Origin of the sequence: Deefgea piscis (assembly GCF_019665785.1) — a bacterium.
Lineage (GTDB): Bacteria > Pseudomonadota > Gammaproteobacteria > Burkholderiales > Chitinibacteraceae > Deefgea.
This window is the reverse complement of the sequence record NZ_CP081149.1, coordinates 978,018-1,035,498: the sequence shown is the minus strand read 5'-3', so window position 1 is coordinate 1,035,498 and position 57,481 is coordinate 978,018. Positions and strand designations below refer to the sequence as shown.

Here is a 57,481-nt window from a genome sequence, read left to right as displayed (position 1 = left end):
AACCTAAATTATTTTAATTCTATCTTTATCTGGATAAAAATCAGCCAAAATATGCGTCATCTTTGCCGCAGAAATTGGATATTTTCTTTGAAATACTTTAGGCGATTGAGCGCCAATTGGCATTAAGCGAATTTGCGTTGCGTCCGCATTAAAATCATAGCGATGCTCTAAACGCGTAGTAAAGTAATACAAATACGGCTTAATCCATTTTAAATAGTATTTAGGTTTAATTGCAGTCGTTGACTGCAAACTCAAACGATCATCGCCTTGATAAATCGATTGAGTGAGTTCCAGCGCATTCGCCGCTTGCTGATTGAGCATTGGCATAATATTCCATTGCGCGTCAGCCATCACCCATTTGGCCAAATCATGTAAATACACTTCCGTGACCACATGACCGCCACATGAGCGTTTATGCTCAACATCCTGCGTCATCAAACTCAGTGTTCTTGCCGGGAAACCCAAGGCTGCCAAGGCCGTTGCCAAAACGATGGCATATTCAACGCAGCGAAATTGCTGCCCTTGCGCCGCCTCTTCAACAATGGTCATCGCATCATTTTGGCTGGGGGTGTTTTGGCCATTGTGCTGCCAAAGATGATGTACCCAATGCATCACTCGCTGCAAACGCGCGGTATCGGTTGACGCTGACTCAATTAATTCATCTAATGCATATTTAATTCTAAATTGGGTTAGATATTCATCTTGATCACTCGCAAAATGTGATTCTAATAAAGATAATGCTTGCCAATCAAAATCAATACGCTGATCAATTGGTGCAACCAGTGAGCTAATTTTTGTAAATAGTTTAAAATGCTGCAGTCGATTGCGTAACATTGAATACCCTCAATTAAATACCGGCGCTGCGACGAATTCATCGTCGAGTTTAATACACCGCAACAGCGACTGCATCAATCGAAATTCAATCTGAATTAATCAAGCTAAAAATACAACAACAAAAAAAACAGCGTCAAAACGCTGTTTTTTTTTGTAATCCATTATGGCTAAAATTAAGGGTAACTATAGTATTGCCAGCGCAGTTCGGAGTTTTTCTCAGTATAAAATTGCGGCGACGCTAATCTGCGCCCAGCCACCGGCATTTCGGGCTCTGGCGCTTTAGTCGCCTCCACTTCTTGTCCCCAAGCTGGTCGATTTTTTGTCGCAGAATTCATGCCTTTAGCTGGCGGCAAAATGGCATAACTTGGGATTTGCGACGCCGGTAACACCCGCACAAAACCCGGTGTTGCCCTATACGATTTAGCATGAGCGCTCGATTTGGCTTGGGTTTTGGACTTTGCCACACCATGCACCCCCGGCGCTTTGGAGCGAACCACGGGGCGATGCACCGATGCCGAGCCATACTGCGGCGCAACATAACGCACCACCGGTGGCGGTTTGACTGGAATCACTTCAGCAGCGGCGGCAGCAGGCTCGGCTGAGTGCCCGCCTTCGGGCTGGGCGATTTTAATCGGCGTACTCATTTGCTGAGGTGCGGCATGACGCGATTTTTCCGCCGGTTTTTCTGCGCCCGCCGGCGCATGCGATTCAGCGGCCTTAATCGGTTTGGTTTCAGCTTTATGCGCTGGCTCATTGGCCCACAGCACGGTGGGCATCAAAAATATTAGCAGTGTTTTCTTAATCATTATTTCGCTCCGATCCAACAAAACGAACATAATCACCCGGCTCCACTTTCAAGCCGTCGATCCTTCCCATTGCAAATAAGGGCTGCACTTGTTGCACCGTGAATGTGCCGCCTTTTTGTTCTGGCATACCTAAACGCATTGTCGGCGCGAAATTGGCCGAATCAACCGGCATTACCGTCGGCGAAATGCGATATACCTGCAGGGTATCGCCAGGCCGTAGATTAGATGTATAGCCTGCATCGACATACACCGAGTTTTTTTCAACCCGAGTAATTTTGGCCGAAAACGGAATACAGCTTAAATCTTGTGCCACTAAGGTGCTGGCTTCTTTGAGTTTATCCGTCACTAAGCGGCCATAATCAGTCGCAGCAAAGCCTGCGGTACCCAAAGCACTGCCCAAATCTTGCACCACTTCGCCATTGGCTTTGCCTGCAATTCGGTGCCGATTCACCAATGCCCCCGATACACCATCAAAGACAAATAAATCTAAATCAAAGCGGCGTGCGGCAGGAACCGCTTTGACGCCAACTTGGGCAAAATTAAGAATCGGTAAACTCGCCACTGATTTTTTTTCATAAGGACGCAGATCAGAGCCGTAAGCAAGGGTGTAGCGCTCGCCGAGCGTTGAGGTATCACGCACAATGCCGCCAACGATAAATTGCACTGAATATTGCTGCGCCAAGGCGCGTACACGTTCCGGTTGCAATAAAGGATCGACAAATTGCGGCAATACATCAAACACTGCGACGCCCGGTGCGCGCTGCGGTAAAAACTGTTGGCTGTCGTACAACTGGCGAACCAGCTCGATTTGAATCCCTTCGGGAAACCGATCTAAATCTTGCGTTTGTGCCGGATGCTCAATCCAAAAATACGAAATCAACACCTTGCGGCGTAAATCATCCAAATCACAACGTGCGGTGTTGGCTGGACGTGGACGCTGAGTGGGCGCACTGGCTTTGCTCACCGGCGCAGCCGGTGGCGCAATATTGACGACAACGTGGATAAAGCCATTGCTTTGCCACTCTCGCAGCAGCTGATAATCACCTTGCGGCGTACCGCTCACTTGGGTCGATTCGCCCCATTGCCCTTGTTTTTTGACGCTTAAACTCGTCACTTGCGCGCCATTAAACAGCGCGGCATTTTCTAGCGCGTCTTGCACCGCCAATGTTCGCGCCGCCGCCAGCCCATCTAAACCGACTGGCGCAATTCCTTCAAATTCAGCGGCCCATGCCATTTGGCATAACAGGCAAAAAACAATAAATTTTTTCACAAGGAGAGGTAGTAATTTTGAGTAGGTGAAATTTGCGCTGCTAATGGCTGCGGCACCACCGGCATTGGCGTTGGCGCAGCGGATGTATGCGCTGCTGGCGGTGCGGCAACCGCCTCTTTCACTGGCGGCGCTGCACGGTAAAAATCACCACCGAGCGTCAATTCTAAAATGGTTTCAAAAGCGCCATCGGGTAATGGCGTAATACTGACGATTTTAGCGCCACGTAAATAAGCCTCAACATAGGCTTTATAACTATCGCTAGTCAGCGCCATTGCAGAAACAGTACTACTACCGACGATTTTAATGCCAGCAACGGTTTCCGCCAAAGATCGATACGCATCGAGCTTGGCGGCTCGCATCGCCAATAAGTGTCGCTGGGCTTGGCTTAAACCTTCACCAAGTGGCATTGCGCCATGACCCACAGCAGTTACTTTGGTGGGTAAAACCGCGGGCGGCATGGCATCACCGGCTATTTTTCCCGAGCTAGCGCAAGCTGTTAAACCTAACACGGTCATCAGCAAGACAAGAATAAGTTTTAGTTGGTGCATATTACGCTCCCGCCCATACAATAAGATTAACTCTAGCAAGCCTAGCGACAGGCGCTAGTTCTTTTATATCGGCGGAAAATGACTTTTCTAAAGCGTAATAGCCTCAAGCTTATTTTTTCTTAAACACTAAATCCCAAACACCATGGCCTAATTTAATGCCGCGGTTTTCAAACTTAGTCAGCGGACGGTATTCTGGACGCTCAGCAAAGCCTGTTGGACTGGTCGCAGTATTTTCTAGCGTTGGCTCAGCGCTTAACACCGCCAACATTTGCATCGCATAATCTTCCCAATCGGTTGCCAAATGTAAATAACCACCCGATTGAATCCGCGATACCAATTGCGCAACAAATTCAGGCTTAATTAAGCGGCGCTTATTGTGGCGCGATTTATGCCATGGATCTGGAAAGAAAATATGCGCGCCAGCCAAACTATCTACCGGCAGCATGTTTTCTAACACTTCAACCGCATCATGTTGCACGATGCGCAAATTGCTTAATGACTGCTCACCAATCAATTTTAATAAGCTACCCACGCCTGGCGTATGCACTTCAACGCCTAAAAAGTCGGTCTCTGGCCGCTGCGCCGCAATCTCTGCTGTGGCCGTGCCCATGCCAAAACCGATTTCTAAAACGCGCGGCGCATTGCGACCAAATGCTTGCTCTAAATCCAGCGCATTCGGGCTGTAATCAATGCAAAACTGCGGACCAAATTCTTCTAAAGCCCGCGCTTGACCGCTCGACAAATGGCCTTGGCGTAAAACAAAGCTACGAATACGGCGTTGTTTTAATGCATTGTCTTCGCTGTCAACGATGGGATTTTGTTCGTTTTCCATGGTATTTCCTTATGCTTTACTGGATAAAAAATGCCGCGGCATCGGTTTAGCAGCGGCATTTTTATTGAATACGCGTATGGTAAAACGACTGGCCGATTTCACCAAGCTTTACCCACGTTCCAAGGCTCAAACGGCCAAGGAATAATAACGAAACTCGCGATCGAGTTGATACGCCAACGATTCATACAAAGCTTGCGCCCGGGTATTGCTGTGCGCAGTAGAGAGTTCAAGTCGTGCTGCACCAACGGCTTTGGCATGTGCTGCGGCTTTTTGCATTAACTGACGCGCAACGCCCTGCCCGCGCGCCGATTCAATCACGTATAAATCATTGAGTAATAAAATGCGCTGGCATAGCGATGAACTAAATAAGGGGTACAGTTGGATAAAACCCTGCACCGCACCAGAATCACCTTCGGCGAGTAAAATCACCGACTCACCCAAAGCCAAGCGCTCACCTAAAAATTGCCGCGCAAGAGCCAAATCACTGGGCATTTGATAAAACACTCGGTAAGCGTCAAAAACGGCAGCCAGAGCATCCAGATCATCTAAATTAGCGTAGCGAATTAAGCTCATATGCATCTCAAATAAAAAAGGGTATTGGCTTGCAGCATACGTTTAGCGATAGCAGCAAGGCAATACCCTGATTACTCAAAATTTCAGAACAGCTTGTTCTCTAATTTTTATTTCGCCGCAGCAATCATCCCGGTCACTGGGCTTGATGGATCAGCGCTATACAGTTTGCGCGGAACACGGCCCGCCAAAAAGGCATCGCGACCAGCTTGGACCGCCAATTTCATCGCTCTGGCCATCCGAATTGGGTCGCGCGCGCCGGCAATCGCGGTATTCATCAAAATACCATCGCAACCGAGCTCCATCGCAATCGCCGCGTCCGATGCAGTACCAACACCGGCGTCGATCAACACCGGCACTTTGGCCGAATCAATAATCAGGCGTAGATTCCAAGGATTAATAATCCCCATGCCCGAGCCAATCAAAGACGCTAAAGGCATGATCGCGCAGCAACCGATTTGCTCGAGTTCTTTGGCAATAATCGGATCATCCGACGTATACACCATCACATCAAAGCCATCCGCAACGAGGATTTCGGCCGCTTTTAACGTTTCACGCACATTGGGATACAAGGTATTGGGGTCACCCAAGACTTCTAGCTTGACTAATTTGTGGCCATCGAGCAATTCACGCGCCAAACGCAAAGTACGCACTGCGTCTTCACTATTGTAGCAACCGGCAGTATTAGGTAAGTAAGTGTATTGCGATGGCGGCAAAGCCTCTAATAACGACGGCTGACTGGCATCTTGGCCAATATTGACGCGGCGAATCGCCACAGTGACAATCTCAGCGCCCGACTCATCCACGGCGGCACGCGTTTCTTGGAAATCTTTATATTTACCTGTGCCAACAATCAAGCGTGACTGATACGTTTTACCGGCAATTTGAAACACATCTGACATAGTAAACTCCCTGCGTAGCAATGAATTATTTTGCGCTCAACACCAAAGCGGCCTATAGGCGGAATGGATATCTTTAAAGGTATATTCCTGAAACCAATACTGAGTAACATCTACAGGCTTATACCTCAACCACCACCCACAGCAACCACCATTTCCAGCACATCCCCATCGGCTAGCATGGTCGCTGCATATTGACTTTTTGCAATGATTTCACCATTGCGCTCAATCGCAATCCGCTTACCGAGCAAATCTAAAGCCACCACTAACTCAGTGACATTGAGCGCAGCAGGAAAAGTTTTCGCTTCTCCATTGATTGAAATTTGAATCATGAAATCAGCCCCCGAGGCAAAGAGATCGTCAGTTTATCATGCTAACTGGGTGTTTTTTTGACGCCGCGCAGCTCTAACCCCCATTGCGGCTGTCGATCTGGGTAAAATTTGCGCGCGCTTGGCCGTAGAACGACTCTGGATGGTGAATTTTGACTAACGCACCAAGGATTAGTAAGTTTGTAGTATGCTTGTCAATTGAATGCGTCGCCCAAAGCACGAACAAGGAGTTGTTATGAATGAAATCGAAATCAACCCAACACCGAGTCGCGAAAGCCAAAATATTATTTTGCTGATCTGGCTTGGCACTTTATTTTTTGGTTTTATCCCGTCTTTGATTATTTATTTAGTCAAGCAAGACGATGCCGCAGTAACTGATCAAGCCAAAGAAGCACTTAATTGGTCGATCACCACCATGCTAGGCTACGCCGTAGGCTGGGTACTGATGTTTGTTTTGATCGGTTTTTTAATCTTGCCGGTGGTCGCAATTTGCCATTTGATTTTTTGCATTTTAGGGGTCGTTAACGCCAGCAAAGCGCAGCCTTATCGCCTGCCATTCAATTTACGCTTACTAAAATAAAAAAAAGCATTCGCCTCGATCGAGGGGAATGCTTGATTTAGCTTGCGCTGTTTTTGCTACAGCGCGCGCACCCGCTGCAAACGATACACCGTCGGCAAACTGCGTAAACTCTTTAACACCCGCGCTAAATGTAAGCGATTACTCACTTGCAGCGTAAATTGCACGCTCAAATAACGCTCATGTGAATCGACCATATCGCCCATCGTTACCGCCGAAATATCTGCATCGGCATCGGCAATGGCAGCCGCTAATGCCGCCAAAGTACCGCGCTCATTCTCTGCTAATACTTTCACCGGCACATCAAACATTCGAGCAACTTCAGGATCCCAATCGACATCGATCAATTTTTCAGCGTCGATGCGACCTTTAGATACTTGTGGGCAATCATGCGTATGCACGACCAAGCCTTGGTCTTTTTTTACAAAACCTAAAATCGGATCGCCAGGAATTGGATTGCAACAGCGCGCAAATTGAATCGCCATGCCTTCGGTACCACGAATCGACACCGACATCGGTTTTTTACCTTGGCGTCCGTCTTCCGACCAAGTGCCGGCTAGTTGCAATAAGCGCTTAGCCACTACCACGCCTAGTTTTTGCCCTAAGCCGACATCGGCGAGTACCGAATCACGCGATTTTTCGCCACTTTCGCGCAAATATTTTTCCCACACTTCATCACTGACTTGCAAAGGCTGATGCAAGGCGGAAAAAGCTTGATTGAGCAAGCGCTCGCCCAAATGCACCGATTCATCAAAGCGCATGGTGCGTAAGAAATGCCGAATTTGTGAGCGCGCTTTACCGGTGGTGACAAAGGCCAGCCAGCTTGGATTAGGCTTGGCATGCGCGGCCATGACGATCTCGACGTGATCGCCATTTTTAAGTTTATTGCGCAGTGGCACCAGCTCGTGATTGACCTTGGCAGCAATACAGCGGTTGCCAATATCGGTATGCACGGCGTAGGCAAAATCAACGCAGGTCGAGCCATTGGGCAGACTTAAAATCGTGCCTTTGGGCGTAAACACATACACTTGATCCGGGAATAAATCGACTTTGATGTGCTCAAGAAACTCAACCGCATCGCCACTTTCAGATTGCAGCTCAAGCAAAGACTGCAGCCATTGATGGGTTTTTTGCTGAACTTCAGAAAAGCCTTCATCACCGCTTTTATACATCCAGTGACTGGCAACACCTGCATCGGCAATACGATGCATTTCACTGGTGCGGATTTGCACCTCAATCGGCGTACCGTAAGGGCCAAATAAGGTCGTGTGCAAACTTTGATAACCATTGGTTTTAGCAATGGCAATGTAATCTTTAAACTTACCCGGAATCGGCTTATACAGCGCGTGCAAAGCCCCCAAAGTCAGATAGCAATGAGCAACGTCTTTAACGATGACCCGAAACGCATAAATATCCAAGACTTCAGAAAAGCTCAGATGCTTTTCTTGCATTTTGCGATAAATCGAAAATAAGTTTTTTTCTCGACCAGTCACCACCGCCTCAATGTGCTGAGTCTGTAATTTGGCTTGAATTGAATCGAGGATTTTTTGCAGCACTTCTCGGCGATTGCCGCGCGCTGCTTTTAATGCTTTGGATAAAACATAATATCGCCGCGGATGAATGTATTTAAACGCTAAATCATCGAGCTCTTGATAAACACCATTTAGGCCAATGCGATTGGCAATCGGCGCGTAAATTTCCATGGTTTCGCGGGCAATGCGTTTTTGCTTATCCGCCCGCATTGAGTCCATCGTGCGCATATTATGCAAACGATCCGCCAGCTTAATCAGCATCACGCGTAAATCACGCGCCATGGCCAAGAGCATTTTACGGAAATTCTCAGCTTGAGCTTCTTCTTTACTTTGAAACTCCAGCTTGTCGATCTTGCTCATGCCATCAACCAGCTCGGCAACGGCTTTGCCGTAGCGCTCAGTCAATTCGAGCTTAGTCACACCGCTGTCTTCCATCACATCGTGTAATAAAGCAGCAGCTAAAGCTTGTGCGTCCAGTTTCCATAGCGTAAGAATGCCCGCTACAGCTAAGGGATGCGAAATATAAGGTTCACCAGACTGACGCATCTGACCACGATGCGCCGCCTCGGCAAACAAAAAAGCCGAGAACAACATCTCTCGGTCTTCATTTTTGAGGTAAGCCGTTTTTTCATTTAAAAAAAGGCTTGCCTCCTCAATCACTTCCGGCGCATCAATTAACGCCGGTACATCCGCTGAAGTGATAGAGAGACTCTGCATCGTTTACAATTAAGAACGAGTACGAGTCAGAATATCAACACCGACCAAACCTGCCGACATTTCGCGCAATGCCAACACGGTTGGTTTTTCACGGCCGTTGTTTTCTACTTGTGGGGTTGAACCGTTTTCGATTTGGCGCGCACGAAATGCAGCCGCCAAAGTCAGGTCAAAACGATTAGGAATGCGATCAAGGCAATCTTCAATAGTTACACGTGCCATAGGGTTTATCTCCGAGTGCGGCTAGCCCGTGGATGGGCGAAACCGCGTATTATATCACTTACTGCGAAAATTAGCCTTTTAAGCTTGAAATCAAGGCGGTATGGCGCTCAGATTGACGCGCTAAGGTCAGTCGCTGTGTGCGCACGACTGCAATCATGTCACGAACTGCATCATCGATATGCTCATTCACGATCACAAAATCAAACTCATCGACATGATTGATCTCTTCTTTGGCGACTGCCAAACGGCGCGCGATCACTTCATCGCTGTCTTTGCCACGACCACGCAACCGACTTTCCAAAGTGGCTAAGCAAGGTGGCAAGATAAAGATGCCAATGGCTTCAGGGAATAAACGACGCACTTGCTCGGCACCTTGGCAATCGATTTCCAATAAAATATCTCGGCCATTGGCCATGACTTCATTAATCCACAACTGTGAAGTGCCGTAATAATTGCCATACACCTCGGCAAATTCCAACAATTCACCCGCCGCAATCATTCGCTCAAATTCGGCGCGATCGACAAAGTGGTAATCCTTACCATTCACTTCGCCTTCACGTGGCGGGCGAGTGGTAAATGAAATCGAGAGTTGAACTTGACTATCGGCAGCGAGCAAAGCTGCCACCAAAGTCGTTTTTCCTGCGCCTGATGGTGCAGTCACCACCAGCAAATTACCTTTGACCATATTTAAATCCTCTACAACCAGCAAACAAGTCGCAATAGTTTACTCAATATTTGCACTTGATTGCTAAGTATCACACTCAAACCCGCATTCTAGCTAGGCTCTGTAAATGCATATTTATCACTGGGTACAAGCTTGGGTACAACCCACGGCGCGACACCCAGTATTCGAGGTTAATTTTAGCTTAATTGCAAATATCTCGCGCCAACAAAAAAACCACCATGGGCGATTATTCTGTGCTTGTTGGCAAATCTTGTAGCTTTTCACTTTCATACTTTTCAATAGCCTCTCGCCTTCGCTTTCTCATTCGTTCGCGGCTTGCTTCGCGTACCCCTTCAAATGTGAGATAGGGACGTTCATCTAGCTCAGCAAAATATACGCCATTCAGCGACTCAAGTTCTTGCTGCGTTAATAACTCATCTAATTTTGAGCTGCCAACCATTATGCAATTCCTTCGTTTTACTGTTTACCCGATTTTTCGTTACTCACCAAATCTGGAATTAAAGCAATTATTTTAGCAATTACTTCATTGCTGATTTCTTTAGCTGCCAGAACTGAGATTAGCTTTATTTGCGCTCTCGATAATTGATTTGAGGCACTTTTATATTTTGGCTTGCTGGGCTGGGCTGGCTGCATTTCGATCAAGGATTGATGATTTACCGCTAGTGTTGCCAATGCTTCGCTCAACCAAGGGTCTAGCAAATTATCACGTAATCGCCAGTACAATCGCGCAGCTTTCATGTGACTATGATTCGGCCAATAGGTTTTGCCTGCGGCTCTAAAGTTGATTTGTTGAATTGCACCAGTCCATTGCAGCACGCAATTCTGTCGATATTCAAATGGCAGCGCAATACAACCATCATGCTTGCAAGGCATTAGCTCTGGGATTGTTTCAGCTAGCTTATCAATGTGTATCGGCCTCCCTGTAAAGGCTGCACGAATAAGGGCTGCTTGGTGAGGGGGTAGAACGTTAATAGTGTCGATAACATGCGCCGCCACTTCATCAGGATTTCTTCCTTGGCCTGTCGGATTATGACTCATCCAGCGCGAATAGGCGGTAATGCCTTGACGGTGGTATGCCCATGCAATAAGAGATTGAATTGTGCGCCATTTCATCCTCTCATGATTGGCAAATAAATGTGGTCAGTAGCGCTGCGTAACAAGTTTTTGCTGTTTAACGTGAAATAGCTGTTTTTGCTCGCTTAGTTTGGCGAAGGAGAAGTTCTTGTACGATCATTTCAAGTAGCTTTTTTTTCATTTCTGGCGTTTGCGCGTTAAGTTTCTTGCGGATTTGTTCCTTGTTCATCATTGAGTCACCCCTATAATTTTTGCTCTCAAATTCAAGCTATTTTAATCGAATGTCGAGTTTTTCTTAAAATGCATAATTCATCAGACCACATCTGGTATGAAGTAACCCACAGCAAAAAGCAATTTACTGGGATGATGATTTTTTATTGCTTACTTGTAACAAAAGGTAGTTTGAAAGACAGAGAAAATCCGTATTATCTGTTACAGTCAATGCCTCTGTTACAGTACAAATCCCTTAAGGAATGCGGCTTGTAGCTGTAACAATGCTCATTACAGTCACTGTTACAAGTATTTGTTACACACCAAATAATCAAAGTAAGCTTAGCAATAACTACGCTTTTTTGTAATTGCTTCGATCACTCCAAAGAATATCTACTCTTCAGCACCAGCAACTCACCAACTGGATGTTCATTTTCACTAAAGCAGAACAATCCTCATTCGTTCCCAATTAAACAAATATACATCCATACAGCATTACAATTTCTGATCTCTTTATAATAATGCGAAAGCCCCGAAAACACCGAAATCCCGAAAATGCCGCCAGCTACCCAGCATAAATACTAGCATCTTAAGTTTTCGGTTATTTTCGGAAATAGCATAAACTTTCGGTGGCCTTTGGTTATCCAAAACTTCGCTCATCGATAAAACGAAAACTTAGATCAAAACGAAAACTCACCGAAAACAAGTAAACCCAATCAATAATAAGGTTTAAAGAGTTATATTTTCGGGGTTTCGGAGTTTTCGGTTATTTTATCGCGTGTATAGCCACATCACTGCTGACCTCGTTTACGTTATCTTCGCAAGGCCGTAACCTCATTTTGTAGCCATTACCCATGCTTTTACCGATAGTCGTTGTCCAAGCATCGCGGCCTGTGGGTCTTTCCAGCATTCCCGCCTCATGCAAGACCTTTATGGCTTTCTTTAGCTCATAGCCTTTAATGATTTCATCCTTAAATGCGTGGGGTAAAACATAAAAAATATCTTCTCCAGCATGAATCCGCTTGTAGCCCATCATGTTTATTGTATTTGGCTCTTTGTCGGTCATTGGTAGCGATACAAACCGTGCAAACTGATTTGCGGCCAATATTCCGTTCGCCTGCTCGATCAGCCTTTCATCATCACGGCTCGCCAGACCAAACACTGCAAGCCAGCGCTGCCACGTCACACCCACAGCTTTAAATGACTCCTCGCACGTCCATCCGGTTAGTCCGGCATCAGCGGCCATTTCTAGCGCCGCAGCCAGTATGGCAAACTTGCGAGTCGCACGGCGCACAGTAGGCGCGGCTTGAGGCGGCAAGACGGCCAACATGCGAGTTTCCGCCGATTTAATCCGCAGGTTTACTGCGCCCTTATTAGCAATCAGCCACGCCACAAATTCACGGCCAAGCGTGCCGTAATGCATTCGCGCCGCTTCGGTTAATTCAATGGCAAATTCACCACCATCTTTGCGGCCATGAATGCAGTCAAATGCTTTGAATTGCCCAGTATCAGCCGGAATATCCAGCATCCGTATTTCTTGCCCGCCGCGCACAGCATGACCGCCTTCATTCAGAAATTGGCTCATCGGAATTTCACCCGTTGAAACCAAGGTCATGAGCCAAGTTCGCTTGGCGCGGTTGCCGCCTTCTTTGCGGCCTTGGGTACGAGATACGCCGTTGAGCATGGTGTAAATGGTACTACCCATCTTGCGGGCATCCCCCGCGCCGATTTCATCCAAGTACAGCATCATGCTATTGGCAAATTCAGCAGAATTCGTTAAACCAACCCCCGTACCATCCCACGATTGCACCAGCTTGGCCGGATTACCCCAAATGCTCGCCGCCACATCGCCACAAGTAGATTTACCGCTTGATGTTTCGGTATGTAAATGCAGGCCAATCCCATCACGCGCCCCGATCAACTCCAACACAGCACCAGCCAGCGCGCACGCTACCGCCGTCATGGGCAGTGGGTTATCTTTAACTAATGCGCCCACGGTGTCGCGCCATGCTTGACTGGTAACTTTGGGTGTAAATGCCGGCCGATACGTTGCCGCCGCAGGATAAAATAAGCGGCTATCGGGCTCACCAATCACTTCGCCTGTCGGTAGTACAAACGCGCCTTGTTGCCAGCCACTTTGATTCGCTATTGTGTAGCGCTCTTTGCTACCGTGGTTATGCAAATAATCAGCTAACAAGTCTTTATCGGCGCGTTTACTGGTTACTGCCAAGCCTTTGCTATTGAGCAATTGCCAGCCCTCACGCTCGCCAATTTGGCTACTAGGTAGGGCGATAGCCTGCTCGGCTCCGGTAATGCAATCTTCCCAACTCAACAGGCGGTAATGGTCGCCGTAGGTATCAACGCCTTGCCCAATGATGTCGAACTCACGGCAAAGGCGTACAGCTGCGGTATGCGCTGTGCCATCTTTATCGTGTTTGACCCCAACATGCACCAGCTCACCGCGCTGAAAATCATAGAATGGCCTGACTTCACCAACTAATTCAGCTTTGCTGGGCAACACAAATTGCACAACGCTATCAGGGCTCGCTAACTCCGCCGCGCTGGGTTTCTGTTGGGTTTTAGTTTGGGTTTGTGGCGACTCGCTGGCTTGAATGGCTTCAATTTCGTTTTTCATCACGCCACCGCCGCATTGTCATCATTCAGCACATCCAGCCAATCCCTACCCGCTTCTGGCGGTAGCATGACTTTCACCGTACGGCCTTCGCCCACCAGCCGTGCCGCCAAGATGTACGCGGCTTCTTTGCCTGCATTCTTGCCCTTGTGGTCGGGTAAATCGTTGTCGCCGTAAATCACTACCTCGCGCACGCTATCCGGCAGCACCACGGTTTTAAGCATTGCCACATTAATGCACGACCACACCGCCAGCCCTGTGAGCTGATGCACCGCCAAGGCGGTTTCTATGCCCTCAGTCAGCGCCAAGCGGCCATCATCGCCAATCGGGTGCAAGCGACACGCCGCGCCACTGAGAGCGCCATCATGGGCAAGCTGTAGCTTTTTGCTGGCTAATGCCTTGCCCGTTTCATCGTGCAGCACCAACTTATGCCCTTTGGGTTCAAGGTAAATGCGGTGCAGCCCTGCTAACGCGCCGTTTGGCTTTTGGATTTTGGCAATCAATGCCGGTGTGGTTTTTAATCTTTTGCTGCTACCGTTTGATTCATGCCAATAGTCCAGCGCAGCAATGTGTCGTAATGGGCTATCGGCCTGAGTCGGTAAATAGCGCCCAGCTAGGCCACGATTCAACAAATAAAGCCCCGCCATATTGCTTGAGCTGAGCGCCACACCCGAATCAAACAACGCTTGTCGTTGCGCCGTGCGGTCTTGGGTTTTGAATTGGGTTTTAAGTTGGGTTTCTGTTGGCTTATGTTTGGGTAATTCCGGCAAAGTAAAAGTGGTACACGCGTTATGCTGCTGATCCATACCCAGCACTCGCCCAACGGCTATCACCGCCTCAGGGAAACTCAGGTTGAAAACGTGCATCACCAAGGCGAAACCATCACCACCGCCCGAATCCATGCCACGGCAAGCAAAGCGGCCATAGTCAGCATCAGCACCGCGCGCGGTAAATTGAAAGCGATCATCGCCGCCGCACGCTGGGCAAGGATGATTTTTACCGTCTAGGGACTTGGCAGGGATAGCCATGCTTTGCAAAGTCTCCGGCCAACGCCCCGCAGCAGCCGCTTTAACTTGCTCGCTGAATGATTTACGCATGGTTGCGCTCCCCAGTAGCCGCCACGGCCTTACTGGCCTGTACGACCAGTGATAGGTAATGCGTCGCAAGCTGGCAATGGGTTTCAAGTTGCTGCTTGGCAATGCCTTCATTCAGCAGCTCAAGTACCAAGCTTAACAATTCACCGCACGACATAACACGAACGGTTGCAGCTTCTAGGTCGGCACTCACCGGCACTAGCGTAGCAAGGTCAAATGGCTGTTTCATTAGGTTCTCAATCAGTGCTGCGTGGTTTTGAGTTTGAGCAGCGCCGCCGCCCAGAATATTGGTCGTAGTCATTTGATGGATTTCCTATGGCTTAGCGGTTTTTTTTGGGCTTGGGGGGCTTGGGGCGCGTGTCGCGGGTATAGCTCCGCATCAGCAGCAAAGACGCGGCGCGACGACTGGCGAACGCGGTCTGTTGAATCCCTGAGTTTCGGCTCGGTTTACGCATGGTGATTCACCCTCTTACCGTTGACGGCCTCAACCACTGCACCCAGATAATCTAGCGCCATCAGGCCGTTATAACGGGATTCGGGGTCTTGCTGATTGAGTTCGAGTAAATGTAGGGCGCAGCGTAGACACACTTCCAGCGTGCATTCTGAGGTCGTGGCGGTTTCGCCAAGCAGCGCAGCGGCGGCGGTATCTGTGACGGGAATGAATTGCTCTAAGTCGATGGGCTTACGCATGGTCACGCCCTCCAATCACTTGCAGCAGAACCAGCGCAGCAATGGACAAGGCGATTACGGCAATAGGGGTATTACGCTCTACGGCAAGCGTGATAATACATACAAGGGAATACGTAAGAAAAGTACGGGCGAATTTTGGCATAAGATATGCACCTATCGTTGGGGTCAAATCCCCACCTTTCGACGCCAATCGAAGGAGGTAGGAACGCAGCAGGGTTGGCGTATCGGCACGATAGAAACCGACGCTACCGAAGTAGCCCCCACCACGCCCCACCATTGAAGGTGCAACTGTGGTGCAAACGGGCATAAAAATACCGCTTTGCAGCGGCTTACCCGCTATCGTATTCGAGACGCCAATCTCGTCTGCCTCAAGTGAGACAGCGCCGCCATTATCAAGACCTGCGTGCTGGCTGGCAAGTGCTTTTTTCTGTGCAATCGGGTTCATGCGGCAAGTTCCACATTGATTTCAATCACCAGCACTGGCTCAGGGAAAGCAGCTCTGACTTGCGCGGCGGCAACCTTGAGGGATTCCCCACGGTAAAACGTTTTCCGCAGAATGTGCGCTGCGGCCTTGAGGCGCTCTAATGCTGTTTTAGGTAAATCCTTGCGCGGCAAGTCGGGCAGCTTGGAAACACCAAACACCGCCTTGTTCAGTACTGCTTGAATCTGTCCATACATGCGCGGGTCGGGGTCGGGGTCAGCACCAGCGACCTTGCCATACATGTTGGCGTATTCAGCTTTAAATACCGCCAGCGTGTCAGCAACTTGAAACGCCATCTGTGCCGCGGCGGTTTGTTGCTCGGCCTTGCCTGTTGTCCAGTACGAAAACAGCGCTTTGGTGCATTCGTCTTGGTACGTCAGCAAGGCTTGCCGTACTTCTGGCTTCACTTTGTTGCTGTTGATTGAATTGAGGAAGGCGGGCACTTGTTCAAGTGGCAAAGTTACCATCTCTTGTGGTCGGCCTGCTGTATCGTGTGAGGTCATATGACCCCACGTCCAACGTGGATTGTTCGCCATCTTACGACGCTGGGTTCTTGAATCAATCCCAAACGCTTCACACAAATGGCGAACTGAAACCCGCAATTCGTCACCGCAAGAAAACGCCTCAATGCCGCCCAGTGCGAACGGGATAAGGTGACTTTGCGTAATGGTGCTTTTCTGACGTTGTTGCTTTGGTTTTGGCGCAGGCTTAATATCTGCACCAGCTCTTGCCCGAGCCCCAAGGCCGTCTTGCTGTTGATTCAGTGAGGCGGCTTTTTTCATTACTGCGCCCCCCCTTGCTCATCAAGCCACTGGCGCACGGCCTCACACTGCCACGCGGTCACGCGCTCGGATAGCTTGGTCGGCGCAGGGAACGTAGCCATACGAACGCGCCGCCACAGTGTTGATGCTGAAAACGGGATGATTTCGAGTAATTCACGCTGACGGATAAAGCCCGTTGCAGGCAAAGCGCCATACGTTGCCAGTAGCGGCGCTTGCGGCTGGCTAATCGGGATAACCTTGGCGGGTGCTTTGGTTTGGGTGGTTGGTTGCTGTGTACGTTGTGGCATGGCTTGCACCTTGTTGAAAAGTGCAGCCAATTTAATTTGTCACAGCGTGGATTTGAAGGCTCGGAAATTACAAAAAAACACTCCGGAATGTTTTTTTAAAAAAAATACTCCGAATTAGTCGCAGATTTGTTGGTTTTGGGTTCGCAGGGCACTGAGCACTTGATAAGAGATTAATTTTTCAGCCAAAGGCGCTACGACTTTCCTTATTCTTTCGCTTGGTGAAATATCGTAAGTATTAGGAAACAACAAAACTCCTATTAGCTGCTGGCCTAATTCCACTCCGGTACTTTGCAAATAAATACTAAGATCTAAATACTGCAATATTTTCATATCGCGCCATTTCTGAGTATCCACCTTAGTAAACACCCGTCGCGGCTTGCTTATCTCCAACTCATGCCGCGTAGCTGCTAGCCAATCTTTAAACCTCTCAAATAGCAAAGCGTCGGGCAACTCTAAATTAACCCCGATGTAGGATATTGCTTCAGCATCAATAAAGTGCAAAGGCATTGATAGAAAATTTTCTGGCGCATGAAAGTCATACACCGAGAGTGGTGCATCATCAACTTCGCCCATCTCAGGGCGCTCAAGAATATCCCTAGCTGCGGCCAACGCAAGGCCAGTCGTAAGATTGGAAATTGCTGGATTTGGACAATACGCGTCGAATATTTTCAGGTGAGTAAGGTCGATATATTCCCCTGAAGCAATCAAGTCAGCTAAGGTGTTTAAATGAGTTGGGCGTTCAAATAAATGCCTTAGCCCGAATCTGATTAGCTCATCTTCAGCTCTGCTGGAGTCGCTTAATAATTCAGCTCTAAATGCTAATGCTCTTGACCAGTCATGTAATGTGAACTTTTCTGTAATCGAGTCGTACATTACGTTATTTAGCCATGAATAATCATTCATGCTCATATTACGCGCCCCCCTTCGGCGCAATCCCTGTAATTGATTGCCGCGCCAGCGGGTCAGGGGCTACCCGTTTTCTCTCCGTCGAGATAGGCGCGGCAAACTCGATTAAGCGGCTTTACGCTTTTTGTCTTTTAGATTCACCACTTTGTCATTCCCGCCCTGCTCCAGCTCTCGCATTAAGTCCGCCCACTTAATTAGCGCGTCTTTGCGTTCGTCAAAGTAATCATGCCGATCATACGTGCCGTGTACGCCTTTGATTTTGTGATTCAAGCATCGCTCAGCAGTGATTACGTCCACGCCCAGCGCAGCCAATTGAGTACGCGCAGTGCGGCGTAGATCATGCACGGTAAATGCCTCCACATCAGGCATGTGTGGTTTGAGCTTGCCCATGGCTGTGCCGATTGTTCCTTCGCAAATATGCGGTAATCCACGGTGCTGCATTTTTCTTGCCGGCAAAATATACGGACTAGCGCCAGATAGGCGCTTCAACTCGCGCAACCATTCCACAGCACACGGCGGCAAAGGCACATCTAAGCCCTTCCCAGTCTTCACATCGTCGCGCATGTGCCAGATTGCCGCATCCAAATCAAATTCATCCCATTGCGCCGCGCATAATTCCATCTTGCGACAGCACAGCACCAGCAGCAGCTTAATGGTTAATTCGTTTTGCACACTAAAGCCTTTGGCCTGCTTCATCGCGGCAAATAACAAGGCCAGCTCGGTACGCGACAGCGCCCTATCTCTAGCAGTTAATTCACCGCCAGCGTCTTTAGTGCGAAATGCGGCGGCTGGATTTACCGCGATCATGCGGCGGCGTATGGCGTAGTCGAACATGTTTTGCAGCATCCGTAATGCTTTATTCGCAATACTGGGCGCTCCACGCTTGCGTACAGCTTCAAGAATGTCATCCACATGCAAAGACGTGACCGCCTCGATTTTTAATGCGCCGATAAGTGGCCGGATATTTTTTTCATATTGATTGATCGGGATATTTGGATGTTTAACGCGCCCGATAATTTCACGGTTTAAATATTCCTCGGCCAGCTCATTGACCGTAATCGAAGCGCGTTCGGCCTCAATGGCCGCTACAGCCTCGACAATACGTGCGGCTTTTTCACCTTGTACGTCATAGCCAAGCTGCACGCGCGCGGCCAGCTCACGCGCCCGAGCTCTAGCTTCCGACAAACTCATATTCCCATAGTTACCGATGACCATTTTTCGCGGTGTCCCAGCAAAAGAATATCGAAACAACCAACGCGGCACTTTGTCATTCTTTCTAAAACTCAAAACTAAGCCGGCAACAATCGAGTCAGCACGTCCTTCAAAGCGAATATCGCCCGTAATCAGCGCCTTAATCCCAACATCCGTAAACTTAGTCATAACCCTATACCCCACCCCTGTATGAAAACACCTTGTACCCAAAGCTTGTACCCAAAATTGGCTTTGGGTACATGCTTGGGTACAAGCTAAACGTGAGATTACGCCGCATGGCGTGACACGTCAAGAAACAAAAAACCCAGCATTTGCTGGGCTTAGAGGGGAAAAATGCTCTGTCATGACACGTCAAAAAACACTACTCAATGTTCTGCACTTGCTCGCGCATTTGTTCGATCAAGACTTTCAACTCCATCGCCACTTTGGTCGTTTCTACTGAAACCGATTTCGATCCCAAGGTATTGGCTTCACGGTTAAGCTCTTGCATCAAGAAATCTAAACGCTTACCGGCATTGCCGCCTTTTTGCAAAATTCGGCGCAATTCGGCGATATGCGTTTGCAGGCGATCGATTTCTTCCAGAATGTCCACTTTTTGCGCAAAGATCACCATCTCTTGGCGAACTCGGTCATCGTCGCCACAGCCTATGGCCTCAACAAAGCGTAAAGTCAGCTTGGCTTCATAATCAGAGATAATTTGTGGCAATAATGGTTTTACGCCGGCAATCAAGGCATCCATCGCCTCAACGCGTTCTAATAAAATCGCCGCCAATTTAGCGCCCTCTCGAGCGCGACTCGCTAAGAAGTCAAGCAAAGCCACATCTAATACTTCAAGCGCAGTGGTTTGCAATAGCTCGGTTGGCAATGCATCCGATTCAATCACACCAGGCCAGCGTAAAATATCGGCCATGCGTAAATCGCCCGCACTCGCTTGATGCTCTTTGACTTGATCGGCCAAACGCAGCAACTCTGCGACTAAAGCGTTGTTTAAGCGCAACTGCGTGTTGGCCGCTTCACGCACATTAAAATTCAAACGGCATTCTAATTTGCCACGATTGAGACGCCCGCTGAGCTTCTCACGAATTGCGCCCTCTAAAGCACGGAATTCCTCAGGCAATCTTAGGCTTAGATCTAAAAAGCGATGATTGACGGCGCGCAACTCTACCGATAACACCCCATGGGACAATTCTCTTTGGGCACTTGCGTATCCTGTCATGCTATAAATCATATAACTTCCTTCTTTAATACGCGCCGCTTTACACTTACGACGGTAGGGCTGACACTAATGGTCTATTGACGCTGCATTCACCGCGAAAACTGCGTAAGCTGCAGCAGAATGCCAAACATCAACAGGCCCTAGACTATTTACTCAGAGTATAACCAAAACTAAGCATGGCCACCCCAAGCAATCAACCGCTCGCACGCGGATACCAATTACAGAACTACACCATCGCCAAGCTTTTATCCGCTGGCGGCTTTAGTATTGTGTATTTAGCCCATGATGAACACGACTACCCGGTCGCAATCAAAGAATATTTACCCAATTCTTTAGCGCTGCGCAAAGAAGGCGTCGCGGTACAAGCCGTAAGCGAAGAACACATCGCGCTGTTTCGGCATGGTTTGAAATGTTTTTTTGAAGAGGGCAAAACACTCGCCAGAATTCAGCACCCAAATATTGTCCGAGTGCTGAATTTTTTCCGAGCGAACGACACCGTGTATATGGTGATGGAATATGAACGCGGCCGTACTTTACAAAAAGAAATTCAAATTAATCATGAACGCGAAGGCGTTGATGAAAAACTCATTCGCAGTGTGTTTTTTAATTTACTCAATGGTTTACGTGAAGTTCACCTCAATAAATTACTGCACTTAGATATTAAACCGGCCAATATTTATATTCGTAAAGACGGTTCGTCGGTTTTGCTCGATTTTGGCTCCGCTCGCCAATCGTTAACTGCTGAGCAATCACGGCTGACGCCAATGTATACCCCAGGCTTTGCTGCGCCCGAACAGTATCGCAAAAAAGAACAATTAGGCCCTTGGACCGATATTTATGGCGTTGGCGCATCAATGTTTGCATGTATTGCGGGCACTGCGCCTCAACCGGCTGATGCCCGAGAAAAAGACGACAAAGTACAACGACTAGAGCAAGCCTATGGCGATCGATATTCACCAGAATTATTAGCCCTTATTCATCAGTGCCTTGAAATTGATCATGAAAAACGCCCACAAAGCGTATTGCAAATCCAAAAACTACTGCTAGAACCGGGCTCTGTACCGCGTAAAAAAGGCAGTCTGATTCATATGATCAAGCGAAAATGGTCCGAATTGATTCGTCCTAAACGCGGAGATCAATCATGAAATTTACCGTTTTCCAAGAAAGCCGCAAAGGTGGCAGGCAATATAATCAAGATCGTTATGGCTATTCATATAGCCGTGATGCATTGCTCTTGGTCGTGGCCGACGGCATGGGCGGCCATTTACACGGTGAAGTCGCAGCGCAAATCACCGTTGAATTACTCAGCGACCAATTCCAAAAAAAAGCCACGCCAATTATTCATAATCCCAATGAATTTTTGCATGATGCTTTATTGCGCTGCCATGATGCCATTTATAACTACGCAATAGCTCACCACCTGATTGAAGTACCGCGCACAACGATTGTGGCCTGTATTATTCAAGATGGCATCGTGTATTGGGCGCATGTTGGCGATTCGCGTTTTTATTTGATTCGTAATGGCCAAACCATTGCACAGACCAGAGATCATTCTAAAGTCAGAAAATTAGTCGATGCTGGCTTAATTACCGAAGAAGAAGCCCTACATCATGCAGAAAAAAACAAAATCTACAATTGTTTAGGCGGTAGTTTATTACCTGAAATAGAAATTGGCGGTAAAGTCAGCCTCAATGATAGTGATGCGATTTTATTATGCACTGATGGCTTTTGGGGCTGTTTAAATGCGGAAGAAATCAATCATTTTCTATCTTCATTCCCAGTTTTATTCTCGGTACCACAATTGATGGATCGCGCCGAGTTACGCGGTGGCGCAAACAGTGACAACCTCACTGCGCTGGCAATTAACTGGCATGACAATTATGAATTTGGCGATACCGAAGCATTTGTTTCGACTCAAAATTTAGATATCAATACCATTAGTACCCATATTGACGATCAAAGCTTTATGACCGCGCCAGAAATTAGCGAAGATGATATCGAAAAAGCCATCGCCGAAATCCAAGCCGCAATTAATAAATACTCAAAATAAAGTGACGCACTTCATTGGCTCACTGTGAATAGTTGCTACTTTTCAGCAAATAGATTCCTTATGATGCTTCAAATTGTGTCAGTTGTAGCTCGCTGCATTGACTTCTGTATGGATGAATCCTTTATCAATCAAGGTTTTTTGCACGTCGATATCGATCCATCGTGCAAGCCCAGATAGGACCAAAAAATGAAACTTCACAACACCATCATTGCTTTAAGTGCCATTACTTGCGCGACTGCATTTGCTTCTAGCCCAGATCCACTGCAAGCTTACCCTGCAGCAGAAGCGGGCTTTGTACGTAAAGTGATTCAATTACCTAAAGTTAAAAATCCTGAACTGTATCGTGTGCAATTATTGGCAGGTAAAATGATGGAAGTCGATTGCAATCAAACTCGTTTAGCCGGCGAGCTAAAAGAAGAAACCGTACAAGGCTGGGGCTATAATTATTGGGTATTGCCAGAAGTAAAAGGCGGTATCAGCACGATGATGGCTTGCAACCCAAAAGAAGCTAAAAAATCAGCTTTTGTTGCAGTCTATTCAGAAAAACTCTATCGCTATAATGCGAAATTGCCAGTCGTGGTTTATGTTCCGGAAGGCATCGAATTACGCTACCGAATCTTCTCAGCCAAAGAAAAAACGCAAACGGCAATGGATAAATAAGAAAATTTAAGCCAAGCACAATGCAAGCATTGCCTTATTCAACTCATCGATAGATGGCGGGTTTAAGGCAATAAAAAACGGGCGATGTTGATCTGCCATTTGGCGGGATCTTCATGGCCCATTATTTTATCCGCGCCTCCCTTACCCATGGGCCTAGCTAAATCAACAATAATGGGCGTGATATAGGTACTGGATTTAGTACTAAAAATTACTTTTAATTTTGGTTGCAATAAACTGCCTTCATTTTGCTCAATCACAATTCCCAAACGACCTGATTCTAAACGCACTAAAGAACCCACTGGGTAAATCCCAATGGTGCGCATAAATGCCTGTACTAATTCAGGGTTAAAATGAAATTTACTCCATTCCCATAGCTTTCTTAATCCTTCCGTCGCTGGCATCCCCACGTGATAACAACGATCTGACGTAATTGCGTCATACACATCCACCACGGCGGCCATTTGTGCCATTTGGCTAATTTCATTGCCCGGTAATTTATGTGGATAACCTGTTCCATCCATCCGCTCATGATGATGTAAAGTAATCTCCAGCGGAATTGCTTCCATATCATCTATTTGCCGCAAAATATTCCATCCTTCCTCAGGATGAGTGCGCATTATGGCAAATTCAGCCTCAGTTAATCGCCCAGGTTTATTTAAAATTTCATTAGGCACTTTCATTTTTCCGGTGTCATGTAATAAACCACCGATTCCAGCTAAACGAATTAAATTGCGATCCATTCCCAGCGATTGCGCAAAAGTCACCATTAAGGTGCAAACACTGACCGAATGCAAAAAAGTGTATTCATCTTTATTTTTAATCGCTAATAAACCGACTAAAGCGCCACTATTTCTTAATACTGATTCAGTAATATCACCGACCACATTAGCCACATCATCCATCTGAATGGCCTGCCCCATACGCACATCACGCATTACCGTTTTAACGGCATTAGTCGCTTGTTGATGAATTTTATTGGCACGGCCTAATTCTTCAGCGAATGAGACTTTAACAATCATCGGTGGTGCTTCGGCAATGCGTAATAAATCCGCATCTAATTCAGCATTTACCTCTTCCATGGTCGGCGCATCGGCCAAATCAAGGCCGCGGGTGGTATCAATATAAATTTCACGCACGCCAGTAGCCGTAATTTTGGCGATTTCTTCATCGGTTTGAATCACAAAACGATTACGCACAAAGGGATGATTCATCCAATCAACGTTTAAATCATGGATATACATACCCGGTTTGATGTATTCAGCAGGGATTTTTTTTATCATGGGAATCGCACTGGCTAAGGTTGATTCATGCTAGTACAGACTGATGCAAGTCGCACGAAAACACGCCAAGCGATACGCTGACAATCATATGGTTTTTTTACCTTAACTTGATATCGTCAACACTAAATTAACTACCAGCAAGGTAAGCAAGGCATGAAAATTAGGGTAATACTCGTTTGCTGGCTTAGACCAGCAAACTGGCGCCAATATTGACCGATAAACCTAAGATCACCATATTAAAAACAAAAGAGAGGATAGATTGCAATAAAACCAAGCGCCGCATTGCGCCACTGCCAACCCCGACATCGGCGGTTTGCGAGGCCACGGCGATGGTAAAAGAAAAATACAAAAAATCGGGATAAGTCGGCTCAGCAGGCTGCTCGGCAAACAGCAATAAAGGGGTTTTTCCTTGGTGCTGGTAATACAAATGAGCATAGTGAATCGCAAATGACGTTGGCACCAATAACCAAGAGCCCGCCACAGTCATAAAAGCCAATAGCAAGGGCGCATATTTAAACCAAGCTTTAAGCTGATTATCCATCGCTAAACCCAAGACAATCGCCACCAAACTGGCCACAGCCGCCAAGCAAACAAAGGCCAGCACCTGCTTGGCATTCTCATCTTGCACTTTGGCCACCGCCCGAATATGTTTGCCGGGCGCGCGAAACATTAAAATCGACAAGCTAATCAAATACAGCCACGAACAAGTATTCCAAGCGAGTAAAAAGCGCATCAGCATTGAAAAATCAGCTGACAAAGCAAAAAACATCACCACACCAGCAACCACTGAAAACATCAGCCGTGGTCGCGCGACAAATAAATGCCGTATCGCCGCAAATTGCCCCTGCGGCTTTAATTTATCGTTTTCACACGCCATGGATTTAGCTACGCCTTTTAGCTTGGACGATGCCGCTCAGGCAAGGCCACATGAAATACCGCATTAAGCTCAACCGGATTGAGCACCAACTGCGCCAAACAATAGCGATCCAGTACCGAATAAAAAGCGACCATGGCTTCACTCAACACGCCGCGCAAACGACAAATGCCATCGATACTGCACATCGAATGCGTTGGATCAAAACATTCCACCATCGGACTATCGGCCTCACTTAAACGCACCAAGCGCCCAATCATAATTTGCTCTGCGGGTACGGCCAAACGCATACCACCGCCTTTGCCGCGCAACGTTTCTAAAAAGCCATGCCGAGATAAAAAATTAACCACTTTCATTAAATGATTATCCGAAATGCCGTAAGCGTGGGCGATCTCGCTGCGCGTCACAATCCCCCCTTCTTGGACTGCCACATAAATCAATGTGCGTAAGCAATAATCGGTAAATACATTCAGACGCATTACGCCCCCTTCGGCAAAATTGAGAATCCATAATACACAGAATCGGCCGGCAACGTGCCCACGCAAACTGAACGACCCAACGCATTCAACGCCGAAATTAGCCAATACAGCCAAGTAAAGCTCTAGTGCAGCCCATCACTCACAAAAAATTCATCTAGATGTAATCGGTTTGTCACTTTGCGCTGAGCATAATAGCGCCACTTTAAACTCTCGCAATAAGGCTTGTGCAATGAAAACCCTCACCTCGCTGTCGCTTGCTCTGTCGCTACTTTTGACGGCACCACTGGCTTTGGCCGAAACCACACTCACAGTGTATACCGCGCTTGAAGCCGATCAGCTCAAAGCGTATCAGGCCAAATTTGAAGCCGAAAATCCAGACATTAAAATCAAATGGGTGAGAGATTCTACCGGCATTATTACCGCGAAATTACTCGCCGAAAAAGCCAATCCACAAGCCGATGTGGTGATGGGCCTAGCTGCATCGTCATTATTGATTTTTGAAAAAGACGGCATGCTGCAACCTTATGCGCCTAAAGGCGTTGAGCTACTCAGTAAAGCCTATGTCGATGATCGCACGCCACCAGCGTGGGTGGGCATGGATGTATGGGGCGCGGCGATTTGCTTTAACACGGTTGAAGCGGCCAAACAGGGCATTAAAAAACCCGAAAGCTGGAAAGACCTGACCAAGCCTGAATACAAAAATAAAATCGTGATGCCCAATCCAGCTTCAAGCGGCACCGGTTATTTTGACGTGAGCGCATGGTTGCAAATCATGGGCGAAAAAGAAGGCTGGGCGTATATGGATAAACTGCACGATAACATCGCGCAATACACCCACTCCGGATCAAAACCTTGCAAACAAGCCGCTGCCGGTGAATTCCCAATCGGCATTTCATTTGAATACCGTGCCGCCAAAATCAAAGACAGCGGCGCGCCAATTGATTTGGTGTTTCCAAAAGAAGGCTTAGGCTGGGATCTAGAAGCCACCGCCATTATGAAAGGCAGCAAAAACCTCGAAGCGGCAAAAAAACTCGCCGATTGGTCAGCATCAAAATCAGCCAACGAGCTGTATGAAAAGAACTTCGCCATCGTCGCCATGCCCGGCATTGCCAAGCCCAATGCGCATATTCCAGCGGACTACGAACAACGTCTGATCAAACAAGATCTACGCGTCTCGGCTGCAATGCGCGACAAAACCCTCGCCGAGTGGACCAAACGCTACGACAGCAAATCAGAGCCTAAGAAATAAGCTAGTCGCTTTTTGACAGGTGTTCAGGTTGGGTGTTGATGGTTTTAAGTGCCTGCGGCACGGCATCAACACTCAGTATGAACACCATCAAATTGCATGGGTATCTCCACATATCACATTTGCAATCTGAGATTAGTATCAATACCCCTTTAAATAATTTAACGCGCGCCACCGCGCAACAATACCCAGCTCAGCAACATCCTGTACCAGCAAGAGTAGGGCAGCATCGTTTTGGGTCTACTGCATGAAAGGCCAGCAACCGTAAGGACTTTGTATGAACCGAGCACCCGCCATCGCCAGCCAACACGCTGAATTAACCATTCATGGCGTGAATAAAAACTTTGGCGCATTTAGCGCTTTGCGCGATATCTCACTAACCGTGAGTAAAGGCGAGTTTGTTTGCCTATTGGGGCCATCCGGCTGCGGCAAAACCACCTTGCTGCGCATTATTGCTGGGCTTGAGTCGTGTGATCGCGGGCTGATTGCCCAAGCGGGCCGCGACATTACGCATGCCGCCCCCAATCAACGCGATTACGGCATTGTGTTTCAGTCGTATGCGCTGTTTCCCAATCTAACGATTGCACGCAATATCGCCTATGGCCTGAAGGGTCGCGCACAAGATCAGCAACGCCGCGTCAATGAATTACTCGATTTAATCGGTCTTTCGGCCTTGGCCGAGCAGTACCCAGCGCAAATTTCTGGCGGCCAACAACAACGCGTTGCGCTGGCGCGCGCTTTGGCCACCTCACCGAATTTACTGTTACTAGACGAACCCCTCTCGGCGCTCGATGCGCAAGTTCGCGCGCATTTACGCGGTGAAATTAAAGCGCTGCAACAGCAGCTGGGCATCACCACCATTATGGTGACCCACGACCAAGAAGAAGCGCTCACCATGGCCGACCGAATCGTGGTGATGAATCACGGTGTGATTGAGCAAATTGGCACGCCAGCACAAATCTATCAGCACCCAGCCAGCCGTTTTGTCGCCAACTTTGTTGGCCATTGCAATTGGCTCAACACCCTTGCGGTCGGCCCCCATCAAGTGCAATTGGGGCGGCATACGCTCGCGACGCATCGCGCCAATGCCTTGGTGCAAGGCCAGCAATACGATGTGTTTATTCGTCCAGAAGACATTGAGCTATTGCCGCAATGGCGTAATGACCCACAAGTGGGTTTAGGAAAGTTACTGCAGCTTGAGCTATTAGGCAGCATTTATCGCCTACGGCTGTTGGTTAATGAATGGGATGGCATTGAGCTCGAAGTCATTATTAGCCATCGCGAAATGGCGCAATTGCGCCTTGCCGAGCAGCAGCTGATTCCGATTTATTTACCTGCCGACAAGCTGCGCTGCTTTTTGCCCGAGGTGAGCGCATGAACTCAACACTCACCCTCGAAGCACCGCACGCAGGCTGGCGCAATGAATACTGGGCCACGCTGATTGCTGGCGGCATTGTGCTGATTTTGCTGTTGATTTTAGCTGCCCCCTTATTGGCGATTTTAAGCCAAGCTTTGTTTGATCCTAAAACCGAGCAATGGGGCTTAGGCAGTATTGAAGCGGTACTCGATTCGCCCAGCTTGCTGCAAAGCTTATTCAATAGCGTCAAATTAGCGCTAATGAGCACGCTGATTGTGATTCCACTGGCGTATTTATACGCCGCAGCCCTCACCCGCTCGGCCATGCCGGCCAAAGGCAGCATGCGAATGCTGGCTTTGATTCCGCTATTAGCGCCGTCGCTGCTACCGGGGATTGCGCTGGTGTATTTATTTGGCAATCAAGGCTTACTTAAATCTTGGTTTCCCGACGGCAGTATTTATGGCTTTTGGGGCATTGTGATCGGCCAAGTGTTTTTTACTTTTCCGCACGCGATGATGATTTTACTCACCGCTCTGCGCGTTGCCGATGGCCGCTTATACGAAGCGGCAAGCGCGCTCGGCGCAGGCCGCATCCGGCAATGGTTCACCGTTACTTTGCCTAGCGTTCGCTACGGCGTGTTGTCGGCGGCAGTGGTGGTGTTTACCTTGGTGATCACTGATTTTGGCGTCGCCAAAGTCATCGGCGGCTCATTTAACGTGTTGGCGCTTGAAGCGTATAAGCAAGTGATCGGTCAGCAAAACTTCTCGCGCGGCGCGGTCATTGGTTTGCTGCTCTTGGTGCCGGCGGTATTGTCTTTTGTGCTCGATCATTACTCGCAAAAAAAGCAACAAGCGCTACTCACTGCACGGGCGCAAACGCTCCACATCAAAGCGACACCGTGGCTAGATCGCTCTGCACTGCTGTTTTGCCTCGTCGTCAGCGGCGCCTTGCTACTGATGCTTGGCACCGCCATCGCGGCGGCGTTGATTAAGCAATGGCCGTATCAAATGCAGCTGTCTTTACAGCATTTTAATTTTGACGATGTAGATGGCGGCGGTTGGAGCGCGTTTAGCAATAGCTTAAAAATGTCGGCGTATACCGCGCTATTTGGCTCGATCTTGGTGTTTAGCGGCGCGTGGCTCACCGAAAAAGTCGCCACTTGCCGTGGCTGGCGACCCATTTTGCATTTATTAGCCATGCTGCCAATGGCGGTGCCCGGATTGGTGCTGGGCTTGGGTTATGTGTTCTTTTTTAATCATCCAAGCAATCCGCTCAATGCGCTCTACGGCACGATGTCGATCTTGGTGCTGTGCTCGATCGCGCATTTTTACACCACCGCGCACCTGACTGCCGTCACCGCACTCAAGCAACTGGACGCAGAATTTGAATTGGTCGCCGCCTCACTCAAAGTGCCGTTTTGGATCACCGCTTGGCGAGTCACGTTACCGATTTGCCTGCCAGCAGCCCTAGAAATTGCGCGCTATTTCTTTATCGCCACCATGACCACGGTGTCGGCCGTGGTGTTTATTTATACCCCCGACACCATGCTGGCCTCGGTATCGGTGCTCAATATGGACGACGCTGGCGATACCGCAGCTTCGGCAGCGATGGCGACTTTAATCGTCATCAGCTCAGCCGCTGCCTGCGCTGTTTTTGCCGTCGTCAGTCATTTTTTACAACAACGCAGCCAACGCTGGCGGCGACAAGAATGAGGAGGCAGGGCTAAATCTCAGCGTAGCAACGAGTTGGTTTGGCTTAAGTATTCTTGGTTTTAAGTGCCTGCGGCACGGTACCTGATCAGCGCGCAAACCCTTAGGGCTTTGTTCAGATTTGATGTTGATACGTTAAATCACAATCGTTTGAGTCGCGCGACTGTAGCTCCTTCCCCCTTGATGGGGGAAGGCTGGGATGGGGGTGTGCAGTGATGCTTTAGCCTTCATCAACACCTGATCAGCACCCGTAGGTATTTAACTACCAGCTTTATTAAATATTGATCACACAGCAATACCCCCGCGCCTTAGGCGCATTTTTCGGGGATAAAAATTCATCTAGATGAAAGGACTATGATGCGCCAAGAAAAAATCTTACTCACTCCAGGGCCACTGAGCACCAGCTTGGCAACGCGAACGGCGATGCTTAAAGATTGGGGCTCATGGGATGGCGATTTTAATGCCTTAACCGCGTCGGTTTGCGCTGATCTATTGGCGATTGCCAACGGCTAAACGCAGCACTGCTGCATTCCATTGCAAGGCTCTGGCACTTTTGCCGTTGAAGCGGCCATTGGCACGCTGGTGAATAAGAGCAGCAAAATATTGGTGCTCAACAACGGCGCTTATGGGCAAAGAATGCACAAAATCGCGCAGAAAATCGGCTTGAATGTCGCGACTTTAAGCTGGCCTGACGGCGTGCCAGTGGATCCGGCAGCGCTCGATGCGGCGCTGAGCGCCGATCCCAGCATTGGCTACGTGGGCCTGATTCATTGCGAAACCGCTACCGGCCTCTTAAACCCACTGAGCGACATCGCCAACATCGTTGCCGCGCATGGCGCCGAGCTGATTGTTGATGCGATGTCGTCTTTTGGCGCGCTGGACATTGATTTAGCGCGGATGCCGATTTGCGCGCTCATCGCCGCATCGGGCAAATGCTTAGAGGGCGTTCCCGGCATGGGTTTTGTGATTGCCCAAACCAGCGCCATCGCACTGGCCCACGGCAATAGTCCGTCGCTGGCGCTCGATTTGGCCGATCAATACGATTATCTACAGCGCACGGGGCAATGGCGCTTTACGCCACCGACGCATGTAGTGGCGGCATTACGCGCCGCAATAGACCAGTATCAAGCCGAAGGCGGCCGCCCTACTCGCTTAGCACGCTATACCGCCAATGCTAACGTATTAATCAAATCGTTAAGCCACGCCGGTTTAGATTTATTTTTAGCGCCTGAATTGCAAGCGCCGATTATTTTGACTTTCCACGCGCCGCGCCATCCTGATTATCAATTTAGCGCTTTTTATCAGGCAATGAGCCAGCGCGGATTTTTACTCTATCCGGGCAAACTCACCACGGTAGAGACCTTTCGCGTTGGCTGCATCGGCGCGATTGACCCAGCGCAACTGCAACAAGCCGCGCACGCCATTATCGACGTCCTCACTCAATTGAACTGGCTTAGCCCAGCGGAGAAACATCATGCTTAATACTTCACGCGCTTACACCGGTCCATTACAAGCCGTTATCTTTGATTGGGCTGGCACCGTGCTCGATTTTGGCTCATTTGCCCCCACCCAAGTCTTAGTTGAAGCTTTTGCACAATGCGGCATCGCAATCACCTTGGCCGAAGCACGCGTGCCGATGGGCTTAGCCAAGTGGGATCACATCAAAGCCGTTGGCCAAACGCCAAGCGTAGCAGCGCGCTGGCACGCTCAATATGCTCGCGAGATGAATGACACCGATGTGGACCATATTTACGCGCTGTTTATGCCGCTGCAAATTGCACATGTGGGCGAATTTTCGCAACCGATCACCGGCGCCATCGACACCATTAAACAATTGCGTGGGCACGGACTTAAAATCGGCAGTTGCACCGGCTACCCGCGCGCTGTAATGAACACATTGCAACCCATCGCCACGCAATACGGCTTTACACCCGATTGCACTATTGCCGCCGATGATCTCAAAGCTGGCGCACGCCCGGGACCTTGGATGGCGCTGGCCAATGTGATTGAACTGGGCATCAGCCATGTTGCCGCCTGCGTTAAAGTCGACGACACCGTGCCGGGCATTGCTGAGGGCTTAAATGCGGGCATGTGGACCGTCGGTTTAGCGATTAGCGGTAATGAAGTTGGCCTCACTGAAAACGAGTGGCTGGCACTCACGCCGAGCGAGCAAGCGCCGTTACGCGAGCAAGCCACGGCCAAACTCAGCGCTGCCGGCGCGCATTTTGTCATCGATAGCATCGCTGATTTACCCAACGTGATCACGCAAATCGAACATGCTTTAGCGCAAGGCCAGCGGCCATGAGTGAGACTTTTCAACCTTGGTGGTTTGCCGACGCGCTCGCGCAAGAAAACCGCCCGCCACGCCCAAGTCTGAATGGCAAGCGCCACGCTGATGTGTGCATTGTCGGCGGTGGCTATACCGGATTGTGGACGGCGATTTTACTCAAACAACAACAGCCCGAGCTGCAGATTGTCATCATCGACAAAGGTCTGTGCGGCAGTGGCGCATCGGGGCGCAATGGCGGTTGCGTGCTAACTTTAGCCCCCAAATTAAGCACGCTGACGCGGCTATTTGGTGCAGCTGAAGCCATCAAAATCGTCAAAGCCTCAGAAGCCGCCGTTTATGCGATTCGGGATTTTTGTGCGCAGTATCAGCTGCAAGCCGATCTACGCATTGACGGCGCGCTCTATACCGCCACTAATCGCGCACAAAGCGGCAGTATGGACGGCGTAATGGCGGCGCTCAACGCGCATGACATCAATAGCTGGCAGACTTTAGATCGCGATGAAGTGCAAAAAATCGCCGGTTCAACTCGGCATTTATCTGGGGAATTTTCACCGATTGCGGGCAGCGTGCATCCGGGGCTCTTGGTGCGCGGCATGGCGCGCGTTGCCGAATCCTTGGGCGTGCTCATTTATGAAAATACCGCCATGCAGCGCATTGAATATGGTCAGCCAGCACGCGTGGTCACCAGCGATGGTGAGGTAGTCGCCCAGCACGTGGTGTTGGCGATGAATGCGTGGATGGCCAGCCAGTTCCGCCAATTTGCGCGCAGCATTGCCATTGTGTCGTCCGATATGGTGATCACCGAGCCCTGCCCTGAAGCAATTCAAGCGCTTGGCCTCACGCATGGTGCGTCCATTTGCGATTCGCGGATTTTTGTTCATTACTATCGCAGCACCAGCGATGGCCGCTTAATGCTCGGCAAAGGCGGCAACACCTTTGCTTTTGGCGGCAAAATGCTCGCCGAATTTGACCAAGCTAGCCGCTACCAAAACCAGCTAAAACAAACGCTGCACGACTTTTTCCCGCGTTTGGCCGAGGTGCCGATTGCCGCGTCGTGGAATGGTGCCTCCGATCGATCCGTCACCGGTTTACCGTTTTTTGGGTATCTGGATCAACAGCCCAATATTTGCTACGGCTTTGGTTATTCTGGCAACGGCGTGAGCACCTGCTATTTAGGCGGGCAGATTTTAAGCAGCATGGTGCGGGGGGAAAAAGACGGCTGGGCGCAGTGCGCCTTGGTCAGCGGACCACTGGGTTACTTCCCGCCCGAGCCAATACGCTGGCTAGGCAGTATGTTGGTACGCAACGCCATCCGCCGCAAAGAAGCCTGCGAAGACAACAATCAACGCCCGATGTTCTTTGACAAAATCCTCGCCCGTTTTGCCAACGCCGCCGGCAAAGCCGATAAAGCCTAAGCCACAAACGAATCTACCGCGTGCACAAATCCTTTTGCATACCCTAGCTGGGTATTTACTACCATCGCATTGTATCCAATGTTCATGGCAATATACCCATGCAGAGGGGGTAAACAGAGTTTGCCCGCGCGGAAATTGCGCTAAAACAAGCGTTGCGGCTTGGGCTGTGGCACACTCGAGCTGACTTTGCATCCACAGACAGATCATGAATCTTGCTACCGCCAAAACCATTGTTACCCACTGGGATCAACCGATTATTCGCCAGCTGTTTTGGTATTTGATCATTCCGGCGTATGTCGAAATCCAGCGCGCTGATCCCGCCACGTTTGCTTATCGCAACGCCAAGGGCTTGGCCTATCGCTGGTTGTTTTTATGGCAATTGGCGCTGTCGGTGCTGATTTTAATCGCGATAAATACCGTCACCGCCAGTTGGCCAAGCGAGGGTTTGGCGGGCAATTTGCTGCTTATTATTAAGCTGATCAACGCTTATTTTATTGCCATGTATGGCGTCTGGGCTTTGGCGTATTGGTCGATGAAAATCCCGCGTTAGGAATTATATTTCGGGCGTAATCACTAATTGAATCGCATTGGCGGCAAAACGGGTGATGCCGTATTCAATCACTTGACCGTGATCGTCTTGATAAACACTTTCGACATACAGCACTGGCTGGCTTTTGGGTTGCGCTAATTGTGCGGCGACTTCAGGGCGTGGAATTCGGGCAGTAATTTTGGATGATTTTCTGCTCATACTCACCACACCGGCGGCGCGTAGCGCATCACTCATCACGCCGTACTCGGCCAACAGCGTATTAAAACCCGCAAAGCGTGGCAAAGGCAGGTATTCAGTGCAAATGCCAACCACTTGTTCGGCAACAAAATCCAGCGCTTCGATTTTTAACACTTCACTACCGGCGGCAATTTCAAGCTGCTGACACACCTCGTCGCTGGCAATGATCACATCACTGCGTAAAATTTGGCTTTCGCCACTCAAGCTTTGCGCTGCCAAGCTGTGCGAAAAGCGCCCGCGCCGCCCCATTTGGTAATCAATTAAATCTTCTTGCACAAAAGTGCCACGCCCTTGCTCGATTCGCACCAAGCCTTGGCTTTCTAAAGCTTGCACAGCACGGCGTACCGTATGCCGATTGACGGCAAAGCGCTGCGCCAAGATCGGCTCCACCGGCAATTGGCCGCGTAAGGTTTTTTGGGCAATGTCTTCAGCCAGCAAGGTGGCAATTTGTTGCCATTTGGGCGGGGTATTTGGCATGGTTATCCTCTATAGTCTGCGCCATTATACGGCGCGAAGATGACGTCTAGACGAAAGAAAAATGACACATCCATACCCTAATGCCGTTCACTTAAACCAAGTGAGCGGCATTTTTTTCCTCGATTTCATTGCTGATGTCGCTTGTGACGCAAAGGCGCAGAGAAAATCAATTGCAAAACCCTGAATTTCCTCCGCGCCTGTGGATTCTCATCAATTTATCCACCCGTTCTTATTTGACGCCGCCACCCATGCTTACGCATTTATCCACTGGGTTGAGCGGCAGCACCCGACCCATAGCAGTCGCTTATGTGGGGTAGCTGCATATCTGTTTACCAAGGAAATCCTAGGCTTTCGAGCAACAAAATAATCAAGAAAACTAATTAAGCTTCATTGCATCACGTTAATCGCAGTCTTGATAACCACCAAGTGCTCCACACTTCTGACAACGAAATATATAGGCCGTTGGCGACCCATCTTTGTCTAGGGCATTTAAAAACCGGTCCCACTCTGTTCCATCTGGAAGTCCTGTTGAATCTTGAATTGCTAAAACAGCATCTGTTCCTAGCACAAGCAACTCTTCTTTCCCCGCGCGTCCCAAGAATTGAGCCGCATCGTCGCAGTGAGTCCACCATTGCTCTTGTTGCCAACCAGAAAATCCTGGTGTTCGATATGCAACTTCTTCAATAATTTCACTAGTTACAGCGCACCATGAACCACCACCACCGATTCCATCTTCATCAGTGAAGCTTGCCTCAAGTTCTTGATGCGCTCGACCATCAGCAATACACCAAGGACAAATATAGTCAATCTCATCTTCTGCATAGACTGGACCGGTATAAATGTATCCGCGCGATTGGCCACAGCACTCACAAACGGCATCTGATTTGATGATGCTTCCAGTAGAAACTGGGTCAGGATGGTATTTAAACAAAGGTAGATTCATTGTTTTTCTGCGCAATTATCGTTAGTTAAATAAGTCTGCTTCTGGTTAGAGTTCATATTTCCTCCCAAATTTCTGGGTTGCTAGACCAGTCGAGTAGCATCTCCGCTCTTGAGGCTAGCATGGGAGCCAACTCTTCATCACTTTCACCGCTCCCAATGACAAAACTTGGATGCCTTTCTCCACGAGCCATGTATTGAGAGGCTTCTTTCCATAGAGAAGCAATGGCATGCATTGCTTCTCTTGGGGTTTTGGCATTGTTTGCTGAGACGTAGTCGTTTGGTAGGTCTCCTGAAATAGCCCACCACCCGACTGAGTTAGGGGTTTTTAGGCTTTCAATAGCCCAAATCGAAACGTATGGTGCAATATGCCAAGCAGGCATCTCTCCAATTGTGCCGTGTACAATGCCTTCAAGATTTAAATAGTTCGCGACTTCATCGCGGCGTTCGGCAAGCCACTGTGCTTCAAATTCTGGTTCGTCGTAATCTATCATTGAATGAACCTTAACGAATAATATGGAGTTTTTCATCCTGAGGCTGCGGATAATAATTTTGCACGAATAGGCGAAACATTACTTCCGCTTTTGGCCGACTGCTGCCTGTCGTAGAGTTTAAACCCGTAAATCAAAGTGGGCTGCAATCCAAGTTTGGCTGTGGCTAAATTGGTAAGCTCGGTGGCGACGTTCAATGCGTTTGGGTGGATAAATTGAAATAAGATTTCCTCCGCGCCTCTGTGCCTCTGCGTCAGGTTTTCAGGGGGGGTCGTTAAGTGAACTGTATTTACATCCATACCGTGGTTTTTACATCAACACGCTCAGCAAGAAAGAACAGCGCCCAATCATTTAGCGCCGGATTGCACGCCATCGATTCAGCACGGCAGCGCTGGACTCTCGATTCATATTGACTGCGTTCGGCATTTTTTTCCGGCGACCAGCAGTTGAGCTGGCCAAATTCGTCTTTTCACTACGCTATTGCCGCCTATCGTCTAGTCTGTTGGCAGGCAGTACCGATTTAAGGTCTGCCCTTTTCGATGAACTTTGTTGCTAAATATTTCTTTTTTTTAATAAGGATGTTGCGATGAAAAAACTAACCCTCACTGCTGCTGTATTAATCGCTATTGCCGCACAAGGCGCTGTTGCTGCCACTGCCAGCAGTACGGCGAGCGCAAAAAAACCCGTATCTAAATGGATGTGCGAAGACTTTCTCGCTATCGATGAAAGCTATCAGCCTAAAGCGGTGTATTTTGCTGAAGGCTTTAATAAGAAAAACAAACCGGTTGATTCAGTGATGGATGTGGATGGCATTGAAAAAATCGTGCCCATGGTGATTCAAGAATGTAAGAAAGATCCTAAATCATCATTCTGGAGCAAAGTGAAATCCAGCTGGGCCAAGGTCAAAGCCGATATGTAATCGCGATATGTCATCGCAATTGTCATCGTAATCGTACTGCCCAAAAAGCCAGATTTTTCTGGCTTTTTTTATGGCCGCCACTAGGGTCTGTTGACGTTTGGTTTTCGGATCGCGTTTGCGCTGATTTTGGCCTGAAACAAGGAGAAAGACGCGTGGCATAGTCATTCTATGCAAGAGCGTTTTTCAACGCAGTGTCAGGCTGACTTGATTTAAAAAAGCCGCAGCCAAACCCTAAGGGCTGGGCGCTTTTCGCGGCATCTCTGCGTTATTTCATGCTCGAATAACGGGTTATTGGTCGCATAAAATGCCTTGATCTGCCGCGAAAATCGCTCCAGCGCGACCGAAAACCAAACGTCAACAGACCCTAAAGGCCAAATTTACGACAAAATTTATCGCGACTGACATGACTTGCCAAGCCAAGCCAGCGGCATAAAGTGCTTGTGATAGCATCATGCTCACAGCACCAAAACGACACTAATCTGAAACACGCCAACCCTTCACGCTGCTTGGGGACAATATGAGTTTTTCGTTTCGCAATGTTCGGTATTTTATTGCAGTGGCCGAAGCGGAGTCGGTCACCCGTGCAACGCAAACACTGAATATTTCTCAATCGGTGATTACCGAAGCGATTAAATCACTCGAGGCCGATCTGGGCGTGCCACTGTTTCAGCGCCATGCGCGCGGCATGGTGCTCACCCATGCTGGGCATCAATTTTTGCGCCATGCGCATGAAATTTTGGCGGTGGTGCGTAACGCACAACAAGCGCTCAATGCGCGGCCCGATGCGATGACTGGCCAGCTTAATCTGGGCGTAACGGGTTTAATGTCGGGCTATTTTTTATCGTATTTACTCGATCGTTTTCGCCGAACTCTACCCAAGGTCGAAGTGCGCATTGTTGAAGACGAACGCGGCTATCTTGAGCATTTGCTGGTTAATGGCGAGCTGGATTTAGCCATTGTGCTCACATCCAATATCGAAAACCGCTTAGCACTGGAAGTGGAAGTATTACAAGTTGCGCCATGGCGAATTTGGCTGCCTAGCAATCATCCGCTATTAGAGCTTGGCAGTATTAATTTAAAAGAAATCGCCAATGAAGCGATGATTATGCTCAAGCTCGATGAGCTCGATGACAACACCACCGCTTTTTGGCGCGCAGCCGGATTAAAGCCACGCGTGGCCATGCGAACGCAATCGGTCGAAGCGGTGCGTAGCTTGGTGGCCACCGGTGCCGGTTTATCGATTTTGCCCGAAATGCTGTATCGGCCATGGTCATTAGATGGTGATCGGCTAGAAGTGCGGCCAATTCAAGAGAGCATGCCAGTGCTTGAAATCGGTGTGGCGTGGCGACGCGGCAGCCCACTTTCTGAAGCGGCACAAAATTTCTTACTGATTGCCCGAGAGTTCGCCCGCTCGCGTGGACTGCCCGCCGCGCGGATTGAAGCGGCCAAATCTTAATCGCTGTTGCATTGATTCCACATTGGTTTGCACCATCACACCCAATACTTTGCAATCCAAAAAAAAGAATTTTGCTGCTGTGCGTTCGGATAAATCGATGGCACAGCCATAACTACGCCCACCCGCTACGACGGCCATGACGCAGCGCAATACGCCGATTTAAAACCCCAAACCCCCGCGCACTGAAAGCCAAGTATTGCCCATTCCAGCAAGATCAACCGATCCCTCAGATAAAGCCAAGCCCAAATATATTGTAGGTATATAAATATAAGCCTTATAAATTAATGACTACATGCATATACCCAATATAAATTTAAAAACTATTTTACTTGGATCTTGCGAGCACTACGCCCCGATTCACTTTCAATTGATGCATTAGGCTCAAGACAAAGACTGAGCTAGCACCGCATTAGCGCGGCAAAAATACCCTGCCAAGCCGCGCTGACTCATTTGCCGCCGCCGCAACCCCAATATGGCCAGCCACGCTATCGGTTTTTTCGATAGTGTCGATTGGCAATGCCAACTAGTCGTGCTCCAGCCATTGCCTACAATCAATACACCACCTCTTGGAGCGCCATCATGAAACGGTTTAGCCCGATTGCTGTCAGCCTATTACTCGCCAGCTCATTCACCATTGCCAATCCGCCAAGCAGCTTGGGTAAACCCGAAGGCAAGCTCAATATCATTGCTTGGCCCGGTTATATCGAGCGCGGCGAGTCGGATAAAAAATACGATTGGGTGACTCAGTTTGAAAAAGAAACCGGCTGTAAAGTCAGCGTTAAAACCGCAGCGACTTCCGATGAAATGGTCAGCTTAATGAATCAAGGCGGTTACGATTTAGTCACTGCCTCAGGCGACGCCAGTTTGCGACTGATTTACGGGAAGAAAGTCCAAGAAATCAATCCTGCGCTGATTCCCAACTGGAATACGCTCGATCCGCGTTTAAGCAATGGCGCTTGGCATACCGTTGATGGCAAACACTATGGGGTGCCTTATCAATGGGGCGCGAATTTCTTGGCCTATAACAGCAAAGTTTTTGCAGGCAAAGCGCCAGACAGCTGGTCGGTGGTGTTTGAAGAACAAAAACTACCCGATGGCAAAAGCAATAAAGGCCGAATTCAAGCCTACGACGGCGCCATCTATATTGCCGATGCGGCGCTGTATTTAATGAAAAAAAATCCAGCTTTAGGCATTAAAGATCCGTACGAACTGAATGAAAAGCAATACCAAGAAGTGCTCAAATTACTGCGCGCACAAAAGCAGCTTAGCCATCGCTATTGGCACGATGTCACCGTGCAAATGAATGATTTTAAAAACGAAGGCATTGCCGCCAGTAGCGCTTGGGGCTACCAAATCAATGCGCTGCAAGGCGAAAAATTCCCGATCGCGGCGGTGATTCCCAAAGAAGGCGCCACCGGCTGGGCCGATACCACCATGCTGCATAGCGAAGCGAAAAACATCAGCTGTGCTTACAAATGGATGGCGCATTCACTCAATCCAAAACTGCAATCGGGCTTGGCCGAATGGTTTGGCTCTAATCCCGTCGTGAGCAAAGCCTGTGCCGAAAAAGCCCCCGGCGGCAGTGATTTTTGTAAAAGCAATGGCTTTGAGCGTTTTGGACAAATCGCTTTTTGGAAAACACCCCAAGCGCAATGCCGCAGCCAAACGCAATGCGTCCCTTATAGCCGCTGGACTAAAGACTACATCGCCATTATGGGTGGTCGTTAGCGCGCTATGACTTGGCTGGTTAGCCAGCCGAGTGCCTCGCAGGTTTTTTCAATGGATGGTGAAACCATTCGCCGCCCGATACACGCGGCGGCGAATCGGGCTGCGCCATCCGCAAGGACAAAATATGCACATTGCCGTCGAATTTCAGCAGGTGAGTCGTCATTTTGGCGGCGTGCGCGCGGTCGATGAGGTCAGCGTACAAATCATGGATGGCGAGTTTTTCTCGATGCTCGGGCCATCTGGCTCAGGCAAAACCACGTGTTTAAGACTGATTGCCGGCTTTGAGCAAGCCAGTGCCGGAGCCATCTTCATTCACGGCGTGAGCGCGCAAGGTTTGCCGCCCTATCGGCGTGACGTCAACACCGTGTTTCAAGACTATGCGCTGTTTCCGCATATGAATATCCTCGATAACGTCGCCTACGGGCTCAAGGTCAAAGGCATTGGCCAAGCGGAGCGCTATCGACAGGCCGAGGCGGCTTTAGACATGGTGGCGCTTGGCGGATTTGGCGCGAGAAAACCCGGTCAAATGTCAGGCGGGCAACGCCAGCGTGTGGCGCTCGCCCGCGCCTTAGTCAATCAACCCCGGGTGTTATTGCTCGACGAGCCATTGGGCGCGCTCGACTTAAAATTACGCGAACAAATGCAGTCGGAACTCAAAGCGTTACAAAAACAACTGGGTATTACGTTTATTTATGTCACCCACGATCAAGGTGAAGCCTTGTCGATGTCCGATCGGGTAGCAGTTTTTAATCAAGGCAAAATCGAGCAAATTGATACACCAAAAATGCTGTATTCCCAACCCAAAACAGTGTTTGTCGCTGATTTTGTCGGCACAGCCAATGTGATTCGTGGCGCACTCGCCAAACAAATCACTGGGGCTACGCAAGCATTTGCAGTGCGCCCAGAGCAAATTCGCCTTGGCGCCAGCACCTGCGAGCCGCAATTAAATGGCCAAGTGGCGGACATTCATTACCTTGGTGCTAGCAGCCGTTTGGCCTTGCAAGTCAGTAGCGGCGAGCGCGTTTGGGTCACGCTGGCGAACGATAGCGCCGTTATTCCAGAAATTGGCAGCGCGCTCACCGTGCATTGGCCCAAGCACAGCATGGTTTTACTCAACGAGGCCGCATCATGAGCAGCCCAAACCATTTCCCAAACCAATGGATGCCACTACGCAGGCTGTCTGATTTATTTTGGCGTCAACCCAAGCTCTTGTTGCTGGTGCTGCTTTTACCGCCATTGGCTTGGTTTGGCATTGTCTATTTGGGCTCTTTGCTGGCCTTGTTATGGCAAAGTTTTTATACCTTTGATGACTTCACGATGGCCGTCACGCAGCAATTGACCTTGGCCAACTACCAAGCGCTGTTTGATGCCGCCAATTACGACGTGGTACTGCGTACTTTGGTGATGGCGTGTGCGGTGACCTTAGCGTCGGCCATTTTGGGGTTTCCGATTGCCTACTATATGGCGCGCTACGCCAAGGGCTGGCAAAAAGGCGCGATGTATGTGGCGGTGATGCTGCCGATGTGGGCGAGCTATATCGTCAAAGCCTATGCATGGACGGTGATTTTGGCCAAGGGCGGCGTGGTGTACTGGTTTTATAACCAGCTGGGTTTAAGCAGTGTCATCGATGCGCTATTGGCGCTGCCCAGCATCGGTGGCAACTCTTTGTCGACGTCCAATTTAGGGCGTTTCACCGTATTCACCTATATCTGGCTGCCTTTTATGATTTTGCCGATTCAAGCATCCATCGAGCGCATTCCAGCCAATTTAATCCAAGCCAGCGCCGATTTAGGCGCGACACCACGGCAAACGTTTTATACGGTGATTTTGCCGCTGGCGTTTCCCGGCGTTGTCGCCGGTTCGATTTTCACGTTTAGCCTCACGCTGGGCGATTACATCATTCCACAATTGATTGGCCCATCGGGTTTATACATCGGCACCATGGTGTATACGATGCAAGGCTCGATCGGCAATATGCCGCTCGCCGCCGCGTTTACCGTCGTTCCAGTGCTGATTATTGCCCTCTACCTCACCATCGCCCGCCGCTTAGGAGCTTTTGATGCGCTTTAATTGCAAACCACAAGATGCCAATGCCCCTCGTGCGCCGTGGTGGTTAACGACACTGGCTGTCGGCGGTATTTTCTTTTTGCATTTTCCGATCATCATGGTCGCACTGTATGCGTTTAATACCGAAGAATCGGCGTTTAGCTTTCCCTTGCAAGGATTTACTTTTCGCTGGTTTATTGCCGCTAGCGAGCGCAGCGATTTACTCGAGGCCGTTTGGCTATCCATCAAAATTGCACTCATCGCGACTGTATCGGCCTTAGTGCTAGGCACGATGGCGGCTGCAGCGCTATACCGCCGTAATTTCTTTGGTAAAGAAGCGATTACGCTGGTACTGATTTTGCCGATTGCGCTGCCCGGCATTGTGACGGGGATTGCCCTGCTTTCGGCCTTTCGTTTGGCCGATATCGAAACCGGCTTTTGGACTATCGCCATCGGCCACGCTACGTTTTGCGTGGTGGTGATTTACAACAATGTCGTCGCTCGCCTACGCCGTAGCGCATATAGCTTAATTGAAGCGTCGATGGATTTAGGTGCCGATGGCTGGCAAACCTTTCGCTACGTCTTACTGCCGCAACTCGCAACGTCCTTACTCGCAGGTGCAGTGCTGGCTTTTGCTTTGAGCTTTGACGAAATTATCGTCACCACCTTTACCGCGGGCCAACAACAAACCTTACCGATTTGGCTACTCAATCAACTAGGCCGCCCGCGCGATGTGCCGGTCACCAATGTTGTGGCACTGGGCATTATGTTGCTCACCACCCTGCCGATTTTATTGGCTTGGCGATTAACCCAAGGCACTGAAGACACCGCCGGTGCCAGTAAATAATGCGACCAGCAACCACGACCCGCCCCACAGGAGATAGCGCGATGAATAAACAATTACTCATCAATGGACAGTTTCAGCTTGGCGAAGGTGCTGTTGAAGAGATTCTCAATCCCGCCACCGGCGAAGTCATCGAGCGCATTGCCGAGGCGTCTTTAGAGCAAATCCAAGCCGCCGTTTCGGCCGCCAATGCCGCCTTTCCCCATTGGGCACTCATGGTGCCTAAAGATCGCAGCATGCTGTTACTGCGATTGGCCGAGCGCATTGAAGCCACCGCCAGCGAATTTGCTCGCTTAGAATCGCTCAATTGTGGCAAGCCCTATCTGGCAGCGCTCAATGATGAAATCCCGGCAGTCGCCGATGTGTTTCGCTTTTTTGCTGGTGCGATTCGCAATCAACACGGCGCATTAGCCGGCGAATATTTACCCGGATTTACCAGCATGATCCGGCGCGATCCTTTAGGCGTGGTTGCCAGTATCGCGCCGTGGAATTACCCACTGATGATGGCCGCGTGGAAAATCGCGCCAGCGATTGCTGCTGGCAATACGGTAGTGATCAAACCCTCAGAGCAAACGCCGCTGACTACGCTCAAATTAGCGACATTAATCGCTGAAATCTTGCCACCTGGCGTAGTCAACGTGATTACTGGCCGTGGCGATAGCGTCGGCAGTCCGTTGATTAACCACCCAGCAGTGCGCATGATTTCATTAACTGGCGACGTCTCAACCGGCGGGCGGTTTTTAGAAGCCGCAGCCAAAACGGTAAAACGCACCCATCTGGAATTGGGCGGCAAAGCGCCAGTAATTGTTTTTGACGACGCTGATTTAGACGCCGTGGTCGCAGCGATTCGCAATTTTGGCTATTACAACGCCGGCCAAGACTGCACCGCAGCGTGCCGCATTTATGCCGGCGCCAAAATTTACGACAAACTGGTCGCCGAGCTCTCCAGCGCGGTCGCTAGCATTAAATATGGCGAGCAACATTTGGACGGCGTTGAAATGGGGCCGCTAATTTCTGAGCGACAACGCAGCCGCGTCGCTAGCTTTGTCGAACGCGCCGCGCAATTGCCGCATATTGAAGTCACCGCTGGCGGACGAGCGGTTGAAGGACGTGGCTTTTTTTACCAGCCGACGGTCATTGCTGGCGCTTTGCAAAACGATGAGATCGTTCGCCGCGAAGTCTTTGGTCCAGTGGTGTCGATCACCCGCTTTACCGAGCCAGAGCAAGCGCTCGCTTGGGCCAATGACTCCGACTATGGCTTGGCCAGCTCGGTCTGGACGCGCGATGTGAGCCATGCCATGCAATTTGCCGCCAAGCTGCAATACGGCTGCACATGGGTCAATACGCACTTTATGTTGGTCAGTGAAATGCCGCACGGCGGAATGAAACGATCGGGCTATGGCAAAGACTTGTCGATGTATGCGCTTGAAGACTACAGCTGTGTGCGCCATGTGATGGTGAAGCTGTGAGCCAGATGGCCTTGATGTAGCGCGGTATGGCTTGGTGCTGCTTATCAAAATACATCCATCAGGTATATCAATCTAAGTCTTATTTTATATAGCCAAAAAAGCAATACCCATAGGTAAGAATCAAGGAGATCGCGATGAGTAACAATCAAACCCTGCGCCAACGCCAAGCTGCGGCCACACCGCGCGGCGTGGGCGTGCTGGCACCCTTTTTTATTGAACGCGCACTCAATGCCGAGCTGTGGGATGTGGAAGGTCGCCGTTTTATTGATTTTGCCGGTGGTATTGCGGTGCTCAATACTGGGCATTGCCACCCCACAGTCAGCGCCGCAGTGCAAAAGCAACTCGCCGCCTTTACCCATAGCTGTTATCAAGTTGTGCCTTATGAATCGTATATTGCTTTGGCGGAACGCATTAATGCTTTAACACCGGGGACGCATGTCAAAAAAACCGCTTTTTTTTCTAGCGGCGCTGAAGCCGTCGAAAACGCGATCAAAATCGCCCGTGCCGCCACCGGTCGCAGCGCGGTGATTGCTTTTACTGGCGGTTTTCATGGCCGAACGATGATGGGCATGGCACTCACCGGTAAAGTGGCGCCGTATAAAATCGGCTTTGGCCCCTTCCCCGGCGAGGTGTATCACGCGCCTTTTCCGCAAGAATTACACGGCGTGAGCACCGAGCAATCACTGCAAAGACTCAATGAGCTATTTAAAGCCGATGTCGATCCGCAACGCGTTGCGGCGATTATTTTTGAACCGGTGCAAGGCGAAGGCGGCTTTTATATTGCGCCGCCAGAATGGCTACGCGCGCTGCGGCAATTGTGCGATCAACACGGTATTTTGCTGATTGCCGATGAAATCCAAACTGGCTTTGCCCGCACCGGACAATGGTTTGCGATGCAGCACTACGATGTATTGCCCGATTTAATAACGCTAGCCAAATCATTAGCCGGCGGCTATCCATTATCCGCCGTGTGTGGCCGCGCCGAAATCATGGACGCACCGAATCCGGGTGGCCTGGGCGGCACGTATGCTGGCAATCCGCTGGCCATTGCCGCCGCACACGCGGTCTTGGATGTGATCGACGCCGAGCAACTCAATCTACGCGCCAATCAACTCGGTGATCGACTCAAAGCGCGCTTGCAAACCATCGCCACCACCGTGCCGCACATCGCGCAAATCCGTGGCTTGGGCGCGATGGTCGCCATTGAATTGATTGACCCCACTACGGGTGAGGCTGATGTGGCCAAAACCAAGGCCATTCAAGCGCACGCCTTAGCTCAGGGTTTAATTCTGCTAAGCTGTGGTACTTACGCCAATGTAATCCGCTTTTTATTTCCACTGACCATCGAAGACACGGTCTTTGCTGAAGCGCTGGATATTTTAGAGGCGGCACTAAAGGGGAATGCAGATGCTGCAACTTGATGATCCAACCCTGCTACGCGAACACGCACTAATCGACGGGCTTTGGCAATCGGCCGACGACGGCGCAACGCTAGCGGTGACTAATCCGGCGGATAATTCGCCAGTCGCCGTGGTGCCGCGCATGGGCGTTGCTGAGACGCAACGCGCCATTTTTGCCGCACAAGCGGCGCAAATCGAATGGCGCGCGCGGTCAGGCAAAGAGCGATCGATTATTTTACGCCGCTGGTTTGATTTACTCATGCAGCATCAAACCGATCTGGCCAAAATCATGACCGCCGAGCAAGGTAAACCCTTGGCCGAAGCCAAAGGCGAAATCGCTTATGCCGCCAGCTTTATTGAATGGTTTGCCGAAGAAGCCAAACGGCTTGATGGCCATGTATTACAGCATCCACAAGCGGATAAACGCATTTTGGTCATCCGCCAAGCCATTGGCGTGACTGCAGCGATTACGCCGTGGAATTTCCCAGCGGCCATGATTGCGCGTAAAGCCGGGCCTGCGCTCGCTGCGGGCTGCAGCATGGTGGTTAAACCCGCCAGCCAAACACCACTGACCGCTTTGGCCATGGCCGAGCTCTCATTGCGCGCCGGCATTCCGGCCGGGGTTTTTAATGTCATCACCGGCAACGCCAGCGAAATCGGTGGCGAGCTCACGCGTAATCCAATTGTGCGCAAACTCAGCTTCACTGGCAGTACCGCCGTTGGCAAAGCCTTAATGGCGCAATGCGCCGATACCATTAAAAAAGTGTCTTTAGAGCTGGGCGGCAATGCACCATTTATTGTGTTTGAAGATGCTGATCTGGATGCCGCCGTGGCTGGCGCAATGATTGCCAAATTTAGAAATGCCGGACAAACCTGCGTGTGCGCCAACCGGATTTTGGTGCATGACGCGGTGTATGACGAATTTAGCCACAAGCTGCGTATCGCGATGCAAGCCCTCAAAGTCGGCAATGGCATGGATTCAGAGGTGATACTTGGTCCTTTGATTGACGATAAAGCCATCGCCAAAGTCCAAGAGCACCTGAGCGATGCACTCGAGCATGGCGCAAAGCTCTTGCTCGGCGGCGGTCTGGATGCTTTAGGTGGCCGTTTTTTCCAGCCTACTTTGCTCAGCCATGTCACCACCGCAATGAAAATCGCCCACGAGGAAACCTTTGGTCCGGTGGCGCCGCTATTTCGTTTTTACAACGAGCACGAAGCGATTGATTTGGCCAATGACACCGAGTTTGGCTTAGCGGCGTATTTTTATAGCCACGATATTGGCCGAATTTTCCGCGTAGCCGAAGCACTTGAGTCCGGCATGGTGGGCATCAATACCGGCCTAATCTCGAATGAAGTCGGCCCATTTGGCGGCATCAAACAATCCGGTCTAGGCCGAGAAGGCTCGCGCTTTGGTATCGATGATTATGTTGAATTAAAGTATCTGTGTATTGCGGGGCTGTAAATCGATCCAAACCGCTTAAATTGACCCAAAAAAAACCATCAGGGTAAGCAAGCCCTGATGGTTTTTTCTTTGAGTCAACCCGCAGCGAATGTCACTGGATGCGCAGTCAGCCATTGCCATTCATCATCAGTAAACAATCGAGAGCGCGTTAAAAATCGGCGGCCGGTGCCACTTTCTAATGAAAACATCCCACCCATTCCAGCCACCACATCGATGTTTAATTGCGTGTGTTGCCAATATTCAAACTGTGAGGCACTCATATAAAACGGCGCACCGCCAATATCGCCCAGATATACATCGCCAGCGCCAATGTGAAACTCCGTGCGTGAGAAACACATCGGCGCGCTGCCATCACAGCAGCCACCCGATTGATGAAACAGCAAAGCACCATACCGCAGTGCTAGCGAATCAATTAACTGCAATGCAGCCTCGGTGGCGATCACTCGCGGTACGACCAGATCTAGATTCGTCATTGACATTCTCCTGGGCGATCCGCGATCCGCGATCCGCGATCCGCAAACAGCAAACCGCATCGCCCAGCGGATTTTAGAAAAAACCCAGCGCTTGGTTGGAATAGCTCACGAGTAAGTTTTTAGTTTGTTGATAATGATCGAGCATCATTTTGTGATTTTCTCGACCGATGCCCGATTGCTTATAACCACCAAAAGCCGCGTGCGCCGGATACGCATGATAGCAATTGGTCCAAACTCGGCCCGCTTGAATCTCACGGCCAAAGCGATACGCTTGATTGATATCTCGGCTCCAAACACCGGCACCCAAACCGTATAAGGTGTCGTTGGCGATTTCTAGCGCTTCGGCTTCGGTTTTAAAGGTGGTGACCGAGACCACTGGGCCAAAAATTTCTTCTTGGAAAATGCGCATTTTGTTATGCCCAACAAAAATCGTCGGCTGGATGTAAAACCCTTGGCCCAACTCGCCATCTAGCCGTGTGGCCTCACCGCCAGTTAAGCATTTGGCGCCTTCTTGTTTGCCTAAATCTAAATACGACAAGATTTTTTCAAACTGTTCTTGCGATGCTTGGGCACCAATCATGGTATTGCCATCGAGTGGATGACCTTGGCGAATGGCTTTCACCCGCTGCACCGCCCGCTCCATAAATTGCTCGTAAATCGACTCTTGAATCAAAGCGCGCGATGGGCAGGTACACACCTCGCCTTGGTTGAGTGCAAACATTGCAAAGCCTTCGAGTGCTTTATCAAAATATGCGTCATCGGCTTGCATCACACTGGCAAAGAAAATATTTGGGCTTTTACCGCCCAATTCGAGCGTCGCCGGAATCAAGTTTTGACCGGCGTATTGCATAATCAAACGCCCGGTGGTGGTTTCTCCAGTAAAGGCAATTTTGGCAATGCGTTTGCTACTGGCTAGCGGTTTACCCGCCTCTAGACCGTAGCCATTGACGATATTGAGTACGCCCGGTGGTAATAAATCAGCAATCAACTCCGCCAACACCAAGATCGAAGCTGGCGTTTGCTCGGCAGGTTTTAACACTACACAATTGCCAGCGGCTAATGCCGGAGCGAGCTTCCAAGTGGCCATTAGAATCGGGAAATTCCACGGAATAATCTGCCCGACCACGCCCAGCGGCTCATGAAAATGATACGCCACCGTATCATGATCAATTTCTGAAATACCGCCTTCTTGCGCGCGAATGGCGCCAGCAAAATAACGAAAATGATCAATCGCCAGCGGGATATCGGCCGCCCGTGTTTCACGGATCGGTTTGCCATTGTCGATGGTTTCGGCCACGGCCAGCATTTCTAAATTGACCTCCATCCGATCGGCAATCTGATTCAAAATCCGTGCGCGCTCCGCTGCGCTGGTGCGGCCCCATGCCCCTTTAGCGGCATGCGCGGCGTCGAGCGCCAATTCAACATCGGCCGCTTTCGATCGAGCCACTTGGCAAAAAACTTGTCCGGTAATCGGCGTGATATTGTCAAAATATTCGCCATCGATCGGTGCTTGCCATGTGCCATTAATAAAATTGCCATACTGCTGACGATAGGGAAATGCAATATTCAAAAACTGCATCTGGGCATGGTTCATTTGCGTTCACTCCTTAGATTTAATCAAAAAATGACACTCCAACTTGGCGGCAACAATCATCGCCCTATTACTCAAACCCACGCTGTAACGCGCGTTTGACTTGGTTTTTTTGGGCGAACTCTTTTTGCTCATCAAGCTATTTGCAAAAGCCATGCCTAGTTTTAAAAACTAGATTAAGCCTTGATTTTATTAGATATATTTCAAACCCAGGATTGAACACAATAGCGTAAGTGTGTCAATTTTGAACACTGACACCGAACAGTTGAACACCGATGAACAACCGTTGGCATAGTGTGATGTAGGCTCAATTTGCCTTTTTACCGCACGCAGATACACAATAAAAATCAGCCCTCAGCCGGCAAAAAAACTCACTGAATAAGGAGCGATTGTGGATCAATTTCAATTGCAATCGACGCAATTATTGGCAGCGCATCAACGCTCAGCGCAATATGGTCTCGATGCCGTGCAGCAAGCTGACTATGTCATTTTATCGGCCAAGCAACTGCAAGCGCAGCAAGACGAGCAGCGCGGGTTTTATCTGCAAGCGTTGCCAGTACTGAGCACGCTATATCAACAAATCGCCAAAAGTCACAGCACGATTGTGCTCACTGACGCCAATGGATTGGTGCTGCATGCCTTAGGTGACGATCAATTTTTAGCTAAAAACCACAAGGTTGCCCTCAAGCCCGGTGCCATCTGGAGCGAGCAATATCAGGGCACCAACGCCATTGGCACGGCTTTGGCCGAGCAACGCGCCATCACCGTACATGCCGAACAACATTTTTTACGCGCCAATCAAGGCCTCACTTGCGCCAGCGTGCCGATTTTTAGCCCTAATTCAAGCTTGCTTGGCGTGATTGATGTAACGGGTGATTACCGTAGTTACCATGCGTCAACGCTTTCGTTGATCAAAATGTCGGCACAAGAATTAGAAAATAAAATCCTCTGCAATGCCTTTCATGACGCCCTCTATATCAGCTTTCATAGTCGAGCTGAATTAATTGCAACTGCGATGGAAGGCATATTGGTGTTTGATCTCGATGGGCAATGCTTAGCGGCCAATCAAAGCGCGCTATTTCAGCTCAATGCTGCGGCACCAGCGTCATTTGCTCACTGTTTTGATACGCGCCATCAATCGATCAACGACATCCTTAGCGCCTGCCGCTTTAGCCCAGCGCAGCTGACGCTGACTTTGCACAATGGCATGCGTATTGCGGCCATCGCCCGCTTTGGTAGCGCGCCGCAAACGCAGCAAAGCAAGCGGTTTTCACATTTAAATTACCTCAATACCGGCGACACTCAAGTTGCGCGGATGATTGAGCGTGTTAGCAAAGTATTAGGGCATGGGATTCCGATTTTAATTACCGGCGAAACCGGCAGCGGCAAAGAGCTACTGGCGCAAGCGATTCATAAAGATTCGCCCCAAGCGAGCAAAAACTTTGTCGCAGTCAATTGCGCTTCGATTCCAGAATCGCTCATTGAATCTGAATTATTTGGCTACGCGGAAGGCGCATTTACTGGTGCCAAACGCAGCGGGAACAATGGCAAAATCATTCAAGCGCATGGTGGAACTTTATTTTTGGATGAAATTGGCGATATGCCTTTGGCTTTGCAAGCGCGTTTACTGCGGGTGTTACAAGAAAGAGAAATCACGCCGCTGGGCAGCGATCGCTCAATTGCGATTGATATGGCGCTCATTTGTGCCACCCACCGTGATTTAGCCACGCAAGTGGCGCAAGGCTTGTTTCGCGAAGACTTGTATTATCGAATTCAAGGGCTCATGGTGAAACTACCACCAGTGCGCGAACGCAGCGATTTAGCGGTTGTCATTGGCAAAATCTTGCATAACTTAGGCCAAAAACAATTGTCATCAGCGGCGCTGGCGCTGTGTTTGAACTACGATTGGCCGGGCAACTTTAGGCAGTTATATACGGTATTACGCACCGCTGCTGTCTTGGCTGGCGATGCAAAGCAGCTGGATATTGTGCATTTTCCTGATGAGTTTATCGATGCGATTGCGGTCAATCCTGAGCAAGCAACGCACTTACACACGCTATCGACACAAGCGATTCAAGCGGCGCTCGCTGCGCATCATGGCAACGTCTCTGCCACTGCACGCGCTCTGGGTATTTCGCGTAATACGGTTTACCGCAATAAATGCTAGATCCAGCCACCTCAGCATTGCATCACAGCCGTTTAGATTTGCTGCTGATGTTACAGGGTATATTCATCTAGATCATACAAAATATAGTCAACATTAATATACCCACACAAGCCGCAGCGCATGGCGTTTTGCACCATACGCTGGGAAAATACGGCTTTAGCGCTGCGTCAATTAAACGCTCACGCCACCGGTGCCAAATGCTTCGGCATGAATTCGCTCACCACTCACGCCCAAAGCCTGCAGCGATTTAATCTGTGCCTGCATAAACGCCAAAGGGCCGCACAAATAATAATCCGCATCCGGCAAAATCACCCGATCAGCCAGCTTGGCCAAATCAATTGGGCCAAGGTGATGGCTGGCTGCGGGATCGGCTTGATCATAAAAAACCGTCGCAGCGAAATTAGCCTTGGCAGCAGTCAATTGCTGCACCTGCTGTTTAAATGCATGCACCTCAGGATTGCGGCAAGCATGAATTGAGTTCACTTGGCGCTCAGTGCCTGTGGCATGCAAATGCTGCAGCATCGCCATCATCGGGGTAATCCCAACGCCACCACTGATCAACACCACGGGACTACTGCGATCGGTATGCAAGACAAAATCACCAGCTGGTGGTGCAACATCAATCACGTCACCCACTTCAATCGTGCTATGCAATAGGTTCGAGACTTGACCGATGATTTGCTGGTTTTGCTCACGCTTAACTGAAATGCGCAAATAATCTTGCCCCGGCGCATCCGACAAACTGTACTGCCGCGGCTGCATCAATTGCCATTCAGGCACAAACATTCGCACCGAAATATATTGCCCTGGCAAATAATCCGGGACCGCGCCGCCATCGGCTGGGCGTAAATAAAACGACGTAATTTCACTGCTTTCGACTACTTTTTTTGCCACCACAAAACCACGCCAGCCCGTCCAGCCACCGCTTTTGAATGCGGCAGCAGCATACAATTGCGCTTCTTCGGCTATCAATACATCCGCCAGTTGGCCATAAGCTGCGGCCCAAGCAGCAATCAATTCATCCGTAGCGGCAGCACCCAGCACTTCTCGAATCGAAGCCAATAAATGATGACCAACAATCGGGTAATGCTCGGGGCGGATGCCCAAGCTGATGTGTTTATTGGCAATGCGCGTTAATACCGGCGCCAATACGCTGGGGTTATCAATGTGTTCTGCATACGCCGCAACCGCCATCGCCAGCGCTTGTTGCTGGGCGCCTGACTGCTGATTGCCTTCGTTAAAAATCTGTTTGAGTTCTGGATTATGCTGAAACATTCGCGCATAAAAATGCGTAGTTAACGCCACACCATGCTGTTTAAGAATCGGCGCGGTGGCGCGAACTAAGTCACGATCAGTCAAATTAAGCATGGTTATTCCTACATCAGTTCATAAAGATGTATTTATTATACATATTTATGAACATAAGAAAAGACACGGCATTGCGGTATTTTGCCGCGACCATTCATCACAATACTAATGTCAGGATTTATGCTTTAGTGATTCGCGACTGCAGGAGCGACTTCAACTCGCCCTCGCCCCTTCTTTTTGGCCACTAATAAAGCATCGTCCGCCCGCTGAATCATGTCACTGACACTGCATGACATCTCAGCCGGTATGGTGGCCACACCGATACTCGCGGACATCGTAATGGCTTGCTGATTGATTAATAATGGTGTGTTTTGAATCGCGAGTAAAATCGCATTGGCTTTTTCAACCGCATGCTCATGTTGAATATCAGGCAAAACAATAATAAATTCATCGCCGCCATAGCGACCTAAATGATCATAAGAGCGTAAGCACAACTTAATCATCCGCACAAATTCAATCAATAACTGATCGCCAACCGGATGACCGTACTCATCATTAACTTGCTTGAAATAATCCACATCCACCATCATCAAAGCCAAAGGCATATGGCTACGCCCAGCGCGTGCCATTTCACGCTGCAGCAAATCCATAATGGCGCCGCGATGCCAAATATTCAGTAAAGGATCAAGGACAGAAGCACGCTTCACTTCGCACAATTCAGCAAACATCATTTGCTGCGATTCGCTCAATTCTCGGGTTAAAAAAACTTGTTCTACCCAGCTACCCAAATCATGCAAACAATTGCGTTCTTCATCAGACAGTTCACGAGGCATGTGATCAATAATGCATAAAGTGCCAACATTATGCCCATCGGCATTTTTTAATGGCCGACCGGCATAAAAAATCACATAAGGCGCATCCAGCACCAGCGGATTATCGGCAAAGCGAATATCTTGGCGCGCATCGGGAATCACGAATAAATCATCGCCCAGAATGGCATGGCCACAAAAAGAAATGTCCCGCCCAGTCTCTCTCACCGGTAAACCCATGCAGGATTTAAACCACTGCCGGTTTTCATCAATGAGCGACACCAAAACAATCGGCACATTAAACACCCGCTTGGTCATGCGAACGACGCGATCGAATACCTCTTCGTCGGGCGTAGACAGCAATAACATCTTACGCAATGAGGCCATTCTTTCGTCTTCATTGCTCGGGATGGGGGCCGGTAACATGCGTACTCCAAAACTAAATTAATTGATAAAGAATGATAACTCGGTCAACGCCTGCCAAAAAAAATGGCGCTGCATAATTTTGCAATGCACAGCGATAAATCAAGAAATACTGCATTGTTAAAACAAAGATAAGGTATTCAACCATCAATAATTACATAAAACAATACTATAACTTACTCATCAACAAAAACACGACCATCATTACGCCAGTGCTCTGAAGCCAAGCACGGCAATGCGCCATCATCGATCAGTAGCAAAATGAAGCGCAACGCACTTGAGACTACTAGCTCGTTGGCGGTATTACTGCAAAGCGCAGGACTACAGCGGCAAAAATCCGGATAATGCGCGCTAACTCAATATGCGTGCTATTTAAGGAATTCTGCCATGGAAATTAAGGTTAATTTTCTCGACAAGCTTCGTCTTGAAGCCAAGTTCGATGATTTCACGGTGGTGGCCGATCAGCCGATCCGCTACAAAGGCGATGGCTCGGCACCCGGGCCGTTCGACTATTTTTTAGCGTCATCGGCATTGTGCGCGGCGTATTTTGTGAAGTTGTATTGCGATACGCGCGGTATTTCAACCGAGCATATTCGTCTATCGCAAAACAATATTGTTGATCCAGAAAACCGCTATCAGCAAATATTCAAAATTCAGGTGGAATTACCCAAAGAAATCTCGGACAAAGATCGACAAGGCATTTTGCGCTCGATTGAGCGCTGCACAGTCAAAAAAGTCGTGCAAACGGGGCCTGAATTTATCATTGAAGAAGTCGATAATTTAGATGCCGATGCGCAGGCTTTGTTGACCTTAAACCCCGATGCGGACGCCGCCACCTATATCGTTGGTAAAGATCTACCGCTCGAGCAAACCATCGCCAATATGTCTGGCCTATTGGCCAACTTGGGCATGAAGATTGAAATCGCTTCGTGGCGCAATATCATCCCCAATGTTTGGTCGCTACATATTCGCGACGCGCACTCACCAATGTGTTTTACCAATGGCAAAGGCGCGAGCAAAGAAAGCGCATTGGCATCGGCCTTGGGCGAATTTATCGAGCGACTCAACTGCAATTTCTTTTATGCCGGCCAGTTTTGGGGCACCGACATTGCCAATGCCGAGTTTGTGCATTACCCGAATGAGCGCTGGTTTAAGCCGGGCCCAAACAATGCGCTACCGACTGAAATCCTCGATGACTATTGCCTGCCAATTTTCAACCCCGATGACGAGCTACTTGGCTCGCATTTGATTGACACCAATTCAGGTAATGCGGCGCGCGGCATCTGCTGCTTACCGTTTGTGCGTCAATCAGACGGCGAAACGGTGTATTTCCCAAGCAATTTGCTCGAAAACCTGTTTGTGAGTAACGGCATGAGCGCCGGCAATACCTTGGCCGAAGCGCAAGTGCAATGCCTATCAGAAATCTTCGAGCGCGCAGTGAAACGCGAAATTCTCGAGGGCGAAATCACGCTGCCCGATGTACCGCAAGCCGTACTGGAGAAATACCCGAGCATTTTAGCGGGCATTCAAGGCTTAGAAGAGCAAGGCTTCCCAGTCATCGTAAAAGACGCATCGCTTGGCGGTGTATATCCGGTCATGTGCGTTACGCTGATGAACCCACGTACCGGCGGCGTATTTGCCTCATTCGGCGCGCACCCGAGCTTAGAAGTCGCCTTAGAGCGCAGCCTAACCGAGTTGCTGCAAGGGCGTAGTTTTGAAGGCTTAAATGATTTGCCTCGGCCAACCTTTGAGAGCCAAGCTTTGACTGAACCGAATAACTTTGTCGAGCATTTTATTGATTCAAGCGGCATTGTGTCTTGGCGCTTTTTCAGTGCCAAAGCGCAGTACGAATTTGTTGAGTGGGATTTCTCCAGCCAAGGCGACAACGCCAATGCCGACGAAGCGGCTACCCTATTTGGCATTTTGGCCGACATGGGCAAACAAGCCTATATGGCGGTGTACGATCAACTCGGTGCTATCGCCTGCCGCATTGTGGTACCTGGCTATTCGGAAATTTACCCGATCGACGACTTGGTCTGGGATAACACCAATAAAGCGCTATTGTTCCGCGAAGATATTTTGAACTTGCACCGCCTAAGTGATGTGCGTCTAGTGGCCCTGCTCGATCGTTTAGAAGACAACGAGCTGGGTGATTACTCAACCATCACCGACTTAATTGGCATTGCCTTTGATGAAAATACCGTTTGGGGTCAACTCACCGTACTCGAACTCAAACTATTGATTCATCTGGCCTTGCATCAATATCCTGAAGCGCATGAGCTCGTCGGTGCTTTCTTGCAGTACAACGACAACACCCTTGATCGCGTATTGTTTTATCAAGCGATGAATGTGGTACTTGAAGTTGAGATGGATGATGAGATGGAACTGGCCGACTACGAGGTCAACTTCCGTCGCATGTTTGGCAACGAAAGGATCGACGCGGTGATCGGCTCAATCAACGATACCATCCGCTTTTATGGCTTGACGCCAACCAGCATGCAACTAGAAGGACTTGATCGCCACCAGCGCATCATCGATAGCTACCAAAAACTGCACACCGCACGCGCAACCGCAGCGGGGATGTCGAACACTTAAGCTTTAGGCATTGTCGATAGGTATATGGCTGTAAACTTTTATTTATAAATATTACAGCCATATACATACACAAACGTCGGATGGCTGGCGCAGAATTTTGCCGATACCGATCGATAGGCCATAAAAAAACCCTCAAAACAATTGAGGGTTTTTTTACAGCTAAATTAACGACTCGCTAAACCGACTCGGTTCAGAAAGGAATATCGTCTTCAAAGTCGTCAAAATTACGCGCCGGTTTTGCCGCAGCTTGTGGTGGTGCTTGGCGTGGTGCTTGTTGTTGCTGTTGCACTGGGGCGCTGTATTCTTGGTTGAAATCATCACCACCGCCTTGCTGG

58 protein-coding genes (1 of these 58 running past the window's edge) are annotated in these 57,481 nt (G+C 49.4%); 23 read left to right on the top strand and 35 right to left on the bottom strand.

Translation table 11 applies throughout. The features are described 5' to 3' along the window. Positions 1-3: 3 nt before the first annotated feature. From K4H25_RS04880 to thiS, 8 genes are all read right to left on the bottom strand, one after another. Positions 4-834, bottom strand: coding sequence for a transglutaminase-like domain-containing protein (locus tag K4H25_RS04880; RefSeq protein WP_221022259.1), 831 nt, complete (start codon positions 832-834; stop codon positions 4-6). A gap of 173 nt (positions 835-1,007) precedes the next feature. Then, on the bottom strand, positions 1,008-1,640 hold the full coding sequence (locus tag K4H25_RS04875; RefSeq protein WP_221022258.1) for a hypothetical protein: 633 nt from the start codon (positions 1,638-1,640) through the stop codon (positions 1,008-1,010). Continuing rightward, positions 1,633-2,874: a flagellar assembly protein T N-terminal domain-containing protein gene (locus tag K4H25_RS04870; RefSeq protein ID WP_221022257.1), complete on the bottom strand. Its 1,242-nt coding sequence runs from the start codon at positions 2,872-2,874 to the stop codon at positions 1,633-1,635. Before K4H25_RS04870 ends, K4H25_RS04875 begins: the two co-directional genes overlap by 8 nt. 32 nt (positions 2,875-2,906) lie before the next feature. After that, complete coding sequence (locus K4H25_RS04865; RefSeq protein WP_221022256.1) at positions 2,907-3,458, bottom strand: LPP20 family lipoprotein; 552 nt, start codon at positions 3,456-3,458, stop codon at positions 2,907-2,909. Positions 3,459-3,567: 109 nt separating this feature from the next. After that, positions 3,568-4,290, bottom strand: coding sequence for a tRNA (guanosine(46)-N7)-methyltransferase TrmB (gene trmB / locus K4H25_RS04860; protein ID WP_221022255.1), 723 nt, complete (start codon positions 4,288-4,290; stop codon positions 3,568-3,570). A gap of 126 nt (positions 4,291-4,416) precedes the next feature. Next, positions 4,417-4,863 (bottom strand): GNAT family N-acetyltransferase, encoded by a 447-nt coding sequence (locus K4H25_RS04855; RefSeq protein WP_255588047.1) that lies wholly within the window; start codon positions 4,861-4,863, stop codon positions 4,417-4,419. A gap of 107 nt (positions 4,864-4,970) precedes the next feature. Continuing rightward, positions 4,971-5,762, bottom strand: coding sequence for a thiazole synthase (locus tag K4H25_RS04850; RefSeq protein WP_173533301.1), 792 nt, complete (start codon positions 5,760-5,762; stop codon positions 4,971-4,973). A 125-nt stretch (positions 5,763-5,887) separates the two neighbouring features. Further along, the gene (gene thiS / locus K4H25_RS04845) at positions 5,888-6,091 is read right to left on the bottom strand and encodes a sulfur carrier protein ThiS (protein WP_173533300.1); all 204 of its coding nucleotides are present in this window, start codon (positions 6,089-6,091) and stop codon (positions 5,888-5,890) included. A gap of 232 nt (positions 6,092-6,323) precedes the next feature. Here thiS and K4H25_RS04840 point away from each other — a divergent pair, with 232 nt between their 5' ends. After that, positions 6,324-6,668 (top strand): DUF4870 domain-containing protein, encoded by a 345-nt coding sequence (locus K4H25_RS04840; RefSeq protein WP_221022253.1) that lies wholly within the window; start codon positions 6,324-6,326, stop codon positions 6,666-6,668. A gap of 56 nt (positions 6,669-6,724) precedes the next feature. On the opposite strand, the gene K4H25_RS04835 is transcribed toward K4H25_RS04840, so the two are convergent. The 16 genes from K4H25_RS04835 to K4H25_RS04765 form a co-directional block, all read right to left on the bottom strand. Further along, positions 6,725-8,914, bottom strand: a complete 2,190-nt coding sequence (locus K4H25_RS04835) for a RelA/SpoT family protein (RefSeq protein WP_221022252.1) — start codon at positions 8,912-8,914, stop codon at positions 6,725-6,727. Between the two features lie 9 nt (positions 8,915-8,923). Next, positions 8,924-9,133, bottom strand: a complete 210-nt coding sequence (rpoZ, locus tag K4H25_RS04830) for a DNA-directed RNA polymerase subunit omega (protein ID WP_173533297.1) — start codon at positions 9,131-9,133, stop codon at positions 8,924-8,926. Between the two features lie 70 nt (positions 9,134-9,203). Further along, complete coding sequence (gene gmk / locus K4H25_RS04825) at positions 9,204-9,818, bottom strand: guanylate kinase (protein WP_221022251.1); 615 nt, start codon at positions 9,816-9,818, stop codon at positions 9,204-9,206. 226 nt (positions 9,819-10,044) lie between these two features. Continuing rightward, positions 10,045-10,257 (bottom strand): hypothetical protein, encoded by a 213-nt coding sequence (locus K4H25_RS04820; protein ID WP_221022250.1) that lies wholly within the window; start codon positions 10,255-10,257, stop codon positions 10,045-10,047. Positions 10,258-10,274: 17 nt separating this feature from the next. Beyond that, a complete protein-coding gene (locus K4H25_RS04815) occupies positions 10,275-10,931 on the bottom strand; it encodes a hypothetical protein (protein WP_221022249.1) in 657 nt (218 codons plus the stop codon). Between the two features lie 58 nt (positions 10,932-10,989). After that, positions 10,990-11,124 (bottom strand): hypothetical protein, encoded by a 135-nt coding sequence (locus tag K4H25_RS16930; protein ID WP_255588046.1) that lies wholly within the window; start codon positions 11,122-11,124, stop codon positions 10,990-10,992. A gap of 744 nt (positions 11,125-11,868) precedes the next feature. Then, complete coding sequence (locus K4H25_RS04810; protein WP_221022248.1) at positions 11,869-13,737, bottom strand: DUF927 domain-containing protein; 1,869 nt, start codon at positions 13,735-13,737, stop codon at positions 11,869-11,871. Then, positions 13,737-14,831, bottom strand: a complete 1,095-nt coding sequence (locus K4H25_RS04805; protein ID WP_221022247.1) for a toprim domain-containing protein — start codon at positions 14,829-14,831, stop codon at positions 13,737-13,739. Before K4H25_RS04805 ends, K4H25_RS04810 begins: the two co-directional genes overlap by 1 nt. Then, positions 14,824-15,129 carry a hypothetical protein gene (locus tag K4H25_RS04800; protein WP_221022246.1) on the bottom strand — a complete coding sequence of 102 codons (306 nt, stop codon included), beginning with the start codon at positions 15,127-15,129 and terminating at the stop codon, positions 14,824-14,826. The genes K4H25_RS04805 and K4H25_RS04800 overlap by 8 nt, the downstream gene beginning before the upstream one ends. Before the next feature lie 146 nt (positions 15,130-15,275). Further along, positions 15,276-15,518 carry a hypothetical protein gene (locus tag K4H25_RS04795; RefSeq protein WP_221022245.1) on the bottom strand — a complete coding sequence of 81 codons (243 nt, stop codon included), beginning with the start codon at positions 15,516-15,518 and terminating at the stop codon, positions 15,276-15,278. Next, the gene (locus K4H25_RS04790; protein WP_221022244.1) at positions 15,511-15,963 is read right to left on the bottom strand and encodes a hypothetical protein; all 453 of its coding nucleotides are present in this window, start codon (positions 15,961-15,963) and stop codon (positions 15,511-15,513) included. Before K4H25_RS04790 ends, K4H25_RS04795 begins: the two co-directional genes overlap by 8 nt. Continuing rightward, a complete protein-coding gene (locus tag K4H25_RS04785) occupies positions 15,960-16,781 on the bottom strand; it encodes a phage antirepressor N-terminal domain-containing protein (RefSeq protein WP_221022243.1) in 822 nt (273 codons plus the stop codon). Before K4H25_RS04785 ends, K4H25_RS04790 begins: the two co-directional genes overlap by 4 nt. Further along, positions 16,781-17,068, bottom strand: a complete 288-nt coding sequence (locus K4H25_RS04780; protein ID WP_221022242.1) for a helix-turn-helix transcriptional regulator — start codon at positions 17,066-17,068, stop codon at positions 16,781-16,783. Before K4H25_RS04780 ends, K4H25_RS04785 begins: the two co-directional genes overlap by 1 nt. A gap of 114 nt (positions 17,069-17,182) precedes the next feature. Next, a complete protein-coding gene (locus tag K4H25_RS04775; RefSeq protein ID WP_221022241.1) occupies positions 17,183-17,977 on the bottom strand; it encodes a DUF6387 family protein in 795 nt (264 codons plus the stop codon). 102 nt (positions 17,978-18,079) lie between these two features. Continuing rightward, positions 18,080-19,354, bottom strand: coding sequence for a tyrosine-type recombinase/integrase (locus tag K4H25_RS04770; protein ID WP_221022240.1), 1,275 nt, complete (start codon positions 19,352-19,354; stop codon positions 18,080-18,082). 193 nt (positions 19,355-19,547) lie between these two features. Further along, positions 19,548-20,402: a YicC/YloC family endoribonuclease gene (locus K4H25_RS04765; protein ID WP_255588045.1), complete on the bottom strand. Its 855-nt coding sequence runs from the start codon at positions 20,400-20,402 to the stop codon at positions 19,548-19,550. 176 nt (positions 20,403-20,578) lie between these two features. Here K4H25_RS04765 and K4H25_RS04760 point away from each other — a divergent pair, with 176 nt between their 5' ends. The 3 genes from K4H25_RS04760 (at position 20,579) to eco (ending at position 23,112) form a co-directional block, all read left to right on the top strand. Then, positions 20,579-21,547 (top strand): serine/threonine protein kinase, encoded by a 969-nt coding sequence (locus K4H25_RS04760; RefSeq protein ID WP_221022238.1) that lies wholly within the window; start codon positions 20,579-20,581, stop codon positions 21,545-21,547. Next, a complete protein-coding gene (locus K4H25_RS04755; protein WP_221022237.1) occupies positions 21,544-22,452 on the top strand; it encodes a PP2C family protein-serine/threonine phosphatase in 909 nt (302 codons plus the stop codon). The genes K4H25_RS04760 and K4H25_RS04755 overlap by 4 nt, the downstream gene beginning before the upstream one ends. A 186-nt stretch (positions 22,453-22,638) precedes the next feature. Beyond that, positions 22,639-23,112 carry a serine protease inhibitor ecotin gene (gene eco / locus K4H25_RS04750; RefSeq protein ID WP_221022236.1) on the top strand — a complete coding sequence of 158 codons (474 nt, stop codon included), beginning with the start codon at positions 22,639-22,641 and terminating at the stop codon, positions 23,110-23,112. Positions 23,113-23,174: 62 nt separating this feature from the next. On the opposite strand, the gene K4H25_RS04745 is transcribed toward eco, so the two are convergent. The 3 genes from K4H25_RS04745 to K4H25_RS04735 form a co-directional block, all read right to left on the bottom strand. Then, a complete protein-coding gene (locus K4H25_RS04745; protein ID WP_221022235.1) occupies positions 23,175-24,392 on the bottom strand; it encodes an HD-GYP domain-containing protein in 1,218 nt (405 codons plus the stop codon). A 184-nt stretch (positions 24,393-24,576) separates the two neighbouring features. After that, positions 24,577-25,269 (bottom strand): DUF1345 domain-containing protein, encoded by a 693-nt coding sequence (locus tag K4H25_RS04740; RefSeq protein ID WP_221022234.1) that lies wholly within the window; start codon positions 25,267-25,269, stop codon positions 24,577-24,579. A gap of 17 nt (positions 25,270-25,286) precedes the next feature. Next, a complete protein-coding gene (locus K4H25_RS04735; RefSeq protein WP_221022233.1) occupies positions 25,287-25,745 on the bottom strand; it encodes an RrF2 family transcriptional regulator in 459 nt (152 codons plus the stop codon). Between the two features lie 229 nt (positions 25,746-25,974). Between K4H25_RS04735 and K4H25_RS04730 the strand changes: the two genes are divergently transcribed. From K4H25_RS04730 to K4H25_RS04695, 8 genes are all read left to right on the top strand, one after another. Next, complete coding sequence (locus tag K4H25_RS04730; protein WP_221022232.1) at positions 25,975-26,994, top strand: putative 2-aminoethylphosphonate ABC transporter substrate-binding protein; 1,020 nt, start codon at positions 25,975-25,977, stop codon at positions 26,992-26,994. A 274-nt stretch (positions 26,995-27,268) separates the two neighbouring features. After that, the gene (locus tag K4H25_RS04725) at positions 27,269-28,369 is read left to right on the top strand and encodes a putative 2-aminoethylphosphonate ABC transporter ATP-binding protein (protein ID WP_221022231.1); all 1,101 of its coding nucleotides are present in this window, start codon (positions 27,269-27,271) and stop codon (positions 28,367-28,369) included. Continuing rightward, on the top strand, positions 28,366-30,060 hold the full coding sequence (locus K4H25_RS04720) for a putative 2-aminoethylphosphonate ABC transporter permease subunit (RefSeq protein WP_221022230.1): 1,695 nt from the start codon (positions 28,366-28,368) through the stop codon (positions 30,058-30,060). The genes K4H25_RS04725 and K4H25_RS04720 overlap by 4 nt, the downstream gene beginning before the upstream one ends. A gap of 351 nt (positions 30,061-30,411) precedes the next feature. Further along, on the top strand, positions 30,412-30,570 hold the full coding sequence (locus tag K4H25_RS04715; RefSeq protein WP_221022229.1) for a hypothetical protein: 159 nt from the start codon (positions 30,412-30,414) through the stop codon (positions 30,568-30,570). A gap of 15 nt (positions 30,571-30,585) precedes the next feature. Next, the gene (locus K4H25_RS04710; protein ID WP_255588191.1) at positions 30,586-31,539 is read left to right on the top strand and encodes a 2-aminoethylphosphonate--pyruvate transaminase; all 954 of its coding nucleotides are present in this window, start codon (positions 30,586-30,588) and stop codon (positions 31,537-31,539) included. Next, entirely contained in the window at positions 31,532-32,362 is an 831-nt protein-coding gene (gene phnX, locus K4H25_RS04705) for a phosphonoacetaldehyde hydrolase (protein WP_221022227.1), read from the top strand. Before K4H25_RS04710 ends, phnX begins: the two co-directional genes overlap by 8 nt. Continuing rightward, positions 32,359-33,762 carry an FAD-dependent oxidoreductase gene (locus tag K4H25_RS04700; RefSeq protein ID WP_221022226.1) on the top strand — a complete coding sequence of 468 codons (1,404 nt, stop codon included), beginning with the start codon at positions 32,359-32,361 and terminating at the stop codon, positions 33,760-33,762. Before phnX ends, K4H25_RS04700 begins: the two co-directional genes overlap by 4 nt. Positions 33,763-33,967: 205 nt before the next feature. Further along, the gene (locus tag K4H25_RS04695; RefSeq protein ID WP_221022225.1) at positions 33,968-34,312 is read left to right on the top strand and encodes a hypothetical protein; all 345 of its coding nucleotides are present in this window, start codon (positions 33,968-33,970) and stop codon (positions 34,310-34,312) included. A gap of 3 nt (positions 34,313-34,315) precedes the next feature. Here K4H25_RS04695 and phnF read toward each other — a convergent pair whose 3' ends face one another. The 3 genes from phnF to K4H25_RS04680 form a co-directional block, all read right to left on the bottom strand. Further along, positions 34,316-35,026, bottom strand: a complete 711-nt coding sequence (gene phnF, locus K4H25_RS04690) for a phosphonate metabolism transcriptional regulator PhnF (RefSeq protein ID WP_221022224.1) — start codon at positions 35,024-35,026, stop codon at positions 34,316-34,318. 400 nt (positions 35,027-35,426) lie between these two features. Continuing rightward, positions 35,427-35,969, bottom strand: coding sequence for a CbrC family protein (locus K4H25_RS04685; protein ID WP_221022223.1), 543 nt, complete (start codon positions 35,967-35,969; stop codon positions 35,427-35,429). 52 nt (positions 35,970-36,021) lie between these two features. Next, the gene (locus tag K4H25_RS04680) at positions 36,022-36,459 is read right to left on the bottom strand and encodes a DUF4826 family protein (RefSeq protein ID WP_221022222.1); all 438 of its coding nucleotides are present in this window, start codon (positions 36,457-36,459) and stop codon (positions 36,022-36,024) included. Positions 36,460-37,042: 583 nt separating this feature from the next. Here K4H25_RS04680 and hdeA point away from each other — a divergent pair. The 9 genes from hdeA (at position 37,043) to K4H25_RS04635 (ending at position 47,780) form a co-directional block, all read left to right on the top strand. Beyond that, positions 37,043-37,375 (top strand): acid-activated periplasmic chaperone HdeA, encoded by a 333-nt coding sequence (hdeA, locus tag K4H25_RS04675; RefSeq protein ID WP_221022221.1) that lies wholly within the window; start codon positions 37,043-37,045, stop codon positions 37,373-37,375. Between the two features lie 517 nt (positions 37,376-37,892). After that, positions 37,893-38,831, top strand: coding sequence for a LysR family transcriptional regulator (locus K4H25_RS04670; protein ID WP_221022220.1), 939 nt, complete (start codon positions 37,893-37,895; stop codon positions 38,829-38,831). A 579-nt stretch (positions 38,832-39,410) separates the two neighbouring features. Next, positions 39,411-40,559 (top strand): ABC transporter substrate-binding protein, encoded by a 1,149-nt coding sequence (locus tag K4H25_RS04665; protein WP_221022219.1) that lies wholly within the window; start codon positions 39,411-39,413, stop codon positions 40,557-40,559. Between the two features lie 124 nt (positions 40,560-40,683). Next, a complete protein-coding gene (locus tag K4H25_RS04660) occupies positions 40,684-41,691 on the top strand; it encodes an ABC transporter ATP-binding protein (protein ID WP_221022218.1) in 1,008 nt (335 codons plus the stop codon). Then, complete coding sequence (locus K4H25_RS04655; RefSeq protein ID WP_255588041.1) at positions 41,688-42,629, top strand: ABC transporter permease; 942 nt, start codon at positions 41,688-41,690, stop codon at positions 42,627-42,629. The genes K4H25_RS04660 and K4H25_RS04655 overlap by 4 nt, the downstream gene beginning before the upstream one ends. Beyond that, complete coding sequence (locus tag K4H25_RS04650) at positions 42,619-43,452, top strand: ABC transporter permease (protein WP_221022217.1); 834 nt, start codon at positions 42,619-42,621, stop codon at positions 43,450-43,452. Before K4H25_RS04655 ends, K4H25_RS04650 begins: the two co-directional genes overlap by 11 nt. Before the next feature lie 41 nt (positions 43,453-43,493). After that, positions 43,494-44,918, top strand: a complete 1,425-nt coding sequence (locus tag K4H25_RS04645) for a gamma-aminobutyraldehyde dehydrogenase (RefSeq protein WP_221022216.1) — start codon at positions 43,494-43,496, stop codon at positions 44,916-44,918. Between the two features lie 134 nt (positions 44,919-45,052). Further along, positions 45,053-46,339: a 4-aminobutyrate--2-oxoglutarate transaminase gene (gene gabT, locus K4H25_RS04640; RefSeq protein WP_221022215.1), complete on the top strand. Its 1,287-nt coding sequence runs from the start codon at positions 45,053-45,055 to the stop codon at positions 46,337-46,339. Then, positions 46,326-47,780 (top strand): NAD-dependent succinate-semialdehyde dehydrogenase, encoded by a 1,455-nt coding sequence (locus tag K4H25_RS04635; RefSeq protein WP_255588035.1) that lies wholly within the window; start codon positions 46,326-46,328, stop codon positions 47,778-47,780. Before gabT ends, K4H25_RS04635 begins: the two co-directional genes overlap by 14 nt. Positions 47,781-47,854: 74 nt before the next feature. Here the strand turns inward: K4H25_RS04635 and K4H25_RS04630 are convergent, their stop codons facing one another. Continuing rightward, a complete protein-coding gene (locus tag K4H25_RS04630; RefSeq protein ID WP_221022214.1) occupies positions 47,855-48,253 on the bottom strand; it encodes a DUF779 domain-containing protein in 399 nt (132 codons plus the stop codon). Positions 48,254-48,326: 73 nt separating this feature from the next. Then, on the bottom strand, positions 48,327-49,847 hold the full coding sequence (gene adh, locus K4H25_RS04625; RefSeq protein WP_221022213.1) for an aldehyde dehydrogenase: 1,521 nt from the start codon (positions 49,845-49,847) through the stop codon (positions 48,327-48,329). Between the two features lie 388 nt (positions 49,848-50,235). On the opposite strand from adh, the gene K4H25_RS04620 reads away from it, so the two are divergent. Next, positions 50,236-52,011, top strand: a complete 1,776-nt coding sequence (locus K4H25_RS04620) for a sigma-54-dependent Fis family transcriptional regulator (RefSeq protein WP_221022212.1) — start codon at positions 50,236-50,238, stop codon at positions 52,009-52,011. 171 nt (positions 52,012-52,182) lie between these two features. On the opposite strand, the gene hmpA is transcribed toward K4H25_RS04620, so the two are convergent. Beyond that, on the bottom strand, positions 52,183-53,379 hold the full coding sequence (hmpA, locus tag K4H25_RS04615; RefSeq protein WP_221022211.1) for an NO-inducible flavohemoprotein: 1,197 nt from the start codon (positions 53,377-53,379) through the stop codon (positions 52,183-52,185). A 125-nt stretch (positions 53,380-53,504) separates the two neighbouring features. Next, positions 53,505-54,554: a sensor domain-containing diguanylate cyclase gene (locus K4H25_RS04610; protein ID WP_221022210.1), complete on the bottom strand. Its 1,050-nt coding sequence runs from the start codon at positions 54,552-54,554 to the stop codon at positions 53,505-53,507. 384 nt (positions 54,555-54,938) lie between these two features. Between K4H25_RS04610 and K4H25_RS04605 the strand changes: the two genes are divergently transcribed. Beyond that, positions 54,939-57,146: an OsmC domain/YcaO domain-containing protein gene (locus tag K4H25_RS04605; RefSeq protein ID WP_221022209.1), complete on the top strand. Its 2,208-nt coding sequence runs from the start codon at positions 54,939-54,941 to the stop codon at positions 57,144-57,146. 190 nt (positions 57,147-57,336) lie between these two features. On the opposite strand, the gene ssb is transcribed toward K4H25_RS04605, so the two are convergent. Further along, positions 57,337-57,481, bottom strand: the final stretch of a protein-coding gene (ssb, locus tag K4H25_RS04600) for a single-stranded DNA-binding protein (RefSeq protein ID WP_221022208.1). Its footprint extends 371 nt past the window's final position; 145 of the gene's 516 nt are visible here — the last part of the coding sequence; its start codon lies beyond the right edge, outside the window; it ends in the stop codon at positions 57,337-57,339.

Coding starts and splice junctions, on each gene's coding strand:
- K4H25_RS04880 (WP_221022259.1), bottom strand. CDS start 834: ATGTTACGCAATCGACTGCAGCATTTTAAACTATTTACAAAAATTAGC.
- K4H25_RS04875 (WP_221022258.1), bottom strand. CDS start 1,640: ATGATTAAGAAAACACTGCTAATATTTTTGATGCCCACCGTGCTGTGG.
- K4H25_RS04870 (WP_221022257.1), bottom strand. CDS start 2,874: ATGGCATGGGCCGCTGAATTTGAAGGAATTGCGCCAGTCGGTTTAGAT.
- K4H25_RS04865 (WP_221022256.1), bottom strand. CDS start 3,458: ATGCACCAACTAAAACTTATTCTTGTCTTGCTGATGACCGTGTTAGGT.
- trmB (WP_221022255.1), bottom strand. CDS start 4,290: ATGGAAAACGAACAAAATCCCATCGTTGACAGCGAAGACAATGCATTA.
- K4H25_RS04855 (WP_255588047.1), bottom strand. CDS start 4,863: ATGAGCTTAATTCGCTACGCTAATTTAGATGATCTGGATGCTCTGGCT.
- K4H25_RS04850 (WP_173533301.1), bottom strand. CDS start 5,762: ATGTCAGATGTGTTTCAAATTGCCGGTAAAACGTATCAGTCACGCTTG.
- thiS (WP_173533300.1), bottom strand. CDS start 6,091: ATGATTCAAATTTCAATCAATGGAGAAGCGAAAACTTTTCCTGCTGCG.
- K4H25_RS04840 (WP_221022253.1), top strand. CDS start 6,324: ATGAATGAAATCGAAATCAACCCAACACCGAGTCGCGAAAGCCAAAAT.
- K4H25_RS04835 (WP_221022252.1), bottom strand. CDS start 8,914: ATGCAGAGTCTCTCTATCACTTCAGCGGATGTACCGGCGTTAATTGAT.
- rpoZ (WP_173533297.1), bottom strand. CDS start 9,133: ATGGCACGTGTAACTATTGAAGATTGCCTTGATCGCATTCCTAATCGT.
- gmk (WP_221022251.1), bottom strand. CDS start 9,818: ATGGTCAAAGGTAATTTGCTGGTGGTGACTGCACCATCAGGCGCAGGA.
- K4H25_RS04820 (WP_221022250.1), bottom strand. CDS start 10,257: ATGGTTGGCAGCTCAAAATTAGATGAGTTATTAACGCAGCAAGAACTT.
- K4H25_RS04815 (WP_221022249.1), bottom strand. CDS start 10,931: ATGAAATGGCGCACAATTCAATCTCTTATTGCATGGGCATACCACCGT.
- K4H25_RS16930 (WP_255588046.1), bottom strand. CDS start 11,124: ATGATGAACAAGGAACAAATCCGCAAGAAACTTAACGCGCAAACGCCA.
- K4H25_RS04810 (WP_221022248.1), bottom strand. CDS start 13,737: ATGAAAAACGAAATTGAAGCCATTCAAGCCAGCGAGTCGCCACAAACC.
- K4H25_RS04805 (WP_221022247.1), bottom strand. CDS start 14,831: ATGCGTAAATCATTCAGCGAGCAAGTTAAAGCGGCTGCTGCGGGGCGT.
- K4H25_RS04800 (WP_221022246.1), bottom strand. CDS start 15,129: ATGACTACGACCAATATTCTGGGCGGCGGCGCTGCTCAAACTCAAAAC.
- K4H25_RS04795 (WP_221022245.1), bottom strand. CDS start 15,518: ATGCGTAAGCCCATCGACTTAGAGCAATTCATTCCCGTCACAGATACC.
- K4H25_RS04790 (WP_221022244.1), bottom strand. CDS start 15,963: ATGAACCCGATTGCACAGAAAAAAGCACTTGCCAGCCAGCACGCAGGT.
- K4H25_RS04785 (WP_221022243.1), bottom strand. CDS start 16,781: ATGAAAAAAGCCGCCTCACTGAATCAACAGCAAGACGGCCTTGGGGCT.
- K4H25_RS04780 (WP_221022242.1), bottom strand. CDS start 17,068: ATGCCACAACGTACACAGCAACCAACCACCCAAACCAAAGCACCCGCC.
- K4H25_RS04775 (WP_221022241.1), bottom strand. CDS start 17,977: ATGAGCATGAATGATTATTCATGGCTAAATAACGTAATGTACGACTCG.
- K4H25_RS04770 (WP_221022240.1), bottom strand. CDS start 19,354: ATGACTAAGTTTACGGATGTTGGGATTAAGGCGCTGATTACGGGCGAT.
- K4H25_RS04765 (WP_255588045.1), bottom strand. CDS start 20,402: ATGACAGGATACGCAAGTGCCCAAAGAGAATTGTCCCATGGGGTGTTA.
- K4H25_RS04760 (WP_221022238.1), top strand. CDS start 20,579: ATGGCCACCCCAAGCAATCAACCGCTCGCACGCGGATACCAATTACAG.
- K4H25_RS04755 (WP_221022237.1), top strand. CDS start 21,544: ATGAAATTTACCGTTTTCCAAGAAAGCCGCAAAGGTGGCAGGCAATAT.
- eco (WP_221022236.1), top strand. CDS start 22,639: ATGAAACTTCACAACACCATCATTGCTTTAAGTGCCATTACTTGCGCG.
- K4H25_RS04745 (WP_221022235.1), bottom strand. CDS start 24,392: ATGATAAAAAAAATCCCTGCTGAATACATCAAACCGGGTATGTATATC.
- K4H25_RS04740 (WP_221022234.1), bottom strand. CDS start 25,269: ATGGCGTGTGAAAACGATAAATTAAAGCCGCAGGGGCAATTTGCGGCG.
- K4H25_RS04735 (WP_221022233.1), bottom strand. CDS start 25,745: ATGCGTCTGAATGTATTTACCGATTATTGCTTACGCACATTGATTTAT.
- K4H25_RS04730 (WP_221022232.1), top strand. CDS start 25,975: ATGAAAACCCTCACCTCGCTGTCGCTTGCTCTGTCGCTACTTTTGACG.
- K4H25_RS04725 (WP_221022231.1), top strand. CDS start 27,269: ATGAACCGAGCACCCGCCATCGCCAGCCAACACGCTGAATTAACCATT.
- K4H25_RS04720 (WP_221022230.1), top strand. CDS start 28,366: ATGAACTCAACACTCACCCTCGAAGCACCGCACGCAGGCTGGCGCAAT.
- K4H25_RS04715 (WP_221022229.1), top strand. CDS start 30,412: ATGATGCGCCAAGAAAAAATCTTACTCACTCCAGGGCCACTGAGCACC.
- phnX (WP_221022227.1), top strand. CDS start 31,532: ATGCTTAATACTTCACGCGCTTACACCGGTCCATTACAAGCCGTTATC.
- K4H25_RS04700 (WP_221022226.1), top strand. CDS start 32,359: ATGAGTGAGACTTTTCAACCTTGGTGGTTTGCCGACGCGCTCGCGCAA.
- K4H25_RS04695 (WP_221022225.1), top strand. CDS start 33,968: ATGAATCTTGCTACCGCCAAAACCATTGTTACCCACTGGGATCAACCG.
- phnF (WP_221022224.1), bottom strand. CDS start 35,026: ATGCCAAATACCCCGCCCAAATGGCAACAAATTGCCACCTTGCTGGCT.
- K4H25_RS04685 (WP_221022223.1), bottom strand. CDS start 35,969: ATGAATCTACCTTTGTTTAAATACCATCCTGACCCAGTTTCTACTGGA.
- K4H25_RS04680 (WP_221022222.1), bottom strand. CDS start 36,459: ATGATAGATTACGACGAACCAGAATTTGAAGCACAGTGGCTTGCCGAA.
- hdeA (WP_221022221.1), top strand. CDS start 37,043: ATGAAAAAACTAACCCTCACTGCTGCTGTATTAATCGCTATTGCCGCA.
- K4H25_RS04670 (WP_221022220.1), top strand. CDS start 37,893: ATGAGTTTTTCGTTTCGCAATGTTCGGTATTTTATTGCAGTGGCCGAA.
- K4H25_RS04665 (WP_221022219.1), top strand. CDS start 39,411: ATGAAACGGTTTAGCCCGATTGCTGTCAGCCTATTACTCGCCAGCTCA.
- K4H25_RS04660 (WP_221022218.1), top strand. CDS start 40,684: ATGCACATTGCCGTCGAATTTCAGCAGGTGAGTCGTCATTTTGGCGGC.
- K4H25_RS04655 (WP_255588041.1), top strand. CDS start 41,688: ATGAGCAGCCCAAACCATTTCCCAAACCAATGGATGCCACTACGCAGG.
- K4H25_RS04650 (WP_221022217.1), top strand. CDS start 42,619: ATGCGCTTTAATTGCAAACCACAAGATGCCAATGCCCCTCGTGCGCCG.
- K4H25_RS04645 (WP_221022216.1), top strand. CDS start 43,494: ATGAATAAACAATTACTCATCAATGGACAGTTTCAGCTTGGCGAAGGT.
- gabT (WP_221022215.1), top strand. CDS start 45,053: ATGAGTAACAATCAAACCCTGCGCCAACGCCAAGCTGCGGCCACACCG.
- K4H25_RS04635 (WP_255588035.1), top strand. CDS start 46,326: ATGCTGCAACTTGATGATCCAACCCTGCTACGCGAACACGCACTAATC.
- K4H25_RS04630 (WP_221022214.1), bottom strand. CDS start 48,253: ATGACGAATCTAGATCTGGTCGTACCGCGAGTGATCGCCACCGAGGCT.
- adh (WP_221022213.1), bottom strand. CDS start 49,847: ATGAACCATGCCCAGATGCAGTTTTTGAATATTGCATTTCCCTATCGT.
- hmpA (WP_221022211.1), bottom strand. CDS start 53,379: ATGCTTAATTTGACTGATCGTGACTTAGTTCGCGCCACCGCGCCGATT.
- K4H25_RS04610 (WP_221022210.1), bottom strand. CDS start 54,554: ATGTTACCGGCCCCCATCCCGAGCAATGAAGACGAAAGAATGGCCTCA.
- K4H25_RS04605 (WP_221022209.1), top strand. CDS start 54,939: ATGGAAATTAAGGTTAATTTTCTCGACAAGCTTCGTCTTGAAGCCAAG.